Here is a 53,860-nt window from a genome sequence, read left to right on the forward strand (position 1 = left end):
CGGATGCCCCGGAACCCCGTGGCGCAGCTCCCGCGCAGCGGCGGGGCCGCACGATGACCGCGCACGATACCGGTGCCCGCTACCGTAACGGCCGTAGCGGTCACCCGTTTCGGGCGCGGTCATCCATTCCAGGCAGCGGATGCCCCGGAACCCCGTGGCGCAGCTCCCGCGCAGCGGCGCAGCTCCCGCGCAGCGGCGGGGCCGCACGATGACCGCGCCCGAAACGGGTGCCCGCTACCGTAACGGCCGTAGCGCTCACCCGTTTCGGGCGCGGTCATCCGCGGGGCGACGGATGCCCCGCCCGGCTACTCAGCGACGCGGTCGAGCCGNGGGCGACGGATGCCCCGCCCGGCTACTCAGCGACGCGGTCGAGCCGCGCCACACCGATCTTCGAGTCGGCCATGCCGTAGAAAACGAAGAGCTGCCCCTCGATCTCCTCGATCGCGGTGGGGAACACGACGTTCGGAACGATGCCGTCGGTCTCGTCCTTGGTCTCTGCCTTCAACAGCGGAACGCTCGTGCGACGGATGACCCGGGTCGGGTCGTCCGCATCGAGAATCATCGCGCCGGCGGCATAGTTCACCTTTTGTTGCTGCGAAAAAGCCCCGTCGATGACACCGGTCACGCCGTGGTGCATCAGCAGCCAACCCTCGGGCACGCGAATCGGAGCCGGTCCGCCGCCGATCTTGAGTTGCTCGAACGGGTACTCCGAGCCGGCCAGAAAACGGTGGCCCTCCCAGAGGGCGAGACGGCCGATATTCGTCACCGCACCATCCGTCATGACCGCGTCGACCGGAATGTAGCTGATCCAGATGCTCTGCCGGGTGTCGGTGATGCCGGCCGGAACCCGCACCCCCTCGCCGGGCTTGACCTCGCCGAGGTCCCACATGGGCCGGTGCAGCACCGCGAAGCTCAGCACGCCGTTCGGGGCGACCACCGGCTCCGGGAAGAACACGGTGTCCTTGTTGTGGAACAGGTTGAGGTCCATGTCGAGGGCCTCGTCGTAGGTGAACAGTGCCGGGCCGAGGCGGCGCCAGGCGCGCAGATCGTCGGACACCGCGACCGCGGTGCGCGGGCCGAGGGGCCCGTAGGCGACGTAGGTCATGACGTGCAGGCCGAGCAGCGGTATCCAGGTCACGCGGGGGTCTTCGACGCCGGCGTTGTTGGCGCCGCGCTCCCAGCCCTGGTCGGGCGCGAGCACCACGCCCTCGCGCTCGACGCCGGTCGGCACGCCATCGGTGATAATCACCCGAGCCAGGCCGACACGCGATACGTTGCCGGTGGCCACGAGCCGGGGCAGCAGATACAGCGTGCCGTCGGGGGTGTGGCCGCTGCCGGGGTTGAGCACACCCTCGGCCTCGTAGGCGTTGCCCTCTTCGGGTGTCATGACGATGCCCATGCGGGTCAGGGTATAAGGAAAATCGACTTCAATTTCAGTGGTGACACTCATGGTCTAACCTTTCACGCCGGAACCGATATTGGTCGCGACGAAGTGTTTTTGGAACAGGATGAAGAGCAGCACGGCAGGGCCGGCCAGCACGCACGCGCCGGCGAGAACGGCCCCGAAGGGGTTGGCAGCGGATGCCGCCACGGTGCTGATGTAGTTGGCGAGCGACACCGCGAGCGGCTGCATCGAGGCCTCTTTGGTGATCAGGAACGGCCACAGAAATTCGTTCCACGGGCCGATGAAGGTCAGCAGGATCACGGTCAGCAGCGCCGGCCGCACGAGTGGCAGCGCGATCTTCCAGAGCAGCACGAGCTCCCCGGCGCCGTCGATGCGGGCGGCATCGAACAGTTCCCGCGGAACCTGCAGAAAATACTGTCGAAAGATGATGACCGCGGTCGAGTTGATCGCGAAGGGCAGAATCATGCCGAGGTAGTTGTCGGCGAGTCCGTAATCCCGGGCGATCAGCACGTACAGCGGAATCATCAGCAACTGAAACGGCACGACCTGCACGAGCAGCGCGAGCGCGAACGTGACTCCGCGGCCCCGCCACTGCAGCTGCGCGAGCGCGTAGCCCACGAGCACCCCGAACACGACGGTGCCGATGATGACGCCGCCGGTGAAGATGCCCGAGTTCACGAGTCCCTGCACGAGGTCCACGCGGCTGTTGATGGCCGTGTAGTTGTCGAGCGTGAGGTTCGCCGGGTTCGGGAACGCGCCGGCCACGGTCGGGTCGGGTGACTTCTGCAGCGAGCCGATGATCATGTAATAGAACGGGAACAGAAACACGAGCGCGCCGAGAAACAGCACGATGCCGCGCAGAATGTGCTGGCCCCGGTCGAGCTGTCCGCCCTCGATCCTGGTCTTGCGTGGGCTCATGATTCGTCACCTCCGGCGACCTTGCGCTGAATGAACGCGATGATGAGCACGCCGATGACCAGCAGCACGCCGATCGCGGCCGCCACGTCCGGGGAACCCTGTTCGATGCCGCGCTGGTACATCAGCAGCACCGGCGAGGTCGAGGCACCGTTCGGGCCGCCGCCACCGGTGAGCAGGTACGGCTCCGTGAACAGGTTCGCACCCGTCACGGTCGAGAGCAGCAGCACGAGCACGGTGGCCGGTCGCACGCCAGGGATCGTGACGGAGAAGAAGCTGCGAACCTTGCCCGCGCCATCCGTCGCCGCCGCCTCATAGAGCTCCTGCGACACGTTCTGCAGCGCCGCGAGGTACAGCAGAATGAAGAAGCCGAGCTGTTTCCAGGTCACGAACAGCGCGATCGTCGGCATCGCCCACTGCGAGTTGATCAGCCAGCTCGGTTCGGGCGCGAGCGGGCCCAGAATCTGGTTCACGAGCCCCGAACCGCTGAACAGAAAGAGCCAGACGCCGACCACGGCGACGGATGCCGTGATGTACGGCACAAAGTAGCCCACCCGCAGAAACGTGCGAAACCGCACGGCCTTGTTGAGGGCCGAGGCGAGCACCAGCGAGAGCACCACGGTGAGCGGCACGTTGATGATCAGAAAGATTCCGACGTTTCCGAACGAGCGGATGACGTCGGGGTCGCCGAGCACCTCACGAAAGTTGTCGAGTCCCACGAAGGGGCGGTCGATTTGCGCGCCCGGTGCGGCAAAGAAGTACTCGTGGAACGACATCCACACCGCGAACACGAGAGGCCAGGCGAAGACCGCGAGCACGAAGATCAGGTAGGGAGCGCTCAGCAGCAACCCGATGGGGTTCTTGCCGAGAGCCCGGCGGCGGCGGTCACCCTTCTGGTGCCCGCCGCGCCCGCCGGCCGGGGGAGTGACCCCCGCGGCCGGCCGGGCCTTGGTCAGAATCGACATGGCTGCTACTGGTCGGCGACCAGGGCGTCGATCTCGGTGGCGGCGTCATCGAGGGAGGTCGTGAGGTCGCCCTCCCCGAAGATGACCGACTTCGAATACGCGTCGCGGAAGGCCTGCCAGACGGCGACCGAGTTGGCGACGTTGGGCACCTCCACCGTGCGGGCGGCCTGGTCACCGAACTGCTCGTAGGCCGGGTTGGCGGCGAAGTACTCGGGGTACACGCTCGTCAGGTTGTCGCGCAGCGGCATCTGCCCGGTCAGCTCGAGCAGCTGGCCGTCTTGCTCCTCGCTCGTCGCGAACTTCAGCACGTCCCAGGCGGTGCCCTGGTTCTCGCAGGCTGAGAACAGGCCCACGTTCTTGGCGTCGCTGAAGGTGTAGGTCTCCGAGGCGGGGATGCCCTCGCTCGTGGGTACCGGAGCGGCGCCCCAGTTCACGGCATCCTTGTAGACCGACACGGCCCACGGGCCCACGATCGACATGGCCGCTTCGCCGTCGGCGAAGGAGTCGCCCTGATAGGTCTCCTTGCCCGAGAGGCCCTCTTCGTAGAGGGTGGCCCAGAACTCCGCGACCGCGAGGCCGTCTTCATCGTTGAAGGTGGCTTCGCCGTCTTCGACGAGCTGGTCGCCGCCGGTCTCGGCCGCGTAGAGCGGCGAGAAGTCGAACCAGCTCTGGAAGAACTCGCTCGTCGGCGCCGGCAGAATCGCGTTCGGGGCCACGCCGCTCTCGACGAGGGTGCGGGCGGTGGCGAGGAACTCGTCGTAGGTCGCGAGCGACGGGTTCTCGGCATCGAGGCCGGCCGCGGTGAACATGTCCTTGTTGTAGAAGATCATGACGGGGTTGGACTTCCACGGCATCTGGAAGTATTCGCCGTCGGCGTTCTGGTACTGCTCGGCGGCGTCGCCGGTGCGCTCCTCGATGTAGTCTTGGCCGCCCTCGAAGCTCGACAGGTCGACCAGGCCGCCCTGCTTTTCGAACTGGGGCACCGCAACGGGCGCGGTGTTGAAGATGAGGCACGGGGCGTTGCCGGCGGTGATCGCCGCGCCAATGACCTCTTCGCTGCTCGAGCCGGCGGGAATCTCCTGCGCCGTGATCTGCTCGTCCGGATTCTCGGCATTCCAGGCCTCGATCATCTGGGTCCCCCAGGCGATCTCGGTCTCGTTGTTCGAGAGCCAGACGGTGATGTCGCCGCGGGAATCGACGCCCCCGCCGCCACCTCCGCTGCTGCAGGCGCCGAGCGCGAGCACGAGGGCTGCCGATGCGGCGGTGGCCGCCAGGGCACGCCTGACTGTGGGTGTGGTGTGCATCATTGTCTCCATATTTCAGTTGCTGGTGACGCGTGGGGATCGCAGCAGCTCTGCTGCGGGGTGAGTTCAGGTGCCGGTTGCGATAGCAGCGGATGCCGGCGCGCCGGCCGATCCGCGCACGGTCAGCCGGGCGGCCGGCAGGTCCACGTCCTCGGCCGAGCCGTGCTCCATGAGAAACAGCAGGGTGCGGGCCGCGGCGCGCCCCCACTGGGCCGGAGTCGTGCTGACGGTCGTGAGCGGCGGATACACGTAGCGGGCAAAGTTGATGTCGTCGAACCCGGTGATCGACAGGTCCCCGGGAATGCGCAGCCCGAGCTCATGCGCCACACCGAGTCCGGCTATCGCCATCGGATCATTGGCGAAGACGATCGCGGTCGGCGGCACGTCCTGGTCGAGCAGTCGTCGGGTGGCCGCGGCCCCGGCTCCGATCGAAAAGTCGGTTTCAATCGTCTGGCATTCGGCGAGGCCGGCCGCGCGAACGGCGTCGTCGAACGCCATCCGTCGGCGGCTGCCGTGCAGCATGCTCGCGCTGCCGGCGACGTGAGCGATGCGGCTGTGGCCGAGGCCGGCGAGGTAGCGCACCGATTCTGCGATGCCGACGGTGTCGTCGATGGACACGGCGGGAAAGGGGCTGCGACCGGCGGGATTCAGATCCGTCGGGGTGAGGCCCTCTGGTCGGCCGAGCGTGACGGCCGGCAGGCCGAGTTCGACCAGCAGCGGGATGCGCGGGTCGTTATGGCGGAGGTCGCTGAGAAAGACGCCGTCGACGCGGCCATCGGCGACGAGCGAGCGGTAGGTGCGCAGTTCCGCCTCTTCGTCGGGCACGACGCTCAGCACGAGGGCGCGGCCCTCGGGGGCGAGGATGCTCTCGACGCCGGCGATGAATGAAGGAAAGAACGGGTCGGCCCCAAGAACCTCCGGGGTGCGGCCGACGACCAGACCGAGTGCGAAGGAACGCCGGGTGGAGAGCGATCGGGCCCGCAGCGACGGGGTCCAGCCGAGTTCGCGGGCGGCCGTCAGAATGCGTTCGCGGCTCTCGGGGGAGACCCCTGGACGATCGTTGAGGGCGAACGACACGAGCCCCTTGCTCACGCCGGCGCGCTTGGCGACATCCATGATGGTGACGCGCTGTCTGGAATCGTGTTCAACGCTCACCGGGCTCCTCGTCGACGAAAAGATGACCCGCGCAGGCGCCTCCGCTCGGTGTGAGCAGAACCATAAACTGAACCGGTTTAGGTTTCCCACGCTATACCGGTTTAGACCACGCCGTCAAGATGAGAATAGTTACGACTCGGTCTTGAATTTGAGCCCGGCCGAGCCTAGGTTGGTCCCGAGAGGACCGGTGTGGCGCCAAACGCACCTGCTGGTGTGTGGATCGTCATGAGTGTTGTCCGGCGCCGAAGCGTCCGCAGAAGCGCCACGGGCGGCGTGTCGTGATCGACGTCAACGTCGTCGGTTCCGGGCCGAACGGCCTCGCTGCCGCGGTCGTTTTCGCGCGCGCCGGACTCACGGTACAGCTCACCGAACGGGCAGCGACCGCGGGTGGCGGGCTGCGCACCGCCGAGGTCACCCTGCCCGGATACCGGCACGACCTCTGTTCGGCGATCCACCCGGCGGCGCTGGCCTCCCCCTTCTTTCGTGCCTTCGAGCTCACCCGTCGGGTGCGGTTCGTCGCCCCGGAAATCTCTTATGCGCATCCGCTCGATGAGGGTGTCGCCGCGCTCGCCTACCGCAGCGTTGACCGCACCGCCGATGGGCTTGGTGTCGACGGTCACGCCTGGGAGCGGCTGTTTCAGCCGCTCCTTAACCGCATCGAGGGCGTCGTGGCCTTTACCGCCAACCAGATGCTGCGCTGGCCGGACGATACCTGGGCCGCCGTTGCCTACGCCGTGCGGGTGCTCGAGCAGGGCACGGGCCTCGGCTGGCCTCGGTTTCGGGGGCCCGTCGCCCCGGCCCTGCTCGCCGGGGTCGGCGGTCACGCGGCCGCCCGGCAACCGTCGCTGTCGGCGGCCGGCACCGGGCTGTTGCTCGCCGCGCACGCGCACGCGGGCGGCTGGGGCTATCCGCTCGGCGGTTCGCAGGCGATAGCGGATGCCCTCACCGACGACTTTCTCGCCCACGGCGGCCGGCTGCAGCTCGACACCGAGATTCGCCGACCGTCCGACCTCGAGGCCTCGCGGGCGACGCTGCTCGACACCTCGCCGACCTTCCTCGCCGCCTTCGCCGGTGAGGCCCTGCCAGAGCGCTACCGCCGGGCGCTGCTGCGCTACCGGTACGGAACCGGGGTCTTCAAGGTCGACTTTGCCCTCTCGGGGCCGGTTCCGTGGGCCAATCCCGAGGTGCTGCATGCTCCCACCGTGCACCTCGGCGGCAGCCGGGAGGAGATCGTCGCGGCAGCGGATGCCGTCTCCCGCGGCCGGGTCGCGCAGCATCCGTTTGTGCTGGCCACGCAACCCAGTGTGCTCGACCTGTCCAGGGCCCCGGTGGGGCACCAGGTGCTCTGGGCGTACACCCATGTGCCGCGCAACTCAGACGTCGACATGACCGAGCCGATCATCGGGCAGATCGAGCGCTTCGCGCCCGGGTTTCGGGAGCGCATCCTCGGCACCGCGACCATGAGTGCGCGCCAGCTCACCGAACACGACCCCAACTATGTCGGGGGCGACATTCTCGGCGGCGAACTCACCTTGCGCCAGCTCATCAAACGCCCCGTCGTCGGCCGTACCCCGTGGAAGACGCCGGTGCCGGGCCTCTACCTGTGTTCCTCGGCGACCCCGCCCGGGCCTGCCGTGCACGGAATGAACGGCTTTCACGCCGCGGTGCTCGCGCTGCGACAAGAGTTCGGGGTGCGCGAGGTGCCCTCGCTCGCGCTCTGACCCGCCCCACCGTCACGAAAGCAGGATGAAGCGCTGAGAAACGACCAATTCGTCCTGCTTTCGCCGACAGATTGACAATCCATCCTGCTTTCACCACACCGCCGTGAGACGCTAGTGCCCGCGCAGCTCCTCGATCTCGCGACGCTCACGCTTGGTCGGCCGACCCGCGCCGCGGTCGCGCATCGGAACCAGCGCAACCTCTTCGCGCGGCGGCGGAGGCGGCGTGTTGTCGACATAACACTCGGCGGCCACGGTGGCGCCGACCCGCTTCACGACCAGACGCGACACCACGAGCACCCGGTCGAAGCCGTCACTGCGTACCCGTACCTCGTCACCAATGTGCAGCGCCTGGGCCGCCTTGGCCTTCACCCCGTTGACCTTCACGTGCCCGGCCCGGCAGGCCGCTGTGGCCAGCGATCGGGTGCGAAACAGCCGCACCGCCCAGGTGTAGCTGTCCACCCGCGCACTCGTCAGATCTGCCATGTTCCCAGCTTAAGCGAGCACGACCCAGGCGATGAGCAGCATGGTGACGAGAAAACCGCTGACGAAATTCAGCCACAGAAAACGCTTCCAGCCGCCGTTCGCGGCCGCGGAGCCGGCATCCGTCACCGAGCGGTACGGGAACGCCGCCCAGATGTACGGCAGCACGAGAATCGCGGCGAGCGGCCCCGGCCAGTCGGTCGCGAGCATCAGCAGCCCCGCGAGGGCCCACAGCGTCATCGCGAGCCGAACCGTGCGCGCGGCACCGAACGCGGTCGCGATCGAGTGGATGCGCGCCTCCCGGTCGGGTTCGACGTCTTGCACGGCGCCGAAGGCATGGCTGGCCATGCCCCAGAAGAAGAAGGCCGTGAGCAGGGCGATCAGGGCCGGGTCGACGGCCGCGCCGGCGACGGCGAGCCCGTAGACGGCCGGGCTGACGAAGTGCGTGCTCGAGGTGAGCGAGTCGATGAGCGGGCGCTCCTTGAAGCGCAGCTTCGGCACCGAGTACGCGGCCACGGCGAACAGGCTGATGGCCAGCACGATCCAGGACGACGGATGCCCCGCCCCGCCGAGCACGAGCATCGCGGCCACGAGCGGTGCGGCGCTCACGATGCCGGCCCCGATGACGAGTCGGTGCAGCACCGGGTCGAGCAGCGCGCCCTCTGCGCCGCCCTTGCGCGGGTTGCGCAGGTCGCTCTCGTAGTCGAAGACGTCATTGATGCCGTACATCAGCAGGTTGTAGGGAATCAGAAAGAACAGCGTGCCCACGATCAGCAGGGCATCGACGCGCCCGGTCGTGACGACGTAGCCGGCCGCGAACGGAAAGGCCGTGTTGATCCAGCTCAGCGGACGGCTCGACAGAACCACCTGCCGGGCCTTCCAGGCAGTACCGTGCGCCTCACTCATCTGGCCACCTCGGCGGTGCGAGCCGGCGCCGGGCCGCCCAGCAGGCTCCACAGAGCCGGCAGCAGCAGCGCGGCGGCGATCGGGTAGGCGAAGTCTTCGATGGGAGCGAGACCGATCGTGAGGCCCGAAATGAGCGCGGGGTCGTAGGTGAACAGCCCGGCGGCGATCATGACGGTGTCGAAGACCGCCGTGAGCAGCAGCACGATCAGCAGTGCGACGCCGACGGATGCCGCCCCACGCCCGAGACCGCGGCTTGCGGCCGAGCGACCCCGTCGGCGGCGAACGACTGCAAGCGCCGCGACGATCCCCGCGAGCAGCAGAAAAACGGCGTTCAGCGCCAGGTAGGTCATGCGGGCTCTTTCGTCGGGTGATCCGGTCTCTGGGTCCGCACGCCGAAGGCCAGCCGGGCGCCCTGCACGAGGTTCATGGTCAGGTAACAGAGAAAGGTCAGAAAGAAGAATTCCTCGAGCGGCAGTTCCGGTGCCAGCTGCACCCCGGTCATCAGATCGGTCTCGCCGCGGTAGAAGATGCCGAGCCCGATCCCGCTCAGGTCCCAGACCAGGAGAAAGGCCACCCCCACGGCCAGCACGATCGCCGCCCGGCGGGCCGAAGCCCAGAAGAACAGGCGAAAGCGCCGGTCGAGTACGACCATGCCGGCCAGGGAGACCAGCAGGGTCACGAGGTACAGCACGCTCATCGACCCGGCAGCTCCTGCACCGGTTGCGAACCGCGGGCCGCCAGGGGTTCAGGCAGTGGCCCGGTGCTCACGTCGCCGCGCACGCGCTTGAGCAAGATCTCGGCGCTGATCAGGCACATCGGCAGGCCGATGCCGGGAATCGTGGTGCCGCCGGCGTAGTAGAGCCCGTCGACCTTCTTCGACACGTTCGAGCCGCGCAGAAACGCACTCTGCTTCAGCGTGTGGGCCGGGCCGAGGGCGCCGCCACGCCAGGAGTTGAGGTCTTCGCTGAAGTCAGCCGGCCCGACCGTGCGTCGAACGACGATGCGTTCGGCGAGGTCGGGAATGCCCGCCCACTCGGCCAGTTGCGCGATGGTCGCGTCGGCAACGCCCTCCACGATGGGGGAGCCGGCACCATCGATGCCGCCGCGGCCCATCTCGGGGTCGGCCGGCACCGGAACCAGGATGAACAGGTTGGTGTGCCCCTCGGGGGCGACCGAGGCATCCGTTGCGCTCGGTTTGCAGACGTAGAACGACGCCGGCGAGGGAATCGACGGGGTCGTGCCGAAGATGCGGCCGAAGTTGTCGCCCCAGTCCTCGGTGAAGAACAGGGTGTGGTGCTGCAGCGGGGTGAGTTCGCCGCGAATGCCGAGCATCACGAGCACGGCGCCCGGGCCGGACACGCGGGTGTTCCACCACGGTTCGGGGTAGGTCTGCAGTCGTTCGGGCAGCAGCTCGGTCTCCGTGTGGTGCAGATCGGCGGCCGAGACGACCCGGACGGCGTCGAGGCTGACCGCTGAGCCGTCGGCGGTGACGTAGCTGACGCCGGTGACGCGGGCCCTGCCGAGCGGGGCGCCGCGGCGCGCACCGAGCACGCCTCCGCGTGACACCCGGGATTGCGTGCGAATCGCGGTGACGCGGGCGTTCGTGATGATCTCGACGCCCTCTGCTCGGGCGATCGCTGCGATGCTCTCGATCAGCCGGGTGAAGCCACCCTGCGGGTAGAGCACGCCGTCGACGAGGTCGAGATGGCTCATGAGGTGGTACATCGACGGGGTCTGGTCGGGTGAGGAGCCGAGAAACACGGCCGGGTAGCCGAGAATCTGGCGCAGCCTCGGGTCGGTGAAGTAGCCGGCGACGAATTTATCGAGCGGCTGCAGCAGCAGGCGGCCGAGGCGTCCGAGCCGCGAGAGTACGTCTTTCACGAAGAACGGACCGAACGATTCGAAGCTCGAGTAGAGAAAGCGGTGCACGGCCATCTCGTAGGTCTCGCGGGCCGACTCGAGGTAGCGGGCGAGGGCGGCTCCGGCGCCGGGCTCCACGCTCTCGAAGAGACGGATGTTGGCCTCGCGCTCATCCGCGATGTCCAGCGGCGTCGGATTGCCCTCAAAAAACACCCGATAGCCGGGGTCAAGCCGCACAAGGTCGAGCTGCTCAGCGGCGCTCGTGCCGAAGAGGCGATAGAAGTGCTCAAAAACCTCGGGCATCAGGTACCACGACGGGCCGGTGTCGAAGCGAAAACCATCGACATCCCAGGTGCCGGCACGTCCGCCGACCTCCGGACGGGCCTCGAGCAGGGTCACGGCGTGCCCCTCGCGGGCCAGCAGGGCGGCGCTCGCGAGACCGGCGATGCCGCCGCCAATCACGATGGTGCGCGGCGGGGTGGGGCTGGGCGTGCTCCCGTTCGTCTGGGCGCTCATCGACGCCGCCCGGCCTTCGGCTGGCTCGCCGTGCCGCCACTGGAGACCGCCGCCGAGACGGCGATCAGCAGTTTCTGCGGATTGCTGACGCGCACCCGCGTCTGCAGCAGCTCGGCGGCCGGTGCGGCGCGCAGTTGCTCCGTGAGGCGGGCGAACAGGCCCTGGGCGGCCGCCACGGCCCGGCGGCTGCCGACCGGAAGCATCGGCAGCACCCGGGCCGCCTCCCGCAGGTCGACATCGATGTCGTCGATGATCTGGTTCTTCTGGGCCGTGGTCATCGTGAGGGGCTCGATTCCGGGAAAGTAGTTGCGGCCGAGGTCGACGCGGTCCGTGGCCAGGTCGCGCAGAAAGTTGATCTTTTGAAAGGCCGCGCCCAAATGGCGGGCGCCGACCTCGAGCTCGTGCCGGCGCTCGGCCGATGGCGGCGTGCGGGCGACAAAACAGGCCAGACACATCAGGCCGATGACCTCGGCGGAGCCGTAGATGTAGGTGGCGACCCCCTCGACCGTGAACGGGCTCGGGTCGAGGTCGCGCCGCATGGATTCAAAGAACGGTGCGGTGAGTCGGGCGTCGATGCCCGCGGCGCGAGCCGTCTGGGCGAAGGCGTGCACGACGAGGTTGGTACTGTAACCGCGTTCCAGTGTGCGGGTGGTCTCCCGTTCGAGATCATCGAGCAGCTCCCGCTGCCCGTCGACGCCGACCCCGGCACCCGCGGCGGCCCCGTCGACGATCTCGTCGGCAATGCGCACGAGGGCGTAGATGGTGCGCACCTGTTCACGCACGACGGGCTCCAGCAGTCGGGCCGCGAGCCCGAACGAGGTCGAGTAGGCACCGATCACGGTCGCCGAACTGGCACGGGCGGCCGCCGTGTACTTCTCTATTCCGGTCGCTTCGGCCGGGTTGCGGCGGGTCATCGGGCCCGATTCACGGCCGCGTGGGCCAGCTCGACGAGCCGCGCCCGCAGGGCCAGGGGAATATGAGCCGGGTCGAGCGCAGCGACGGCCCGGTCAACGTGGTCCTGGGCCAGGTTCTCGGCCGCGGTGCGGGCTCCGCAGGCGGTGAGGTGCACGCGGGCCACCTCGGCCTCGGCCTCGCTCAGGTCATGCTTGCCCATGAGCGGGGCAATGATCGACCAGGCCGGCGTGGTGCCGGCGTGGGCGATGAGCGCGGTCTGCTTGCCCTCCCGCAGGTCGGCCACGGCGCTCTTGCCGGTCTTGGCCGGGTCACCGTAGATGCCGAGAATATCGTCGGTCAACTGGAACGCCACTCCAACCAGCCGGCCGAAGCGACCGAGGGCGTCGATCGCGGCATCCGTCGCCCCGGCGAGCACCGCGCCGGCCTGCAGCGGCGCTTCAAAGGAGTAGACGGCCGTCTTGTGTTCGAGGGTCGCGATGACCTCGGTGACACTGAGCGGCTCGCGGGCGGCGGTGTTGGTGACGTCGGCGAGTTCACCCGCCGCCGAGACGAAGACGGCGCGGTCGAGCAGGTCGAGCAGCCGGCCGCGCATGGTGGCATCGACCTCCAGCAGGGCGATGGCCCGGTGGGCCTCGCTGAGCGCGAGGTCACCGGCGAGAATCGCGGCCGCGGCGGCCCAGATGCCGGCCTGTTCGGCGGCGGCACCGTGGGCGACGGCCCGGTCATTGAAGCGACCGGCGATGTTGGCCACACCGCGGCGGGCGAGGTCGCGGTCGATGACGTCGTCGTGGATCAGAAAAGCGGTGTGCAGCAGCTCGAAGCTCACGGCGACGGGCGTCGCAATCGACTGGTCGCGGCCGCCGAATCCCTCGTAGGCCGCGAGAACGAGCGCGGGCCGCACGCGCTTGCCGCCGGCGCTGGCCACCTCGAGCGCGTCCCAGAGGGCGGTGTAGTGGTCGCCGTAGGCGAGGGCGCGCAGACGTGAGCCGGCAAAGAAGCGGGCCAGGGCGGTGTCGACCGTGGCGGGGGCAACATCAAGCACGGTCGGCCTCCAGCACGGAGTTCTCGACCAGCCCGGCCAGCTGCAGGGCGAGCCAGGGGCTGAAGGCCCAGGGCGCATCCGTCACGGCACGTCGAAGCGCCGCCGGGGAGGTCCAGGCGAACTCGGCGGCCTCGTCGGGGTTCAAGACGGGGGAGACCTCGGCGGTCGCGGTGTAGACCGGGCAGATTTCGTTTTCGACGATGCCGCTGGCATCCGTCGCCCGATACCGAAAATCGGGCAGGGCGACGGTGACCGCGGTCAGGGTCAGCCCGAGTTCGAAGCTGCCGCGTCGGGCGATCGCGTCGGTCATCGTTTCGCCCGGAAGCGGATGCCCGCAGAACGCGTTCGTCCACACCCCCGGCCAGGCCCGCTTGCCGAGCGACCGACGGGTGACCAGCACCTCACCGGCGTCGTTGAAGACGTAGCAGGAGAAGGCGAGGTGCAGCGCGGTGTCGGTGTCGTGCACGGCGCTCTTGAGGGCGGTGCCGATGGCCTGACCGGTTTCATCGACCAGCACGACCCGCTCGGCAACCGTCGCGGCTGGCGTCTCGGCAACCGCATCGACCAGTTGAACACGCTCTGCGAGCGCGTCTTTAATGTGCACCAACGGACTCCTCTAGTGGCAGCATGTGCCAGCTAAGTTACAGCAAAATTATAACTAACTAAGTTAGCGAGTATTGAGGCTAACACGACAGTCACCCACTGTTAACATGGATAAATGACCGCCACACACCGCCCCTCGGTGCCCGGGTACTGGTACCCGGCTCCGAGTACCGCCGCAGGAGCGCCCGAAGCGCTGCCCGGCGACGGTGAACCGGCGGTTTCGGGTTCGCCCGGTTCCGGCACGAACCCCGACGCGGCCCCCGGCGCGCTTTCACTGACCCAGGCGAATGAGAACGCGGTCGCCGTGCTGCACGCCGTGCGTCGTTTTCGCCGGTCGGACTCCGCGATGCGCTCCCGCACGGCCTCCGAGCTCGCCGTCAACGCGACCGATCTGGCGGCGTTGCGGCACCTGGTGGCCGCGGCCCGTCTCGGCGAACACGTCACCCCGACCGAGTTGAGCGTGCAGCTGGGTATCTCGTCGGCCGCCACGACCAAACTGCTCAACCGGCTGGCCCTGCTCGGACACGTGCGACGCGAGCCGCACCCCACCGACCGTCGTGGCCAGCTCATTGTCGCGACCGACCTGGCTCATACCGCCATTCATCAGGCCCTCGGTCACTCCCACAAGCGCATGATGGATGTCGTCGTCGCCCTGAGTGCCGAAGAACAGCTCACCGTCATCCGCTTTCTTGACGCCCTCGGCGAAGCCGTGATGGAAGAGCACGCGCCCGATCCGGCCGCGGTGCGAGGCCCCGCGACCTGAGAGCCACGTAGGCTGACGCAGTGACTTCTCCCGCTGCAGACTACGTTCATTCCCTTCTGGCCTCCTACCCGGATTTTCCGAAGGCCGGGATCGTCTTTCAGGACCTCAACCCGGTGTTCGCGAACGCGCGGGCGTTCCGCAGCCTCGTCGATGAACTCGCCGGCCGTCATGCCGGGCAGTTCGACGCGGTGGCCGGCATCGAGGCACGCGGTTTTCTGCTCGCGGCCGCCGTCGGTTACGCAGCGGATGCCGCGGTGCTCGCCGTGCGCAAGGGCGGCAAGCTTCCCGGAACGGTCCTGACCGAGGAGTACGACCTGGAATACGGCTCGGCGCGCCTCGAACTCGAGGTCGGCCAGCTGCCGCCCGGTTCGCGGGTACTCGTGCTCGACGACGTTCTGGCCACCGGGGGAACCATCGCGGCAACGTCACGGCTGATCGAACGCGCCGGCTATGAACTGACCGGCGTCGGCGTCGTGCTCGAGCTCACCGCCCTGCAGGGGCGTTCCCGTCTCGGCGCTGTGCCGGTGCACGCGATCGTCGCCGTCTGACCGGTGGCCGTCTAACCCCGTCCGTGACGTTTCTTGACCGGTAATGTGCAATCGGGGCCGCCGGGGAGGCATGCTTAAGCCATGAGCGCGATCGGAAGCACCCGGCCCAGCGGCGACGCCTGGGTCGTCGCGCCCGACGGCCGCAAGTATTGGGGCCGTTTCGGGGCCGCCGGGCTGCTCGTGCATCACCCGCAGCGTGGTGTGCTGCTGCAGCACCGGGCGCTCTGGAGCCACTTCGGCGACACCTGGGGCCTGCCGGGCGGCGCCCGCCACGAAGACGAAACGGCCCTCGAGGCGGCGCTGCGCGAAGCCAACGAAGAGGCCGGGGTTCCGGCTCACCTGCTGCAGGTGCTGTTCACCTCGGTGTTCGACCTCGGCTTCTGGTCGTACACGACGGTCGTCGTGCAGGCCACCGAGAGCTTCGAACCGGTCATCGGTGACGCCGAGAGCATCGCGCTGCGCTGGGTCGATCCCGCATCCGTCGATTCTCTCGCCCTGCACCCCGGCTTCGCGGTCGCCTGGCCGGCCCTGCGCGCCCGACTCTAAGTCGCGTCCGCGCCGCTCAAGTCGGCGTGCACGTCGCCCGGCCCCTTGTCGGTGCGCCAGCCCCGCCACGACGGATGCCGAAGCCGGCCCGCCGCCGTCCACTCGCCAAATTCCACCTCGCCGACGAGCTCCGGCCGCACCCAACGGGCGCCCAGGGCATCGAGCGGCGGCACCGCCAGAAACGGGCTCTGCGCGGCGCGCAAGGGGGACAGCAGCCGGTGCGCCGCGACCAGATCCCGATCGCTGAAGCCGGTACCGACCCGTCCGACGTAGATCAACCCGCCCTCGCCGGGGATCCCGAGCAGCAGTGCCCCGACGGTGTCGGCGCGATTGCCGGTGCCGGGCCGCCACCCGCCGATCACGACCTCCTGGGCACGGGTGTGCTTCACCTTGATCCACGTGCGCGATCGGCGGCCAGGCCGATACGGCGCATCCCGCCGCTTCGCCACGATGCCCTCGAGGCCGAGTCGGCGGCTCGTCTGCAGGGCCTCGGCGTAGTCGCCGCTGAGCGCCGCGGGCACCTGCACGTGGGCGGCCACCGCGGTCGTCACCGTCGCCGGCAAGAGCAGCCCCTCGAGCAGAGCGCGCCTGGCGTCGTAGGGTTCCGCCACGAGCGAGCGGCCGTGCCGTTCGAGCACGTCAAAGAGCAGGTAGTGCACTCCGACCCGGGATGCCGCAGCTCGGGCCTCGGCCGCGCCGAGGTTCATGCGGGTCTGCAGCAGCCCGAAATTGGGCCTGCCGGTGCGGTCGAGTGCCACGATCTCGCCGTCGAGCACGGCCGAACCGCTCGGCATCGCGGCCCGGAGCCCGGCGACGATCTCGGGATAGGCGGCCGTCACATCGTTGCCGTTGCGGGTGAGCAGCCGTGCGTCACCCGCACCATCGAGCAGGGCGATGGCCCGAATGCCGTCCCATTTCATCTCGAAGGCCCACGCGTCATCGCCCAGGTCACGGTCGGATCCTGCGGTGGCGAGCATCGGGGAGATGTACTCCGGCATCGGCATCGGCATCGGCATCGGCATCGGTGCGGAAACCGGCTCCCGCGCTGCGGCCGGCTTCATCAGATGAATGAGCCAGTTCTGATCCGCCTTCGCCTCGCTCGCCGACGCCCCAGTGCCCCCGCCGGTATGAATCAGCGCGATCCGTCGCGCCCCGCCGAGCCCCCCGCCCGGTTGCCCGTGCAGCGTCGCGATCACCTCATCGGCCCGCCATTTCTCGAGCTCATACTCGCCGTGGTCCCAGATCGAGATCTGCCCCGCACCGTATTCTCCGGCCGGAATCCTGCCCTCGAACGACCCGTACTCGAGCGGATGGTGCTCGGTCTGCACCGCGAGGTGGTTGCGGGTCGGGTCGGAGGGCACGCCCTTCGGCAGCGCCCACGACACGAGCACGCCGTCGCGTTCCAGCCGCAGGTCCCAGTGCAGTCGCCGCGCATGGTGCTCGTGAATGACGAACGAGGTGCCGGTCGCCGAGCCGATCGGTGCGTCGCCTCCGGTGACGGATGCCGCGCCATCCGTCACCGGCCGGGCATCCGGAACCGGTTCGGGCGTGCGATTGGCCCGACGTTTGCCGCGATACGCGGCGAGCGGGTCGGCGAACCGGTCAGCGGGCGGCACGATGACCGCAAGGGGGTCACCGAGCCGGGCCAGCCGCTGCACCACCTCGGCGAGCTCAAGCTGGGCGAGCGTGGGGGAGTCCAGCTCGGCCCAGGTCCGGGGCGCGGCGACCGTCGGCCGGGCCCGCCCGCGCAGTGAGTAGGGCGCGATCGTGGTCTTGGCGGCACTGTTCTGGCTCCAGTCCACGAACACCTTGCCGTGGCGCAGCGCCTTGCTCATGCCGCTCACCACCCGGTCGGGATGATCCGCTTCGAGCGCTCGGGCCAGCTCATGGGCGACGAGCACGACCTGCTCCGACGAATACCGGCCGTCGAGAGCGGCGTAGAGGTGGATTCCCTTGCTGCCGCTCGTGACCGGCATCGGCACGAGTCCCATGTCCTGCAGAATCTGCCGGGCCAGCCGGGCGACGTCGGCGCAGTCGGCGAGGCCGACGCCGGGTCCGGGGTCGAGGTCGAGCACAAGCCGGTCGGCGGGGCGGGCCTCGCCGCCCGGCCCACACTGCCACTGCGGTACGTGGATCTCCAGGGCGCTCAGCTGCGCGAGCCAGGTCAGGGTGGCGAGGTCGTTCACGAGCGGGTAGACGATCACCCGGTCACTGTGCTGAATGGGCAGCCGCGGCACCCAGTCCGGCGCGCCCTCCTCGAGATTCTTCTGAAAGAACACGGCACCGGGGTTCTCGGCCGTGCCGACGCCGTGTACCCAGCGCTGACGGGTGGCCGGCCGGTTCGCAGCATGGCGGATGAGTGCGGGCGCGACGTTCGCGTAGTAGGCGAGCACCTCGGCCTTGGTCGTGCCGGTCTCGGGGTACATCACCTTGTCGAGGTGCGTGAGCGTGAGGCGGTGGCCGTTCACGGTCACCACCTGGCGGGCGTCGTTCATGCGCCCAGCATGCCCCCGGGCCGGGCGCCCGACTAGGGCGCACGCAGGTCTCGACGAGCCGCCGCCATTGTCGAGTGAGCAATGGTGGCGCTTCCCGAGCTCGGCAAGCGCTCGGGAAGCGCGAAAACTGCTCACTCGTGAGCCAATCACTGGCCTCGAAGGCGGGGCGGGTGTGTACTGTCTGCATGAGATCGATCTGGAAGGGCGCGATCACCTTCGGACTCGTCAACGTTCCCGTCAAGGTCTACAGCGCCACCGAAGACCACGACATCGCGCTGCACCAGGTGCACGATACGGATGGCGGGCGCATCCGCTATCAGCGTCGCTGTGAGGTCTGCGGACGCGTCGTCGACTACGAACACATCACCCGCGCCTACGACGACGGCGAACGCACCGTGATCCTCACCGATACCGACCTCAAGTCGCTACCCGAGGAACGCAGCCGGGAGATCGACGTGGTCGAGTTCGTGCCCAATGACCAGCTCGACCCGATCATGTTCGAGCGCAGCTACTTTCTGGAACCCGACGGCAAATCCGCCAAGGCCTACGTCCTGCTGCGCCGCACCCTGGAGTCGACGGAGCGCACCGCTATCGTGCGCTTCGCGCTGCGCCAAAAGACCCGGCTGGGTGCGCTTCGGGTGCGCGGCGACGTGCTGATGCTGCAGGGAATGCTGTGGAGTGACGAGGTGCGGGAGGCAAAATTTGCGGCGCTGGGCGAATCGGTGCGCGTCTCCGATCGTGAGCTTGAGCTGTCGGCCGCGCTCGTTGACTCCTTTGCCGGGGATTTCACGCCCGAGAACTTCACCGACGACTATCAGGCCCAGTTGCACGAGCTGATCGTGGCCAAGCTCGAGCGCGGCGACTCCGTCACGACCGAGCAAACCTTCGGTCGGGCAGCGGGCGAGGGCGATGCCGCGAACGGCGAGGCGAGCGGCGGGGCGGGCGGCGGGGCGGGCGGCGGCGGTGAGGTGCTCGATCTGATGGAGGCGCTGCGGCGCAGCGTCGAGAACAGCCGCTCCGACAGGAGTGGTGTCGGAGGTAGGGCGCGCCCGTAGCGCGGTCGCCCCCAGTTCACTCGCCCCCCAGTCCACTCGCCCCCAGTCCACTCGCCCCCAGTTCACTCGCCCCCCAGTAGACTCGCCCTGTGACCAGCACACAGACCGGAGTTGCCGGCTCGAGTCCCGTCAGTTCGCGGGTCTGGACCGTGCCCAATGTGCTGAGCCTGCTGCGGTTGCTGCTCGTGCCCGTCTTTCTGTACCTGCTCGCCGAGGGCCATGATGCCGGCGCGCTGCTCGTGCTGGCATTCTCGAGCGGCACCGATTTTCTCGATGGCTGGATTGCCCGCCGCTTCAACCAGATCACCCGCCTGGGCCAGCTGCTCGACCCGGCGGCCGACCGGCTCTACATCTTTGCCGCCCTGATCGGGCTCGCCCTGCGCGATCTCGTGCCGTGGTGGCTCGTGGTCGTGGTCGTCGGGCGCGATGTCTTCATGCTGATCGTCGGTATTGTGCTGGCCAACCACGGTTTTGGTCCGTTACCAGTGCACCTGCTGGGAAAAATTGCCACATTCTGCTTGTTTTATGCTCTGCCAGTCATCATGCTGGGGCAAGCCTTTCCCGAGTTGGCATGGTGGTCCGGCCCGGTGGGCTGGGCCTTCGGGCTGTGGGGCGCGTTCCTCTATTGGTGGGCCGGCATCATTTACCTCATCGAAACGGTGCGTGTAACTCGCATTCCCCGGGTTCGGGCACCCGCTCAATCCGATACGCTTGAACGATAGGAGGTGCACGGTGGTCGATTTCGACAGCACAAACAAGTCCGAGGACCCGAAAGAGGCTCACGTGACGCCCGCAGACTCTGTTTCACAGAGCCCGATGACCGACTCGACGATGACGTTCGGTCACGAATTCGCGGCGCAACTCGCGCAGCTCGACGGTGACGTCTCGGTTGAAGAGCAGGCGGCCATCGCCGCGCTGCCGTCCGGTTCGGCGCTTCTCGTGGTGCGGCGGGGCCCGAATACGGGAGCACGTTTTCTGCTCGACGCCGATGTCACGAGCGTCGGGCGTCACCCGAACGCGGACATTTTTCTCGACGATGTGACCGTGTCGCGTCGTCACGCCGAGTTTCTGCGCACGGGCACGCGCTTCGGGGTCAAAGACCTCGGCTCGCTCAACGGCACCTACTTCGATGGAAACCGCATCGACACGGCTCAGCTCAGCGACGGCGCCGAAGTTCAGGTCGGCAAGTTTCGCCTCACGTTTTACGCGTCGCGCCTTGACCTCGCGCACGCCGCCGCAGCGAGCGACTAATGGCGGCATCCTCCGCCCGGGCGTTGGCCTCGGGCGCGGCGCCGCTACTCAGCATCGGTCAGGTTCTTGCACGCCTCACACCGGATTTTCCCGACCTCACCCCGTCGAAGCTGCGCTTTCTCGAGGAGCAGGGCCTGGTCTCTCCGGCGCGCACCGAATCGGGCTATCGCAAGTTCTGCACCGGTGACCTCGAGCGCCTGCGCCTGATCCTCTCGATGCAGCGCGATCACTACCTGCCGCTCAAGGTGATTCGCTCCTATCTCGACGACCTGGACGCCGGCCTGTCGCCGACGGTGCCGGGCGGGGCCACCCCCGGCCTCACCATGCTCTCGGCCGCGCGGCGACTGAGCCGTGAGGAACTGATTCGCGACGCCGGGGCATCCGCTGCCCTCATGCACGACGCCGTGTCGGCCTCGATCATCTTGCCCGCCGACTACTACGGCGACAACGTGCTGCAGGTGCTGCGCGCTCTCGTCGAGCTGCAGCGCAGCGGCATCGAACCACGCCACCTGCGCGGGTTCCGCGGGGCCGCAGAGCGTGAGCTGGGCCTGATCGAGAGCGCGCTGGTGCCGCAGTCACGCCGCAAAGACGCGTCCAGCCGTGCCAAGGCCTCCGAAATGGCCGTCGAGATCGCCGGCCAGCTCGAGGTTGTGCGCAGCAGCCTGATTCGTTCTGCCCTCGGCCGGCTGACCAAGTAGGTCGTACACTGGAGGATGGCGAGTACCCCGGTACTCGGCCTGATGCCCCTCGACACGATATTGGTCGGGCGGATGTCCCGGGCCGAGGCTGCCCGCATCGGTAGCGTTGCCAGAGCAGTACAGCACTCACGCATTTGAGCACAGCTCCGGAGGGAGGCATCATGACTGAACTTAACCCGCAAGACGATGCCGCCCGCTACGGCATGGACGTGCTCTTCACCGACGGCATGCCTGAACTGGATGCCCAGGCCGGCTACCGCGGTGCCATCGCCGCCCGCGCGGCCGGCATCAGTTATCGACAGCTCGACTACTGGGCACGAACCGCGCTCGTCGAGCCCACCGTGCGCGGGGCCACCGGATCGGGCACCCAGCGCCTCTACGGCTTCCGTGACATCCTCGTGCTCAAGCTCGTGAAGCGCCTGCTCGACACCGGCATCTCACTGCAGCAGATTCGCACCGCCGTGAACCAGCTGCGCGAATCCGGCGTGAGCGACCTCGCGCAGACCACGCTCATGAGCGACGGCGCGAGCGTCTACCTGTGCACGAGCAACGACGAGGTCATCGACCTCGTGAGCCGCGGCCAGGGCGTTTTCGGCATCGCCGTTGGCAAGGTTCTGCGCGAGGTCGAGACGAGCCTGGTCGAACTCGACCTGCAGCTCGCCGACCCCGACGACGAACTCGCCCAGCGCCGCAGCACCCGCAAAATCTCCTGACCGGGCGAGACGTCCCGGTCGCTCGCTGCGCCGCATCCCTTCACCGCGCCGTCCGGCTGCCCCGACCCGCCGTATCCGTCTGTCACCGCGTCGGTGGCGAATTCAGGAAAAACTGGTCACGGATGGCCCAGGCGGGCCGAATCTGCGGGTTTCAGCCGGCGCAGCCTGAATTAGCAACCGGGGTCGGAGCCGGGGGCGGGGTAGTGAGCGCCGTCGCCGGTGAGGCTAGAGGGCGGCGGCTTCGGCGTACTCGCCGATGCGCGCGGTGCGCAGAATACGTTCGAGCAGCTGGTCGAAGTATCCGGCCATCTCCTGGGCGCTCTCGCCCGGCCACACGTGCAGGGGCTTCGCGGCACCCTGCGCCTGCTGCAGCGAGGTGCGCTCGGGCAGTTGCGGGCTGAGCACGAGCGGCCCAAACATGTCCCGCAGCTCCTTGATTCGAAACTGGTGTTCGAGCGACGCGACGCGCGCCCGGTTCACGATGATGCCGAGCGGCTGCAGGCGCGGGCTGAGCCCACGGCGAATCTCTTCGATTGCGCGCAGCGCACGGTCGGCAGCGGCGACCGAGAACAGTCCAGGCTCGGTGACCACGGCGACGCGGTCGCTCGCGGCCCACGCGGTGCGCGTGAGGGCGTTGAGCGATGGTGCACAGTCGATGAGCACGAGGTCGTAGTCCTTCTCAACGGTGGAGAGGGCTTCCTCGAGCTTCCAGATATCGCGGATGCTGGGGTGCGGCCCGTCGAAGTTGATGGCCGAGGGGCTGCCGATCATGACATCGATGGTGCCCTGGCCGCCGCGGGTCCACCCGCTCGGGGCGATGGCGGCGCGCACGGTTTTTTCTTTCGGGCTGGTCAGCACGTCGGCCACGTTCAGGTGGCCGGCAAGCTGGATATCCATACCCGTCGAGACGTCGGACTGGGGATCGAGGTCGACCACGAGGGTTCGAACACCCCGGGCGAAGGCAGCAGAAGCCAGACCAAGGGTCACCGTGGTCTTTCCTACTCCTCCCTTGAGGGAGCTAACGCTTAGTACGTGCACAAGAAGCTACGTTACCTTTACTAGTCTGGGAGAACCTAACCGTTGCCTGTACGCCGCGTCACCGTCGAAAGGTCTGCATGTTCACGAAAATCCTTGTTGCCAACCGTGGAGAGATCGCGATCCGTGCCATGCGCGCGGCTTTTGAACTCGGTGCGAAGACCGTTGCGGTGTTCCCTTTTGAGGACCGCAACTCCCTGCACCGCCTGAAGGCGGACGAGGCGTACCAGATCGGTGAGCCCGGACATCCGGTGCGCGCCTACCTGAACGTGGGCGAGATCATCCGAGTGGCTCGGGAGTGCGGCGCCGATGCCATCTACCCCGGGTACGGATTTTTGTCGGAGAACCCAGAGCTCGCCGAGGCGTGCGCCGAGGCCGGCATCACCTTCATCGGCCCGGGCGCCGACGTGCTCGAGATGGCCGGCAACAAGGTCACCGCGAAGGAACACGCCATTGCGGCCGGCGTTCCGGTGCTGAAATCCACGCGGCCCTCACAAGACGTCGAATTGCTCATCAGCCAGGCCGAGGAGATCGGATTCCCCATCTTCGCCAAGGCCGTCGCCGGTGGCGGCGGGCGCGGCATGCGCCGCGTGGCCACCATGAAGGACCTCCGCGGCAGCCTCGAAGAGGCCATGCGCGAGGCGAACAGCGCCTTCGGTGACCCGACCATGTTCCTCGAGGCCGCCGTGCTGCGTCCCCGCCACATCGAGGTGCAGATTCTTGCCGACGCGACCGGTGAGACCGTGCACCTGTTCGAGCGGGACTGCTCGGTGCAGCGCCGCCACCAGAAGGTCATCGAGATCGCGCCCGCCCCGAACCTCAGCGACGAGATTCGCGAGAAGCTCTACGCCGACGCGATCAAGTTCGCCCGCTCCATCGGCTACGTCAACGCCGGAACCGTTGAGTTTCTGCTCGACACGGTCGGGGAGCGCGCCGGCCAGCACGTGTTCATCGAGATGAACCCGCGCATCCAGGTCGAGCACACCGTGACCGAAGAGGTAACGGATATCGACCTCGTGCAGTCCCAGATCCGCATCGCAGCGGGGGAGACCCTCGCCGAACTCAACCTGCACCAGGAACAGATCCGCCTGCGCGGATTCGCCCTGCAGTGCCGCATCACGACCGAAGACCCGTCCGCGGGCTTCCGCCCCGACACCGGCAAGATCACCACCTACCGTTCCCCGGGCGGCGCGGGCATCCGCCTCGACGGCGGCACGATCAACCCGGGCACGCAGATCAGCCCGCACTTCGACTCCATGCTCGCCAAGCTGACCTGCCGCGGCCGCGACTACAGCGCCGCGGTCACCCGTTCCAAGCGCGCCCTCGCCGAGTTCCGCATCCGCGGCGTGTCCACCAACATCGCGTTCCTGCAGGCCGTGCTCGAAGACCCCGATTTCGCCGTCGGCGACGTCAGCACCTCCTTCATCGACGAACGCCCCGACCTGCTGCGCACCCGCACCTCCAAGGACCGCGGCACGAAGATCCTCAACTGGCTCGCCGACGTCACGGTGAACCAGCCCAACGGCGTGCCCGTGACGCTCGTGAGCCCCACCGAGAAGCTTCCCGCCCTCGACCTCACGACGCCGGCTCCGGGCGGCTCACGTCAGCGCCTGCAGCTTCTGGGCCCGGTCAAGTTCGCGGCCTCCCTGCGGGCCCAGACGGCCCTCGCCGTGACGGACACCACGTTCCGTGACGCCCACCAGTCGCTGCTGGCCACTCGGGTGCGCACCAAGGACCTCGTCGCGGTCGCACCCTACGTCGCGCGCCTCACCCCCGAGCTGCTCTCGGTCGAGGCCTGGGGCGGCGCGACCTACGACGTCGCGCTGCGTTTTCTCGGTGAAGACCCGTGGGAACGCCTCGCCGCCCTGCGCGAGTCGCTGCCGAACATCAACATCCAGATGCTGCTGCGCGGCCGCAACACCGTCGGCTACACCCCGTACCCGACCGAGGTGACGGATGCCTTCGTGCGCGAAGCCGCATCGACCGGCGTGGACATCTTCCGTATCTTCGACGCCCTGAACGACGTGTCCCAGATGCGTCCGGCGATCGACGCCGTACTCGCGACCGGCACGAGCCTGGCCGAGGTCGCCGTCTGCTACACCGGCGACCTGCTCGACCCGGCCGAGGACCTCTATACCCTCGACTACTACCTGCGCCTGGCCGAGCAGATCGTCGAGTCCGGCGCCCACGTGCTCGCGATCAAGGACATGGCCGGGCTGCTGCGACCCGCCGCAGCCGAGAAGCTCGTCAGCGCGTTCCGCGAGCGCTTCGACCTGCCGGTGCACGTGCACACCCACGACACCGCCGGCGGCCAGCTCGCGACCCTGCTCGCCGCCTCCCGAGCCGGCGCCGACGCGGTCGACGTGGCCAGCGCCCCGATGGCCGGCACCACGAGCCAGCCCTCGGCGAGTTCTCTCGTCGCCGCGCTCGCCCACACCGAGCGCGACACCGGCATCAGCCTGCAGAATGTCTGCGACCTCGAACCATACTGGGAGGCCGTGCGCCACGTCTACCACCCCTTCGAGTCGGGCCTGTCGGCCCCGACCGGTCGGGTCTACAAGCACGAAATTCCCGGCGGCCAACTCTCCAACCTGCGCACCCAGGCGGTCGCCCTCGGCCTCGCTGACCACTTCGAGCTCATCGAGGACATGTACACCGCCGCCAACAAGATCCTCGGCCGGGTACCGAAGGTGACGCCCTCGTCGAAGGTTGTCGGTGACCTCGCGCTCTACCTCGCCGCGGTGAAGGCCGACCCGGCCGACTTCGAGAAAAACCCCGACAAGTACGACGTGCCCGACTCGGTTATCGGTTTCATGGCCGGGGAACTCGGCGACCTGCCGGGCGGCTGGCCAGAACCGTTCCGCAGCAAGGTGCTCGCGGGCCGCAACGTGCGGATCGGCGTGACCGAACTCACCGGGCCCGAGCGCACCGCGCTCGACGCCGACAGCTCGACCCGCCGCGCGATGCTCAACCAGCTGCTGTTCCCGGCACCGACGCGCCAGTTCGAGCAGATTCGTGAGCTCTTCGGCGACCTGTCGGTCGTCGACACCGTCGACTACCTCTACGGCCTGCAGCAGGGCCAAGAGCATGCGGTCGACATCGCCCCCGGCGTGCGCCTCTACGTCGGCCTCGAGGCCATCGGTGAAGCGGATGCGAAGGGCATGCGCACCGTCATGACCGTGCTGAACGGTCAGTTGCGTCCCGTCTTCGTGCGGGACCGCAGCATCGCCGTCGAGGCCCGCACGGCCGAGAAGGCCGACGCGAACCAGCCGGGGCAGATTGCCGCGCCGTTCTCCGGCGTCGTCACCCTGCAGGTCGAGGAGGGCGCAGCCATCGAAGCCGGCCAGAGCATCGCGAGCATCGAGGCCATGAAGATGGAGGCCGCGATCACCTCACCGATCAGCGGTGTCATCGAACGCGTCGCCATCCCGGTGACCCAGCAGGTCGACGCCGGTGATCTGCTTGTGGTGGTACGTCCGCGCTAGGATTAGGCCCGTCTATCGAAGGGCAGGGACCAATGGCCGAAAAGGGTAACGACGACGGCGGTACCGCCGCGCAGTCAGCTGCGGGCGGTACCGGGGCGTCGGGCGCACGCACGTCGGCCGGTGGTGTGTTCACCGAGGAGTACAACAGTGAGCTTCCGCCGCACAGCATCGACAACCTGGCCGCTGCCCTGCCCGAGAACCTGAGCGTTCCGCTGCCGGTCTCTGCCGCCCGAACGGCTTCTGCCGCCGGAGCGTCTGCTGCTGCCGGTGCGGCACGCAACGCCGGTAACCCGGGGCCGCGCCGCGCCGCAGCCGGTGCGCCAGCCCTGGTGCGGGCCTCCGCCCAGCACCCGGCAGCCCAGAACCCCGCTACCCACACTGTCGAGGTCGGTACCCCGTCGAATTCACGGGGAGCGCGCGCATCCGTCGTCACGACGTCTGTCGCCGTGTCGCTCGGTGCCCCGCGAGACGAGGCCGACCGCCAGGTTCGCACCGAGAGTGGCGGGCCGGAATCGGCGTCAATGCTCACCTCCGACCGCCTGCTCGAGGTCAACCGACGCACCCGCCGTGCGCCGCGCGGAGCCTGGAACCGGTTCGTGTATGACGCGACCCTGCACGTGGTCAACCTCGGTGACTCCGCCAAGGTGCGCGCCCATCAACAGATGGATGAGCGCATTCGACGCCACTTCGACGGCGGAGCCCGTTTCGTACCGATCCTCACCCGCAAGGGCGGCGTCGGCAAGACCACCGTGACGGCCCTGCTCGGCATGGCCCTCGCCGACGCGCGCGACGACCGCATCATCGCCGTCGACGCGAACCCCGACCGCGGCACCCTGTCGGAGCGGGTGAGCAAACAGACCCGCCTGACCGTGCGCGACGTGGTCACCCGCGCAGCCTCGATCGGTAACTTCACCGACTTCACCGCGCTCGTCTCCCGCGACGAGACGCGGCTGGATATCCTCGCCTCCGACACCGACCCGCTGCTCTCCGAGGCATTCGACGAGAACGACTACAACGTCGTCGCCGACCTCGCGGCCCGGTTCTACTCGATCGTGCTCACCGACTGCGGCACCGGCATCGTGCACTCCGTGATGCGGGCCACCCTGCAGCGCGCCGATTCCATCGTCATCGTCTCGGGCGGCAGCGTCGACGAGGCCCGCCTTGCATCCGAGACGCTCACCTGGCTCGAAGCCAACGGTTACGGTGAGCTCGTGCGCAACAGCATTGTCGCGATCAACACCGCCACCCAGGGCACCAACCTGGTTCGGCTTGAAGAGATCGAGTCGCACTTTCGGTCCCGGGTTCGCGAGATCGTGCGTATTCCCTACGATGCGCAGCTCGCCGCCGGCAGCGTGGTGTCCTACAAAGACCTGCAGCCGATCACCCAACTGGCGGCCCGCACCCTCGCCGCCCTGGTGGTGGAAGGCCTTCCTGCCGACCAGAACTCTTAAATCGCCAGTCGCTCCGCAGCCCCATTTCCACGTACGTCATTTCAGTTAAGGTTTCCTTCGTGCCCGAACGCCAGATCCGTCTTCTCGGGGACCCGGTCCTCAAAACCGTGTCCGACCCGATCCTCACGATCGACGACCGTGTGCGTTCGCTCGTGCAGGACCTCGTCGACAGCGTCAGGCTGCCGGGCCGGGCCGGTGTCGCTGCCTCGCAGATCGGCGTGAACGTGCGGGCCTTCAGCTACAACGTCGACGGTGAGATCGGCTACATCCTCAACCCGGTCGTCGTCGAGGTCAGCGGTGAACCCGTCCCGCTCGATGAGGGCTGCCTCTCGGTGCCCGGCCTGTGGTACCCCACCATGCGGTATCCGTTCGCCCGCGTCACCGGAATCGACCTTGACGGCGAACCCGTCGAACTCTCCGGCACCGGCATCATGGCCCAGGCGCTGCAGCACGAGACCGACCACCTCGATGGCCTGCTGTACCTTGACCGCCTCGACAAGACGAATCGTCGAGCGGCGATGAAAGAGGTCCGCGAGTCCACCTGGTTCTAAGTCGACACGTCCTCACTCGACAGGGCCGGGATCGACACGTCCTCGATCGACAGGGCCGGGATCGACGGGGCCGGGATCGACGGGGCCTGGATCAACACAGCGCGACAGAATGGGCCGCTCTGCCAGTGGCAGAGCGGCCCATCGTCTGTCGTGGTGGGGCTAGTCCCGAATCGAGAAGCCTCCGGTGACGGGCGCGCCCGCGTACATGTCGTCGATGGTCTCGGCGAAGTCGCGCAGAATGATGTTGCGCTTGATGCTCATTTTCGGTGTCAGGTGGCCGCTCGCCTCGGTCAGTTCGATGTCGAGCAGGGTGAACTTGCGAATCGACTCCGCTCGGGAGACACCCTCGTTGGCGTGGTCCACGGCCCGCTGAATTTCGGCGAGCACGGCGGGGTTGACGGATGCCTCGGTGAGGCTCATGCCGGCATCCTCGTGGTTGTTGTTGAGCCAGACCGGAAGCATGTCGGGGTCGAGCGTCACGAGTGCTGAGATGAAGGGCTTCTGGTCGCCGACGACGACGACCTGCCCGACGAGCGGATTGGCGCGGATGGGGTCTTCGAGGGCGGCCGGTGCGACGTTCTTGCCGCCGGCCGTGACGATGATCTCCTTCTTGCGTCCGGTGATCGTGAGAAAGCCGTCGTTGTCAAAGGAGCCGATGTCGCCCGTGCGCAGCCAGCCCTCGTTGAAGGTCTCCCGGGTGGCTTCGGGGTTCTTCCAGTACTCCTTGAAGACGTTGACGCCCTTGACCTCGATCTCGCCGTCGTCCATGACGCGCACCGAGACTCCGGGCAGCGGCGGGCCGACCGTGCCGATCTTGGCGCGGGTGGCCAGGCTCACGGTCGCCGGGGCGGTCGTCTCGGTGAGCCCGTAGCCCTCGAGAATCACGATGCCGAGGCTGTGGAAGAAGTGGCCGAGGTGTTCGCCGAGGGGAGCGGACCCCGAGACGGCGTAGACCACGTTTCCGCCCATTGCGGCGCGCAGTTTGCTGTAGACGAGGCGGTCGAAGAGCGCAAACTTGACCTTCATCATGAGCGGAACCGCGGTGCCGGCCTGCACGGCCTTGGAATGCTCGACCGCGATGTGTGCGGCGGCATCGAAGATCTTGCCCTTGCCGCCGGCCTCAGCCTTCTGCTGCGCCGAGTTGTACACCTTCTCGAACACCCGCGGCACGGCGAGCAGAAAGGTCGGCTTGAAGCTGCCGAGCGCCGGCAGAAGCTGTTTGGTGTCGGCCTGGTGACCGACCCGCACGTTGGCGTGCACGCACAGCACCGAGATGAAGCGCGCGAAGACGTGAGCCGTCGTGATGAAAAGCAGGGTCGAGGCACCGTCCGGGTGGGTCAGCACCTCTTTCAGGGCCACCGCGGAGTTGCGGCTGGTCTCCAGAAAATTGGCGTGGGTGAGCACACAGCCCTTGGGCCGGCCGGTCGAGCCCGAGGTGTAGATGAGGGTGGCCATGTCGTCGCCGACGGCGAGGTTGCGGCGGCGGTCGATTTCGGCATCCGTCACGGCGACGCCGCCGGCAGCGAGCTTGTCCAGGTCACCGAGGTCGATCTGCCACACCGAAGCGATGTTCGGCAATTCGGGGTGCACCTCGTCGAACCGGGCGAAGTGATCGGGCGTCTCGACGATGAGGGCCGTCGCACCGGAGTCGCTCAGGTTCCACTGCACCTGGCTGGGGGAGCTGGTCTCGTAGACGGGAACCAGCACGGCGCCGGCGAACCAGACGGCGAAGTCGATCAGTGTCCACTCGTAGCGGGTCTTGCACATGAGGCCGATCTTGTCGCCCGGAGCGATCCCGGCGGCGACGAGGCCCTTCGCGAGGGCGACGACCTGAGCGTGAAACTCACGCGTCGTGACCGGAACCCATTCACCGTTTCTCGGCAGTGAGAACAGCACGGAGTCGGGGGTGGCGGCGAGGCGATCGACAAGAAGATCGGTGACATTGGCGCCGGGATCGGCGGGAACGATGGCGGGAACGTCAAATTGTTTCACGGTAACTCCTTCGGTACCGGCAGCGGATGCCCACACTCTACCGAGAAAAGCTCGGGTGAGGGGGGTTTTTCGCCTTACGGCAAACTGTTTTACTACACTCTAGAGGGTGCAGTTGTCGGTATCTCGGAGCCGCGCCTGTGCTTGTATCAGTTCGCCGCAGCTGGCTCAACTTCGCCGACCCGCTCCACCACGAAAGGTTCGCCGTGCACGCCATTGGAATTGATATCGGGGGCACCAAGATCGCCGGCGCCCTCGTCGACGCGAGCGGTACGATTCTGCGCTCCGACCGGGTACCCACCGAGGCCACCGACCCGCGTGAGATTGAAGACGCCGTCGTGGCCATGATTGAGGGACTGGCCGCGGGCGAGCAGGTCATCGCCGCAGGGGTCGCCGCCGCCGGATTCATTGACGCCGAACAATCCACCGTGCACTACGCGCCCAACATCAACTGGCGCAACGAGCCGTTCCGCACGAAGCTCGAGGCCCGCCTCGACCTGCCGATTTTGATCGAGAATGACGCCAACGCGGCCGGCTGGGCCGAATTCAGGTTTGGTGCCGGTCGCCCCTTCCACGACATGGTCATGCTGACCATCGGCACCGGCGTGGGCGGCGCCATCGTCGCGGGCGGTCGTCTCTTCCGCGGCGGCTTCGGTGCGGCCGCCGAGCTCGGCCACTTGCGCCTCGTGCCGAACGGTCTGCCCTGCGGCTGCGGCGCGCACGGCTGCATCGAGCAGTACGGATCCGGTCGGGCCCTGCTGCGCATCGCCAACGAGTACGCGGATGCCGGTGGTGTCGGCCTCGGCCTGGCCGCCGCCCGATCCCGCAAGGGCAAACTGACCGGCAAAGAGGTCGGCCGCCTCATCCTCGCCGGAGACGGCGGCGCCCTCGCTGCGCTGCGCCAGCTCGGCGGCGCCCTGGGCCAGGCCTGCGCGAGCCTCGGCGCCGTGCTCGACCCTCAGGTTTTCGTGTTCGGCGGCGGAGTCGCCGCGGCCGGGGACCTGCTGCTCGAGCCGATCCGCACCGCGTACCTCGAACATCTGCCGGCCCGCGGCTACCACCCGGAACCGGAGTTCGTGATCGCCCAGCTCGTCAACGATGCCGGCGTCGTCGGCGCGGCCGATCTCGCACGCGACAGCGTCACGCAGTAGGCTCGATCAGTCGAATAAAAGGAGTGCGCGTTGTTCTACTGGTTCATGAAGAACATTGTCGTTGGCCCGTTGTTGCTGGGAATCTTTCGACCCTGGGTCGTCGGCCTCGAGAACATCCCCAAGAGCGGCGGCGTCATTCTCGCGAGCAACCACCTGTCCTTCATCGACTCGGTGTTTCTTCCGCTCGTGGTGTCTCGTCGTGTCGTCTTTCTCGCCAAAAGCGAGTACTTCACCGGCAAGGGACTCAAGGGGTGGGCGACCAAGCAGTTCTTCAAGGCGACGGGCCAGTTGCCGATCGACCGTTCAGGCGGCAAGGCTTCGGAAGACTCCCTCAACACCGGCCTGCGGGTGCTCGGGCTGGGAGGGGTTCTCGGCATCTATCCGGAAGGAACCCGCAGCCCCGACGCGAAGATGTATCGCGGCCGCACCGGCGTTGCCCGGATGGTGCTCGAATCGGGTGTCCCGGTGATCCCGGTCGCCATGATCGACACCGAGAAGGCCATGCCGACCGGTACCCGCATCCCGAAGGTACGGCGCATCGGCATCGTCATCGGAACCCCCCTGGACTTCACCCGTTTCGAAGGCATGGAGGGCGACCGCTTCGTGCTGCGCAGCGTGACCGATGAGCTCATGTACGAGCTCCAGCGCCTCAGCACCCAGGAATATGTCGACGTCTACGCCACCTCCGTCAAGGAAAAGCGCGCGACCCTTTCGCGATAGGCTCAGGCCAGGCCGTCCAGCGCGTTCTGGCCTGTTCACCGCCCACAGTTCTCGGCCGATGACAGCTCGATACTGTCGAGCTCGGACGATGTGCGCCCAAGAGAAACCAGGAATTACCCCGTGGTAGACCCCACCGAACCGGTTGTCGTGGCAGAGAAATCAGTGATCGCCGGCCTTGACCACTGGCGCACACTGCCGATCAAGCAGCAGCCGACCTGGCCCGACGCGGCCGTCGTCGCCGCAGCCTCGGCCGAGCTGGCCACCCAGCCGCCCCTCGTCTTCGCGGGCGAGGTCGATATTCTGCGCGACCGTCTCGCCCAGGCCGCGAGCGGCCACGCTTTCCTGCTGCAGGGCGGCGACTGCGCCGAGACCTTCAGCGGTGCGACCGCCGAGCAGATTCGTAACCGCGTCAAGACCGTGCTGCAAATGGCCGTCGTTCTCACCTACGGCGCTTCGATGCCCGTCATCAAGATGGGCCGCATGGCCGGCCAGTTCGCCAAGCCGCGCTCGAGTAACTTCGAGACCCGGGGCGACGTCACCCTGCCCGCCTACCGCGGTGACATCGTGAACGGCTACGACTTCACCCCGGAATCCCGCGAGGCCGACCCGGCCCGTCTCGTGAAGGGGTACCACACCGCCGCATCGACCCTCAACCTCATCCGGGCCTTCACGCAGGGCGGCTTCGCCGACCTGCGACAGGTGCACAGCTGGAATCAGGGCTTCGCGAAGAACCCGGCCAACCAGCGGTACGAGAAGGTCGCCAAAGAGATCGACCGGGCGATCAAGTTCATGATCGCCTGCGGAGCCGACTTCGAGGCCATGCGTCGCACCGAGTTCTACACGAGCCACGAGGGCCTGCTCATGGACTACGAGCGCCCCATGACCCGCATCGACTCCCGCACCGGCACGCCGTACAACACGAGCGCGCACTTCGTCTGGATCGGAGAGCGTACTCGCGACCTCGACGGAGCGCACGTGGACTTCCTGTCGCGTGTGCGCAACCCGATCGGCGTCAAGCTCGGCCCGAGCACCTCGGCCGACGACATGCTGCGCCTGATCGACAAGCTCGACCCCAACCGCGAGCCCGGGCGGCTCACGTTCATCACCCGGATGGGCGCCGGCAAGATTCGCGACGCCCTGCCGCCGCTGCTCGAAGCCATCAAGGCCAGCGACGCGACCCCGCTGTGGGTGACCGACCCCATGCACGGTAACGGCGTCACGACACCGACCGGCTACAAGACGCGTCGCTTCGACGACGTCGTCGACGAGGTCAAGGGCTTCTTCGAGGCGCACCGCGCGGTCGGCACCCACCCGGGTGGCATCCACGTGGAACTCACCGGCGACGACGTCACGGAGTGCCTCGGCGGCTCGGAGCACATTGACGAGGCCGCTCTTGCGACCCGTTACGAGTCGCTCTGCGACCCGCGCCTGAACCACATGCAGTCTCTCGAGTTGGCCTTCCTGGTGGCCGAGGAGCTCGCCGTTCGCTAGTAGGTTCCCGCCCCACCCGCCCCATCTCCGCGAGAGCGGGTGATTCGTCGTTCAGACCCGCTCTAACCGACGATCCACCCGCTTTCGCGTGCGGGTGGGCGTCGTGGGGTGGGCGTCGTGGGGTGGGCGTTGTGGGGTGGCCGGATGGGACCGGCTGCGGGCGTGCTGGCCGCCGGGTCCTCGGTGCGTGCTGCGGCAGCGGATGCCGCGCGCGTGCGGCAGCGGCCGCGCTCGGTGATGAGCGCGCCCGATACGGGTGGCCGCTACGGCCGTTACGGTAGCGCGTCCCCGTATCGGGCGCGCTTACGGTGCCAACGTGCCTTTCGCCCCAGATCGCCGCGCCACGTTCCGCGAGAGCGGTTGAATCGTCGCTCTGACACGCTTTCGCGACCTTGACGAAGCCTCGGGGCTTGTCAGCCGCGCTGGCCCGCACCGCTTCGAGACCCATATCGGTGTGCGGCGCGGCGCGGCACGCCTATGCGGTGAAACTGATCTTGATCGTTGAACCCGCTGGAACGAGCTGACCTTCCCCCGGTTCCAGCTTCATGACCGTGAAGAAATTCGACGCACCCGGTGCGTCGGCGAACGGAATGTAGTCCAGTTTCAATCCGGAGGCCTCGAGCAGGGGTTTGGCTTCAGTCCAGGATAGGCCGACGACGTTTCTGGGAACCTCGACCGGCTCCGGGCCGCGGGAGATCGTCAGCGTGATCGTCGCTCCGGCGCGAACCGTTCCCTCGGGTGCCGAGCCGCGAATCACATCGCCCTCCGGCACGCTGTCGTCGTAGGATTCCTCGCCGCGGGTCACGAGCAGGCCCTTGTCGGCCAGAATCGCCGTGGCATCCTCGACCGACTCGCCGGCGACCGCGGGAATGGCCCCGAGAGACACGACGAGGTTCACGGTGAGTCCCTCGAAGTAGTCGCCGCCAGCGGATACGTCGGCGCCGTCGCTCTCTTTGCTGGCGGCGATCACGACCCCGGCCTCGACATCGGCGCTGAAGATCGGGTCGACCGTGCCGACGACGGCGGCCAGCCCGGTGATCGTGTCTTCTGCGTCGCCTTGACTGAGCCCCGCGAGGGCCGGCAGGGTGATCGGCTGCAGCCCCAGCGAGACGATGACCTGCACGACACTGTCCTGCCCGAGCCGCGTGCCGGCGCCCGGTTCGGTTCCCGTGACGAGCCCTTCGGGAATCGTCGCGCTGTACACCGAACCGGGCTCGGCAACCAGGCCGAGTTCGAGCAGCCGCGCCGCGGCATCCTCTGGGGTGGAACTCACGAGCGAGGGCACGGCGACCTCGGAGCCGGGCCCCGAGCCGAAGTACCAGCCGGTGCCGCCGATGACGGTCGCGAGAAACAGAACGAGGGCGAACAGCCAGTAGCCGCGGGCCTTGCGGCCGCGCGTCTTCTTCGCCAGAACGGCCCCGTTGGCAACCGTGCCGCCACCGGGCAAGACGAGGTCGTTGGACGCACCTGGTCCGGTGGGAAGCAGCGTCGCTGCTCCCAGAATCTGGGTTTCGGCTTCGGCCGTGAGCGGTGAAACCGGCGCCCCCAGCAGCACGCCGCTGGTCTGGCCGCCGCGCGGCATGACCATCGTCTTGGTGCCCGCGACGGCGGGGCGCAGCATGCTGCCCACATCGAGCAGTTGGTCGAGCATGACGCGCGCGTCACGGGGACGCTGTTCCGGGTCGCGCGCGGTCGCCCACAGCACGAGCTCGTCGAGTTCCTGGGGGATCGAGGGCACCTTGCTGCTGGGCATCGGAACCGTGTCGTTCGCGTGCTGGTAGGCGATCTGCATGGGTGCATCGCCGACGTAGGGCTGCTCGCCAGTGAGCATCTCGAACGTCATGATGCCGAGGGCGTAAATGTCGCTGCGCGCATCCGCCACTCCGCGCGTGACGAGCTCGGGGGAGAGGTATGCGATCGTGCCCAGCAGGGCCTGACCGGTCGCCGTGTTGTTATTGCTCGCGCGGGCCAGGCCGAAGTCGCTGATCTTGATGCGGCCGTCGTCGGCGAGCAGCACATTCTCGGGCTTCACATCGCGGTGCACGATTCCGGCCTTGTGGGCCGCGGCGAGACCGCTCAGCACCGCTTCGAGAATGTCGAGGGTCTGCTCGGGGGTCAGCCGCCCGTAATCTTTGAGCAGATCGCGCAGGGTGATGCCCGGCAGGTACTCCATGACGAGGTAGGCCATGTCGGCGTCCTGGCCCTGGTCGAAGACGTTGACCACGTTGGGGTGCGCGAGCCTCGCGGCCGACCGGGCCTCCTGAATGAAACGGCTGCGAAAATCGGCGTCATCGGCGAGGTGGCCGTGCATGATCTTGAGCGCAACCCGGCGTTCCAGGCGCAAATCCGTGGCGAGGTAGACCGTGGCCATGCCGCCGCGGGCGATTCGCGAGCGCACCTCATAGCGGCCATCAATCAGACGGCCGAGCATCGGGTCGGTCGGGATATCACTCACTCGATTTATTCTAGGGATTCGCGAGGCATCGGCGCGGCAAACACTCCGCCAAGACGAATCTCACCCGGCTGCCGCCGGACCATTCGACGCAGTCCGACGGGAATTTCGGCAGGTCCGGCCCGAACAGGGCGTTGTTGGGGCGTTTTTTCGCGTCGAATGGTTCGCGGGGCAATCGGGTCAGCCCAGCTGCGGCAGCCAGAGCCGAGCAGAGGCCTCCCACTTGGCGTAGAAGTCTGGGTGGGCCGAGATTTGAACGGCCTGGGCGGCATCCGTCACGCTCATGGACTCCCAGCCGGGAATGTCGAGCAGCCCTCGGGTCACGCCGGGGTTCGGGTTGCCGGCCCCGCCGAAGAACGCGAGGCTGGCCCTGGTCGAGTCCATCACCTGTTCGTTGGTGCCCCAACCGATGCTGGGACGCTGCTGAAACAGGCCGAGGGAGTCGCGGTCACCGTGGTCCACATTGCGCAGGCCGGATTCCTGGGCGGCCGCGGCGAGGGCGATGACGAGCCCCTGGTCGGAGACTCCGGCGGCACGCCCGACCGAGACGATGGTCTGCGCGTTTTGGCGCATCTCATCTGTCATGACGGTGGTCACGAAGACGGCTGCCTCGGCCGTGGGCAGCGCGGCAGCGGCTGCGGCTTCTGCGGCGGCTGCGGCGGCGGCGGCGATGACCGCGGCCGGCTGCGGCACTGTCAGAACCTGGCCCGGGTAGATCATGCTCGACCAGCCGAGGCCGTTGGCGTCGAGCATCTCCTGCACCGACAGGCCCGCTGCGGCCGCGACGGCCCCGATGGTGTCGCCGGTGGCAATGGTGTGTGAGCCCGCGGCCGGGGCCACGAACGCCGCGGGGGCTGCGGCCACGGGCGTGACGGCGGCGACGGATGCCGGCGCTCCCGGAATCACGATGGCCTGCCCCGGAAAAATGGTGCTGCTGCGGGTCAAACCGTTGGCGTCGAGGAGCGCCTGCACCGACACCGCGGCGCCGGCCGCGATGCCGCTGAGCGTGTCGCCGGCGACGACGGTGTGCTGCCCGGCCGGGGCAGGGGGCGCCGGCGTCGACACCGGAGCCGGCGCCTGCTCGGCGAGTTTGAGCACCTGGCCGGGAAAGATGAGGGCCGACCAGCCGAGGCCGTTGAGCGCGAGCACCGACGCGCTCGCAAGACCGAATCGACCGGCGATTGCGCTGATGGTGTCACCCTCGACAACGGTGTACTCAGTCGGTGCGGCCTCGGTGCGCACCGCTGCGGTGGTGACCGTTGGGGTCGGCGCGGCGAGCAGTGGTCCGGAGCCGAGCTGCTTCTTCGCGAGCCCGGCGGCCTGGGCCGGGGACGCGAGGTTCAGGGAGAGCGCGAGGCTGCTGACGAGCACGATCGGCACGCTCAGCGCGAGGCTCCGCGACATGCCCCGTGAACTGGGGGTGTCGTCTGCAGGCCGGGATTCCCGGCGTTTTTGCGTCAAAGCCGCGACTTTCTGCACCATTTTGCTCACTTCGGCCGACATTGAGCTCCCATTCGTTGCTTTCGACTGACCACGCTGGCACATATCGGCAGAGGAGTCAATCAGCGTCACCGGCGTGACGATTGCGCACGGCGCGGCAGGTTCGTTTGAACCGAACGCCAAATCGTGGGAGGCTTAGTAGGTGACCGAAGAGTTTTCAGAGCCGCAGTGGCTCACCCTCCCCGCCCTTGTCAATGTGCTCAACGTCAGCGCCAGCCGCGTCAAGCAGCTGATCGAAGACAAATTCCTGCTCGCGATTCGCCGTGACGGCGTGCTGCAGGTACCCGCCGCGTTCATTCGTGACGGCGCGCCGCTTCCCGAATTGCGCGGCACCATCTTCGTGCTCGGCGACGACGGCTTCACCGACGTGCAGGCCATGGACTGGCTGCTCAACGTCGACGACAGCCTCGGCGCGGCACCCATCGACGCCCTGCGCGCCGGCCGCAAGGCCGAGGTGCGACGCGTCGCCCAGGCGCTGGCCTAAGCAGGCAACACGGCGCCGGCCTCACTGCACCGCTCGCGGCGCTTGTCTGACGGCGACGGCGCCCGCGCCACCGCGAGCGCCCGCCCGCTAGAACGTTCGGCGCGTCACCTTCGCGCTGAGCGTGCGCAGCTGCGACCGAGCGGTCGCAGCGAGCGGTGCGTCCTCGAGCACGGCTTCTGCCTCGGCGACCCGTTCGGCGATGAGTGCCTCGACCCGGTCGACCGCGCCGCTGGTCAGGATCAGCTGCTGCAACACCGCAATGCGGGGGGCGTCGAGCGTCAGGTCGCCGAGTTCCGCGTCGAGCAGCGTGCGTTCGCTTGCGCCGAGCGTCTCGCGAGCCAGGGCGACCAGCACGGTGCGTTTGCCCTCGCGCAGGTCATCGCCGCTCGGTTTGCCGGTAACGGATGCGTCACCGAAGACTCCAAGCAGATCGTCACGCAGCTGATAGGCGATGCCCAGCGGCAGCCCGAAGGCGCGCAGGGCGTCGAGCTGGTCCGGCGTGCCCCCGGCCAGAGCCGCCCCGATCACGAGGGGTGCCTGCACGCTGTACTTCGCCGACTTGAAGGTGATCACGCGCAGCGCGCGATCGAGCAGCTCCGACTCGGGCTGCACAATCCAGGCCTGCTCCTCGAGAATGTCGAGGTACTGGCCAGCGGTCACCTCGGTGCGCATGTGATTGAACTCCAGCCGGGCTCGCCGACCGGCGGCACGGGCATCCGTCGTCAGCGCCTCGAGGCCCTCGTCGAGCAGCTCATCGCTCCAGCCGAGCAGCAGATCGCCGAGCAGAATCGCCGACGCACGGCCGAAATCACCCGCCGTGCCGGCCCAACCCTCGCGCAGATGCAGCCCCTCGAAGAGCTTGTGGGCGGATGCTCCGCCCCGCCGGGTATCGGAATTGTCGATGATGTCGTCGTGCACGAGCGCGGCGGCGTGGAAAATCTCGAGGGCAGCGGCGGCCGACACGACGGGTGCGAGATCGCCGAATTCGTCGCCGCGCACGCTCTGCCAGCCCCAGTAGCAAAAAAGGGCTCTGAAGCGCTTTCCACCGCTGAGAAATTGCCGTGAGAAGTCCACTAACGGCGTCAGATCACGGCTGATCAAGGACACAATTGGTTCACGGGTAATCAGGAATTCGTCGACACGAGAATCAACCAGATCGACCAGACGAGTGCTTTCAGTCACCTGCCTAGCCTAGCCACCGTGGCGGGGTTAGAATTGAGAGCCAACCCGCTCGATCCCGTTATTGGAGGGAATGAGATGCCGCTTTCGGAACAGGAGCAGCGACTCCTTGAAGAGATGGAGCGCAGCCTTTATCACAACGATGCCGACTTTGTCGCCAGCGTCGGTGTGACGAGACTTCGACCCAACTATCGCTCAATCGTCATCGGTGTCTTGCTTGCCGTTGCCGGAATCGGCGCGCTGATTGCCGGGGTTGCATTGCAGCAACTGTGGTTGGGCATCGTGGGCTTCGCCCTCATGTTCGCTGGCGTACTGATTGCCATCACTCCCGGAAAGTCCGTGCGCGGATTCTCCGGTCCGCCCCCCGCCGGCCGCAGTTCAGCGCCGGCCTCGTCGGAGCAGGGCTTTATGGATCGCATGAACGACCGCTGGGACCGTCGCCAGGACGGCCAGCAGTAGCTCCGGCACCAAACCAGCTCCACAGCACGCCAGCTCCACAGCGCCCCACCAGCTCCACAGCGCCCCACCAGCTCCATCCAGTTCCACCCCCAGACCTCATAATCTGACCTCCAAAAGGGCCGATCTTCTGATCGGCCCTTTTTTTGTACCCATTTTCGCTCCCGGAATGGGCGGTGGGCTGCACAGCGCTCCCTTTCCCTCCACCGCCCCAATCCCACTGCTTTCAGGGCTTCCCGGTGAACTTTCTCCGAATCCGGCCATCAATCCTGAGATCGTGGTTGATAGTGGAGTAAAGTGGAGCAACACCTGAGGCGGGTGGAGCGGATCCATCGAAAAGGGAAGGGGTAGAGATGTTCCTCGGGACCTACGCCCCCAAGCTCGATGAAAAAGGCCGCATCATCCTCCCCGCGAAATTTCGTGAAGAACTTTCCACGGGTGTCGTCATGACCCGCGGCCAGGAGAACTGCATCTACGTCTTCAGCACCCGCGAGTTCGAGGAGCTGCACGACAAGATTCGCCAGGCCCCGGTGACGAGCAAGCAGGCGCGGGACTACCTGCGGGTATTCCTGTCCGGCGCGAGTTCGGAAACACCCGACAAACAAAATCGGGTGACCATTCCCGCCAACCTCCGTACCTATGCGGGCCTCGACCGGGAGCTCACCGTCATCGGTGCCGGCAGCCGCGTCGAAATCTGGGATAGCGAGGCCTGGAGCACCTACCTGGCCGAGCAGGAGATCTCATTCGCCAACACGACGGAGGAGGTGATTCCGGGACTCTTCTAGCCCCTGGACCCTGACTCCCAGCCGTTCTTCCCCTGACACACTTCCCCGGTGCCAGGTTGGGAATGGATGGGAATCAGGACCGAGGGTCTGGCCCGGCATTATGACAACCAACAACAGCCCCAGCAACAGCCCGCTCAGCGGTATCCACACCCCCGTCATGCTCGAACGATGCATCGAGCTGCTGGCCCCGGCCCTCAGTGCGCCCGGCGCGGTACTGGTCGACGCGACGCTCGGCATGGCCGGCCACGCCGAGGCCTTTCTGCAGCGATTCCCCGAGCTGACGCTCGTCGGACTCGACCGCGACACCGACGCCCTCGCCATCGCGGGGGAGCGGCTCGCTCCCTTTCACGACCGCATCCACCTCGTGCACACCGTGTACGACGGCATCGGCGAGGCCCTGGCCGGACTCGGCATTCCCGAGGTGGCCGGCGTGCTCTTCGACCTCGGTGTGTCGTCGCTGCAGATCGACCGCGTCGACCGCGGTTTCTCGTACTCCAAAGACGCCCCACTCGACATGCGCATGGACAACACCCAGGACTTCACCGCCGAGCGCATCCTCGCCGAGTACAGCGAGGCCGACCTGAGGCGCATCTTCCGCGACTACGGCGAAGAGAAGCTCGCCGCCCGGTACGCCAAGGCCATTGTCGAGTCCCGTGACGCGACGCCGTTCGTGCGTTCCGGCCGACTCGTCGAGGTCATCACGGCCGCGACGCCGGTGGCCGTGCAGCGCATGGGACATCCCGCCAAGCGCGTCTTCCAGGCTCTGCGCATCGAGGTCAACCAAGAGCTCGCCGTGCTCGAACGCGCCATACCGGCCGCTCTCGAGAGCGTCGCCGTCGGCGGCCGCATCGTCGTCATGGCCTACCAGTCCTTGGAAGACCGGCTCGTCAAGCGCGCACTCGCCGCCGCATCCGGTTCGACAGCACCGGCCGGGCTGCCGGTCGAACTGCCCGAACACAAACCCGTCTTCACCCTCCTCATTCGCGGCGCCGAACTGGCATCCGAGGATGAAAAAGCCGAGAACCCCCGTGCTACCCCGGTGCGACTGCGCGCCGCCGAACGACTGAGGAGGGCCGAATGAGCGACAATCTTGCACGCGTTCGACCGAGTTTCACCCCGAACCCGGCCACGACGCCGACCGAGCGCCGACTCGAAATCGTGGCACCGGCGCCCGTCCACCGCAAACGACCGCGCATCACCTACGCGATCACCGCGACCGCCGGGGTCGCGGCAATCGTCGTGGCCCAGCTGCTCTTGAGCGTCGGCATCTCCCAGGGTGCCTACGAGATCTCAACCCTCCGCAGCGATCAGGTCGAACTCGGCCGCACCGCAGAGAGCGTGAGCCAGGACCTCGTTCGGCTGTCCTCCCCGCAGAGCCTGGCCTCCAACGCGGAGTCCCTCGGCATGGTCAGCAACTCCAACCCGGTCTACCTGCGTCTCACCGACGGCGCCGTCCTCGGCGCTCCCAGCTCGGCCCTCGGGTCGCAGGGCGGCTCGGCGAGCCTGGTCCCCAACTCGCTGCTGGCCGATTCCGCCGTTCTCACCCAAATTGACGACGCGTCGCTCGGCACTGCCGAGGTTGGCGCGGCTACTGTTGCAGTCACACCCACCCCCGCGGTTCCGATCAAAAGCGGATTGCCCTCGCCCGCCACCCGATAAACCCGCGGCTTGCGCCGCAGTAAGGATTTACCCGTGCCGAGGAATAAAGGGCCGCGTCTGCCCGGAACGAATCGGCGCGGCAACTCCAGCCGGCGTCGCGTCGCAGTCACCGTCGTCGTACTGTTCGCGGTCGTCGCCGTCTTCGTGGTCAAGCTCGTCGACATCCAGGTGGTGCGAGCGGATGCCCTCACCGCCGATTCCGTCGGCAACCGGTCCGTGGGCCAAACCGTCTATGGTTCCCGCGGCGAGATCCTCGATGCCAACGGTGTCGTGCTGGCCGGTTCGGTCATGCGCTACGACGTGACTGCGTCGCCCAAGAACGCCAACGTCTTCGAGCGAACGGTCGACGGCGTGGAGGTCGAGGTGACGGTCGCGGAGGCCGCCGCCGAGCTTGGAGCCATCACCGGGCAGACCGGCCCCGACATCGAAGCCATGCTCGACGCGGCGCTGGCCGACAATCCCGAGTCGGACTTCGCCTATCTGACCCGCGCCGTCGATGTCGACGCGCTGCGCGCCATCAACGAACTCAATATCCCCTGGATCTACCCGCGCACCAATCCGAGCCGGGTCTATCCGAACGGTGCCGTGGCCGGCAACCTCGTCGGCTTCGTGTCCTCAGAGGGCAACGCCCAGGCGGGCCTGGAACTCGGCGAAGACTCCTGCCTCGCAAGCGTCGACGGCACCGAAACCTACGAAAAGGGCGCCGACGGGGTGCGAATCCCCGGCAGCAGCGTCACGACCACCGAGGCCGTCGACGGCGGCGACATCGTGACCACGATCGATTCCGACCTGCAGTGGTTCGTGCAGCAGGCCCTCGCCGAGCAGGCCCAGGCCACCGGCGCGGCCTGGGGGACAGTCGTCGTTCAGGAGGCCAAGACCGGCAAGCTCGTCGCCGTGGCCGACTACCCGAGCGTCGACCCCAACAACGTGGGCGGCACCGAAGACCCGCAAAACCGAGGTTCCCGTGCCTTCACGGCCTCCTTCGAACCCGGATCGACCTTCAAATCGCTGACCGCGGCATCCGTGCTCGATTCGGGCAAGGCGACCGTGAACAGCGGGATCGTCGCCCCCTACCAGTACCTGCCGGCCAACGGCGCCGATATCACCGACAGCCACGGGCATGGCGACGACAAACTGACCATGACCGGGGTGCTGATCGACTCCTCGAACACGGGCATGTCCAAGTTCGGCGAACTGCTCTCGAGCGAAGAGCGCTACAACTACATGAAGAAGTTCGGGGTGGGTACGGCCACCGAAGCCGGTTTCCCCGCTCAGGACTCCGGTATTCTGCGCGACTCGCAGAACTGGGACAGCCAGACCCAGTACGCCACCATGTTCGGCCAGGGGCTCACCACCACCGCCCTGCAGATTTCCAGCATCTACCAGACCATCGCTAATGGCGGCGTGCGCATGCCCGTGCAGCTGATCGAGGGCTGCCGGCAGGCCGATGGCACCCTCACCGACCAGCCGAGCGCCACCGGAAGCCAGGTCATCTCGCAGTCCGCTGCGCGCGACACCGCAGACATCCTCGAGATGGTGTACCAGAACAGCTGGGTCAAGAAGATCTGGGAAATCCCCGGCTACCGGGTCGCTGCCAAGACCGGCACCGCGCAGATGCCCGACGGCAACGGCGGATACTCCGACGGGTACCTGGTGTCAGTGTCGGGTTTCGCTCCGGCCGACGACCCCGAGTACGTCGTGTCGGTCAGTCTTGCCGACCCTGTTAATATGAATACGTCTGCCGCTCCGGCCCCGATTTTTCAGAAGGTCATGAGTCAGGCGCTCAAGAAGTACCGGGCGGTTCCTTCCGGCGCACCCGCGCCCGACCTCCCCGCCACCTGGTAAAAAGTGTGTTCGTTAGAAGTGTGTGCTCGATGTGTTCGTTAGAAAGTGCTGGTTATAACAAAGTGTTGATAAAACCATGAGCCCCGTGACTCCCCAGGTGCCCTCGGCTCCCTCGGCCCTTCGCCCCCAGCACCCCGTTTCGCGGGGCCTGCAGGGATTGGTAGACCAGTTTGCCCTCAGCCTGCGCAGCGGTGGCTCCCTCGACACGGTGTTCGTCAGCGGCGTGAGTCTCAGCACCGGCGCCGTACAGCCCGGTGACCTCTATGTGGGCGTTCCCGGCCGCAACAGTCACGGCGCCGCCTACGCCGTGAAGGCCCGCGAGGCCGGCGCCGTCGCCATCCTGACCGATGAAGCCGGCGCCCTCATCGCGGCCGGCAGCGGACTGCCCGTACTCGTGACACCGGATGCCCGCGCCGCTCTCGGCGCGGTCGCCGCGTGGATCTACGGCACGGCCGACAACCCCGCGACGCTGTTCGCGGTGACCGGCACGAACGGCAAGACGAGCGTCGTCTACCTGCTCTTCGCCGTGCTCACGCAGCTCGGAGTGACGAGCGGACTCACCTCGACCGCCGAGCGTCGCATCGGCGATCTCGCCGTGACAAGCTCTCTCACCACCCCGGAGGCGAGTGAACTGCACGCCCTCCTGGCCCGCATGAACGAGGCCAAGGTCACGGCGGTCGGCATCGAGGTCTCCGCCCAGGCGCTCAGCCGGTTCCGGGTTGACGGCTTGGTCTTCGACATTGCCGGGTTCACGAACCTCAGCCACGACCACCTCGACGACTACGCGAGCCTCGACGAGTACTTCGCCGCGAAGCTCGAACTGTTCCAGCCCCACCGCTCCCGGCGCGGTGTGGTCACCGTCGATTCGGACTGGGGCCGCCGCATCGTGCTCGAGGCAGGCATCCCGCTGACGACGATCAGCAACCAGCCCGAGATTCCAGCCGACTGGCACATGAACGTCGTGGGCGCGAGTGCCGTGCACACCGAATTCGTGCTCGAGGGCCCGGGCGGTGCCCGGTTGCAGACCCGGGTGCCGCTGCTCGGGTGGTTCATGGCCGCCAACGCGGCCCTCGCCATCGTGATGCTCGTCGAATCCGGCGTGGCGCTCAGTGAGATCGACGCGTGCCTCAGCCGAGACGGCGGCATCGACGCCTACATCCCGGGGCGCGCCGAGCGTATCTCCGGCGACACCGGACCGCTCGTGATCATCGACTACGGGCACAGCCCCGACGCCTTCCTGAACACCTTGGCAGCCCTGCGCCCCTTCACGACCGGCCGTCTGATCATGGTCTTCGGCGCCGACGGCGACCGCGACACCACCAAGCGTGACGATATGGGCGCGATCGCTGCCCGCGGCGCCGACGTGGTCGTCATCACCGACTTTCACCCCCGCTTCGAAGACCCGGCCGCCATTCGCGCGACCCTGCTCGCGGCGGCCCGCGCGGCGAACCCTGCGGGGGAGCTGCACGAGGTTCCCAACCCCCGGGCGGCATTCCGCACGGCGCTGTCCCTCGCGACCGAGGGCGACACGATCCTGTACGCGGGGCCGGGTCACGAGGAGTATCACGAGGTTGCCGGTGTCAAGATTCCCTACTCAGCGCGGGACGACTCCCGCGAAGCCCTGCGCGAAGCCGGGTGGTTGTAAGTGATCGCGCTCACGCTCGACCAGATCGCCGCCGCCACCTCCGGTGTGCTGCACGGCTTCCCCGTGGCAGCCGCCGCATCGGCGGGTGACCTCGTGGTCTCGGGCTCGGTACAGACCGATTCCCGACTCGTCACGCCCGGCTCGATCTTTGTCGCCAAGCCGGGCGCCGAGACCGACGGGCACCTGTTCGCCCCCAGCGCGGTCGATCAGGGCGCGGCCGTGCTGATCGTCGAGCACGCGCTCGACCTCCCGGTACCCCAGATCGTCGTTGCTGACGCCGTGCTCGCCCTCGGCGCTCTCGCCGCCCACGTCGTGGCCGAGGTTCGGGCACGCGGGCGTCTGAAGGTCATCGGGGTGACCGGTTCAAACGGCAAGACCACCACGAAAAACCTGCTCCGCGCAATTTTTGAGGGCGTTGGTCCGACAGTCGCGCCGCGCGGCTCGTTCAATAACGAGGTCGGCGCCCCGATGACCATGCTCGAGGTTACCGACGACACCGAATTTCTCGTCGTCGAGATGGGTGCCAACGGCCTCGGCAAGATCGCCACCCTCGTGAAGCTCGCCCGCCCCGATGTCGGAATCGTGCTCACCGTCGGGCTCGCCCACGCCGGTGAATTCGGCGGCATCGAGACGACCGTGACGGCCAAGTCCGAGATGGTCACCGAGCTCACGCCCGCGGATGTCGCGGTACTGAACGCGGACGATCCGCGCGTCGCCGGAATGGCCGTGCTGACCCGCGGCCGCGTGCTCTGGTTCGGGCTGGCCGGTACGGCATCCGTGCGGGCCAGCGGCATCCGTGCCTCGCGCGCCGGTACGAGCTTCACCCTGCACCTGTCCGACGGCGCCGAATTCCCGGTGCACTTCAAGGTGCTCGGCGAACACCACGTCATGAACGCCCTCGCTGCGGCGGCCGCCGCGGAATCGCTCGGCGTCTCCGGGCCGGCCATCGTTGCCGCCCTCGAGTCGGTCGAGCGCGCCGAACGCTGGCGCATGGAGGTGCTCGGGGGCCGCGACGGCGTCACGATCATCAACGACGCCTACAACGCGAGCCCCGACTCGATGACCGCGGCTCTGAAAACGCTCGCCCAGATTCGCGAACCCGGCCAGCGCACCATCGCCGTGCTCGGCGAAATGGCCGAACTCGGCGCCCTGTCCGGTGAAGAACACGACCGCATCGGGCTGCTCACCGTGCGCCTGAACATCTCCCAGCAGGTGGTGGTCGGCCCCGCCGCCCGCCGCATGCACATCAGCACGATCAACGAAGGCTCCTGGGACAGCGAGTCGGCCTACGTCGACACGCCGGACGAAGCCTTCGCCCTGCTCTGCACCATCGTCAAACCGGGAGACACCGTACTCGTGAAATCCTCCAATTCCGCGGGCCTGCGGTTTCTCGGCGACCGGTTGGGAGAGTTCTTCTCGTGAGAGCACTGCTCATGGCCGGCGCATTCTCGCTGTGCTTCACCCTGTTCCTGACGCCGCTGTTCATCCGGCTGTTCAAGAAGCTCGGCTGGGGCCAGTTCATTCGCGACGACGGCCCCCAGAGCCACCACGCCAAGCGCGGCACCGCGACGATGGGTGGCATCATCCTCATCCTCGGCACCGTCTTGAGCTTCTTCGCCGCCAAGCTGCTCGCGGGGGAGCCGTTCACGGCAACACCGTTGCTCGTGCTGTTCATGATGGTCGGGCTCGGCCTCGTCGGCTTTCTCGACGATTTTCTGAAGACCCGCAATCAGCGCAGTCTTGGGCTCGGCGGCTGGCAGAAGATCGCCGGCCAGGTCATCGTTGCGGGTGTCTTCGCCTACCTGTCGCTGCAGTTTCCGAATCAGAACGGCCTGACGCCGGCATCCACTCATATTTCTTTCATCAGAGACACCCCGCTCGACTTCATGGCGCTCGGCGGGGTCGTGGGCATTGCCCTGTTCATCGTGTGGATCTGCCTGATCGTCGCGGCGACCTCGAACAGCGTCAACGTGACCGACGGGCTCGACGGCCTCGCGACCGGTTCATCGATCCTCGCGATCGGTTCCTTCATCGTGATCGGATTCTGGCAGTTCAACCAGTCCTGCTTCGGCGGCACCGACGCGGCGGATGCCTATCGCTGCTACGAGATTCGTGACCCGCTCGACCTCGCGGTCGTCTCGGCCGCGATCGTCGGCGGGCTGATCGGGTTTCTCTGGTGGAACACCTCTCCGGCCAAGATCTTCCTCGGTGACACCGGGTCGCTCGCCATCGGCGGAGCCCTGGCCGCGCTGGCGATCCTGAGCCAGACCGAGCTCCTGCTGATTCTGATCGGTGGACTCTTCGTCATCGAGGCCGGGTCCGTCATCGTGCAGCGCGCCTACTTCAAGATCACCAAGGGACAGCGCATCTTCCTGATGAGCCCGATCCACCACCACTTCGAACTCAAGGGCTGGGCCGAGGTCACCGTGGTGGTGCGCTTCTGGATCATCGGCGGGCTGCTGGTTTCCGCCGGTGTCGGGGCGTTCTACCTCGAGTGGCTCTCCGCGGTGCCCAATTGACCGGCGTCGATCTTGAGACGCTGACCAGCTGGCGTTCCGACTGGTCGGGACTGCGCGTGGGTGTGCTCGGCCTCGGCATGACCGGCTTTGCGGCCGCCGACACCCTGGTTGAGCTGGGTGCCAGCGTGCTCGTCGTCACGTCGCCCGTGACCCCCGCCGGCCCCGACGCCGAGCGCGCTCAATTGCTCGGCGTCATCGGTGCCGGTCTCGTGCAGGCCGACCTGAACGGCCTCGAGCCCGGTACTGCTCCGGCCGAGCTGGTCGAACACCGGCCCGAGCTGCTCATCGTGTCCCCGGGGTTTCACCCCGACCACCCGCTGCTGCTCTGGGCCGCCGCCGCCGGCGTGCCGGTTTGGGGCGATATCGAGCTGGCCTGGCGCCTGCGCGACAAGATCCTGCCCGTCGCCGAGTGGATGCTCGTGACCGGCACCAACGGCAAGACCACGACGGTACAGCTCGCCGCGACAATGCTTGCCGCGGCGGGCCACAGGGTGGCACCGTGCGGCAACATTGGCGTGCCCGTGCTCGATGCGATCCGCGACCCGCAGGGCTGGGACGTGCTCGTCGTCGAACTGTCGAGCTATCAGCTGCACCACCTGCCGCGCAGCGGGCCCGGCGCCCTGGCGCCCTGGGCGAGCGTCTGCCTCAACGTGGCCGACGATCACCTCGACTGGCACGGGTCGGCCGAGGCCTATCGCGCCGCGAAGGCCACCGTGTACGCGAACACCCGGGTTGCCTGCATCTACAACACGGCGGATGCCGCCACCCGGCTGATGGTCGAGCAGGCCGAGGTCGCCGAGGGTGCCCGCGCCATCGGCTTCGGTCTCGGCGTTCCCGGCCCCAGCGAATTCGGCGTCGTCGAGGGAATCCTCTGCGACCGTGCCTTTCTCGATGACCGCGCCGACCGCGCCCTCGAGCTGACGACCGTGCCCGACCTCGAACGTGCGGGTCTCGGCGCCCCGCACGTTGTGGCCGATGTGCTCGCCGCAAGCGCCCTCGCCCGCTCGTTCGATGTGCCCCCGGCGCAGGTGCGCGCGGCGCTCGAGGGCTTCAGCCTCGACGCCCACCGCATCGCCGAGGTCGCCGAGCGCGGCGGCATCCGCTGGATCGATGATTCGAAGGCGACCAACCCGCACGCCGCCAACGCCTCACTCGCCGCGTGCGACTCGGTTGTCTGGGTCGTCGGCGGGCTGCTGAAGGGCGTCGACGTCAATGTGCTCGTCGAAAGGCACGTGACGCGCCTGCGCGGAGCCATCATCATCGGTGTGGATCGCTCGGCTCTGCGCGATGCATTCCGGCGACACGCCCCCGACCTCACCGTGTTCGAGATCGATTCGGATGACACTGAACAGGTCATGCCGCTGGCGGTACACCGGGCGGCCGAACTGGCCCAGCCCGGTGACGTGGTGCTTCTCGCCCCGGCCGCCGCGTCAATGGACCAGTTCGACAGTTATGCCCAGCGCGGCACCGCGTTTGCGCGGGCCGTGAATGATTATTTGAATGAAAGCTAGGAGGTGGGGCGGATGACACGGCCGCCTCACTCGAACCCCGTCGAGACCGCACCAGACGCCGCAGATCAAGCCGGCCACACCGCCCGCATCAGCCTTGGTCGCGTGTTCAGGGCCGAGTCCGCCAACTATTTCCTTCTGCTCGGCACGACCCTGTTCCTCGTGGCCTTTGGCCTCGTCATGGTGCTGTCCTCGTCGAGTGTCGACTCCTACCTCGCCGACATGGGTTTCTTCGGCGGCATCCTGCGCCAGGGCATGTTCGCCCTCATCGGGGTGCCGCTCATGCTTCTGGTCAGCCGGATGCCGCTCAAGTTCTGGGAACGCATCAGCTGGCTCGCCCTGCTGGCGTCCTGCTTTCTGCAGGGCCTCGTGGTCTTCACCCCGCTCGGGTTCGAGATCGCCGGCAACACCAACTGGCTCACGCTTCCGGGTGGAATCCAGTTCCAGCCCTCGGAAGCCATCAAACTCGCCCTCGTCGTCTGGCTCGGCGTGATCCTCGCCAAGAAGCAGAACCACCTCGACGACTGGCGCCACATCTTCATTCCGGTGTTCGGGGTCGGTGGTGGAGCGGTGGGGCTCGTCATGATTGGCGGCGACCTCGGCACCGTCATCATCATGGCCGGCATTCTCTTCGGAGCCCTGTTCTACGCCGGAGTCAAGCTGAGGCTGCTCGTGATTCCGCTGCTGATCGGAGCTGCTGGCGCGGTCCTCCTCGCCCTGACCAGCGACAACCGGCTGAAACGCATCATGAGCTTCGCCGAAGACGACTGCGCGATCACCGACGGGTCCATCTCCGACGAGTGCTGGCAGCCGCTGCACGGAACCTGGGCCATGGCCAACGGCGGAATCTTCGGCGTCGGACTCGGCAATTCCCGCGCCAAATGGTCCTGGCTTCCGGCCGCCGACAACGACTACATCTTCGCGATCGTCGGCGAAGAGCTCGGCCTGATCGGCGCCGTCGTCGTCTTGCTCATGTTCATTCTTCTGGCCTTTGCGTTTCTGCGCGTGATGCGATCGAGCCGCAGTGTTCAGGCCCGCATCACCACGGCATCCGTCATGGTCTGGATCATCGGCCAGGCCTTCGTCAACATCGGCGTCGTGCTCGGCGTGCTGCCCGTGCTCGGGGTGCCGCTGCCGCTCATCTCGGCCGGCGGTACCGCTCTGCTCACGACGCTCGTCGCCATTGGAGTTGTGCTCTCCTTTGCCCGCGGCGACCGCTCTGGCGACAGCCCAGCCGAGCGCGCCGCGCAGCTCGCCGCCTCCACCGCCAACGAAAAGACACCTCACTGATGACGACCTATCTGCTCGCGGGCGGCGGCACCGCCGGCCACGTGAACCCCCTGCTCGCCGTCGCCGACATGATTCGCGCGAGGGAAACGGATGCCACGGTGCTGGTTCTCGGAACCAGCGAGGGCCTCGAGGCGCGCCTGGTGCCGGCCAGGGGCTACGAACTCGTGACGGTGCCGCGGGTTCCGTTTCCGCGTCGACCGAACCGGCAGGCGCTGAGCTTTCTGCCGAGGTTTCTGGCCGCCGTTGCGGGCGTGACCGAGGTCATCCGCTCACGCCGGGTCGATATTGTCGTCGGTTTCGGTGGCTACGTCGCCACGCCGGCCTACCTCGCGGCCCGCCGCGCGGGCATCCCGATCATCATTCACGAGGCCAACGCCAAACCGGGCCTGGCCAACAAGCTGGGCGCGCGCTTCACGCCCTGGGTCGGCGTCGCTTTCGAGGGCACACCGATTCGCCACGCTCAACTCGTCGGCATGCCGTTGCGGCCCGAAATCGAACGCCTCGACCGCGCCGCGGCCCGGCCCGAAGCGCTCGGCTTCTTCGGCCTCGACCCCGCCAGACCGACACTGCTCGTGACCGGCGGCTCGCTCGGAGCCCGCCGTCTCAACGCGACGATGCTCGAGTCTGCTCCGGCGCTGATCGCGGCGGGCTGGCAGGTTCTGCACATCGTGGGGGAGCGCGCCGAGACAGCGGATCCGGACCTGGATCATTACCGGCAGGTCGCCTACTGCGACCGCATGGATCTGGCCCTCGCCGCGGCCGACTTCGCGGTCTCCCGCGCCGGGGCCGCCACCGTCAGCGAGCTCTGCGCCCTCGGCGTACCGGCCGTCTACGTGCCCTACCCGGTCGGCAACGGCGAACAGCGCTTCAACGCGGCCGACGTGGTCCGGGTCGGCGGCGGGCTACTCGTCGATGACGCCGACTTTCTGCCCGAGTGGGTGAGCCGCAGCCTGGTGCCCCTGCTGCATGATCGCGAGCGGGTCAGCCTCATGGCCGCGGCCGCGGCCTCCGTCGGACTGCTCGACGGCTCCGCGCGCGTCTATGACCTCACCCGGCACGCCGTACGCCTCGGGCGCGGCGCGTAACCTTGACTTTCGACCCTTCAGCCAGCAAGTCCGATCCGAAATGAGTGTTCTTACGTGATCAAGCCCGATCTCACCCTCACCGTCGCAGCCGACCTCGGAAAGGTGCACTTCGTGGGCATCGGTGGCTCGGGAATGAGCGGCATCGCACGGCTCTTCATCAACAAGGGCTACACCGTGACCGGCTCCGACGTGCGTGAATCCGACAACGTGCTCGCCTTGCGGGCCCTCGGCGCCCGGGTTGACATCGGGCACGACGCGGCCAACGTCGGCGACGCCGACACGCTCGTGGTGACCGGTGCCCTCTGGCAGGACAACCCCGAGTACGTGCTCGCGGGCGAGCGCGGCCTGCCGGTACTGCACCGGTCCCAGGCCCTCGCCTGGCTCATCCAGAACCACCGGCTCGTCTCGGTCGCGGGGGCTCACGGCAAGACCACCTCCACCGGCATGATCGTGACCGGCCTGCTCGGGCTGCACCAGGACCCGAGCTTCGTCAACGGGGGAGTGATCGAGTCCCTCGGAGTGAGTTCCGCGAGCGGCGCCGACGACCTCTTTGTCGTCGAAGCGGATGAGTCAGACGGCTCGTTTCTGCTCTACAACACCAACGTGGCGCTCATCACGAACGTCGACCCCGACCACCTCGACCACTACGGCTCGCTCGAAGCCTTCGAGGCTGCCTTCGTCGACTTCGCGGGGCACGCCTCCGAACTCGTCGTCGTGTCCTCCGACGACGTCGGCGCCGTGCGCGTCACCGCCCACCTTGCGGCGCACCCCACCGGCTCGACACCGCGCGTCGTGACCTTCGGCGAGCACCCCGATTCCGACGTACGGGTGCACTCCATCGTCACCGACGGCCCGGTACGCTTCACCGTGGCCTGGAACGGCGCCGACTACTCGGCCGGCCTGCGCATCCCCGGCAAGCACAACGCCATCAACGCGGCCGGAGCGTTCGCCGTGCTGGTCGGCCTCGGTTTCGAGCCGCAGGCCTCGCTCGACGCGATCGCCGAGTTCGGCGGCACCGAGCGCCGCTTCGAGCTGCACGGCACGGTCGGCGGAGTGAGCGTCTACGACGACTACGCGCACCACCCGACCGAGGTCGCCGCCGCCCTCTCGGCTGCCCGCACCGTGGTCGGGTCCGGCCGCATCATCGCCGTGCACCAGCCCCACCTGTACAGCCGCACCAAGCTGTTCGCCCAGGAATTCGCCGACACCCTCGAAACCTACGCCGACCAGACCATCGTTCTGGATGTCTACGGCGCCCGGGAAGACCCCGAACCCGGCGTGACCGGCGCGCTTGTCTCCGAACGCTTCCAGAACGCCGACCGGGTCGCCTTCGTGCCCGACTGGCAGAATGCCGCCGATTACCTCGCCTCGATCGCCCGCGACGGTGACTTCGTCGTGACCCTCGGCTGCGGTGACGTCTACCGCATCGTGCCGCAACTGCTCGAATCTCTCACCCGGGTGCGCGGATGACCCGCGCGCCACGATGAGGCGCCCCCAGGGGTTCGAAGGCCCGCCAGCGGGCAAGAAGCCCGCGACGACCCGGCCGGCACAGCCGACCGGCACGCCGGGCAGGGGGCCGGGCAGTCGACCGGGTTCGCCGTCGACCGAGCCGATCACCCTGCCGGCCGCGGATGCCGCCGGCCCGTCGATCGCGCCCGTCACCCGCCTCCCGTTCGGTCTGTCGCGGCCTCGCGGCACGCCAGCCAGCGCCGCCCAGGGCGCCC

47 protein-coding genes and 1 pseudogene are annotated in these 53,860 nt (G+C 67.7%); 29 read left to right on the forward strand and 19 right to left on the reverse strand.

The window, feature by feature from the left end:
* Positions 1 to 352: 352 nt before the first annotated feature.
* From E3T55_RS07850 to E3T55_RS07870, 5 genes are all read right to left on the reverse strand, one after another.
* A complete protein-coding gene (locus E3T55_RS07850; RefSeq protein WP_134519024.1) occupies positions 353 to 1,450 on the reverse strand; it encodes a glycoside hydrolase family 130 protein in 1,098 nt (365 codons plus the stop codon).
* A 3-nt stretch (positions 1,451 to 1,453) separates the two neighbouring features.
* Entirely contained in the window at positions 1,454 to 2,323 is an 870-nt protein-coding gene (locus E3T55_RS07855; RefSeq protein WP_134519025.1) for a carbohydrate ABC transporter permease, read from the reverse strand.
* Complete coding sequence (locus E3T55_RS07860; RefSeq protein WP_134519026.1) at positions 2,320 to 3,285, reverse strand: carbohydrate ABC transporter permease; 966 nt, start codon at positions 3,283 to 3,285, stop codon at positions 2,320 to 2,322. Before E3T55_RS07860 ends, E3T55_RS07855 begins: the two co-directional genes overlap by 4 nt.
* A gap of 5 nt (positions 3,286 to 3,290) precedes the next feature.
* Positions 3,291 to 4,592 carry an ABC transporter substrate-binding protein gene (locus E3T55_RS07865; RefSeq protein WP_241992941.1) on the reverse strand — a complete coding sequence of 434 codons (1,302 nt, stop codon included), beginning with the start codon at positions 4,590 to 4,592 and terminating at the stop codon, positions 3,291 to 3,293.
* Positions 4,593 to 4,655: 63 nt separating this feature from the next.
* Positions 4,656 to 5,744 carry a LacI family DNA-binding transcriptional regulator gene (locus E3T55_RS07870; protein ID WP_241992942.1) on the reverse strand — a complete coding sequence of 363 codons (1,089 nt, stop codon included), beginning with the start codon at positions 5,742 to 5,744 and terminating at the stop codon, positions 4,656 to 4,658.
* 278 nt (positions 5,745 to 6,022) lie between these two features.
* Here E3T55_RS07870 and E3T55_RS07875 point away from each other — a divergent pair, with 278 nt between their 5' ends.
* On the forward strand, positions 6,023 to 7,465 hold the full coding sequence (locus tag E3T55_RS07875; protein WP_134519027.1) for a phytoene desaturase family protein: 1,443 nt from the start codon (positions 6,023 to 6,025) through the stop codon (positions 7,463 to 7,465).
* A gap of 111 nt (positions 7,466 to 7,576) precedes the next feature.
* Here E3T55_RS07875 and E3T55_RS07880 read toward each other — a convergent pair whose 3' ends face one another.
* From E3T55_RS07880 to idi, 8 genes are read right to left on the reverse strand one after another with little or no spacing between them, the layout of a single operon-like run.
* Positions 7,577 to 7,948, reverse strand: coding sequence for an RNA-binding S4 domain-containing protein (locus E3T55_RS07880; RefSeq protein ID WP_134519028.1), 372 nt, complete (start codon positions 7,946 to 7,948; stop codon positions 7,577 to 7,579).
* Between the two features lie 9 nt (positions 7,949 to 7,957).
* A complete protein-coding gene (locus E3T55_RS07885; protein WP_134519029.1) occupies positions 7,958 to 8,851 on the reverse strand; it encodes a prenyltransferase in 894 nt (297 codons plus the stop codon).
* Complete coding sequence (locus E3T55_RS07890) at positions 8,848 to 9,201, reverse strand: lycopene cyclase domain-containing protein (RefSeq protein ID WP_134519030.1); 354 nt, start codon at positions 9,199 to 9,201, stop codon at positions 8,848 to 8,850. Before E3T55_RS07890 ends, E3T55_RS07885 begins: the two co-directional genes overlap by 4 nt.
* Positions 9,198 to 9,548: a lycopene cyclase domain-containing protein gene (locus tag E3T55_RS07895; protein WP_134519031.1), complete on the reverse strand. Its 351-nt coding sequence runs from the start codon at positions 9,546 to 9,548 to the stop codon at positions 9,198 to 9,200. Before E3T55_RS07895 ends, E3T55_RS07890 begins: the two co-directional genes overlap by 4 nt.
* A complete protein-coding gene (crtI, locus tag E3T55_RS20215; RefSeq protein ID WP_166791712.1) occupies positions 9,545 to 11,227 on the reverse strand; it encodes a phytoene desaturase family protein in 1,683 nt (560 codons plus the stop codon). The genes E3T55_RS07895 and crtI overlap by 4 nt, the downstream gene beginning before the upstream one ends.
* Entirely contained in the window at positions 11,224 to 12,141 is a 918-nt protein-coding gene (locus E3T55_RS20220; RefSeq protein ID WP_166791713.1) for a phytoene/squalene synthase family protein, read from the reverse strand. Before E3T55_RS20220 ends, crtI begins: the two co-directional genes overlap by 4 nt.
* Positions 12,138 to 13,184: a polyprenyl synthetase family protein gene (locus E3T55_RS07905; RefSeq protein ID WP_241992943.1), complete on the reverse strand. Its 1,047-nt coding sequence runs from the start codon at positions 13,182 to 13,184 to the stop codon at positions 12,138 to 12,140. Before E3T55_RS07905 ends, E3T55_RS20220 begins: the two co-directional genes overlap by 4 nt.
* Complete coding sequence (idi, locus tag E3T55_RS07910; protein ID WP_134519063.1) at positions 13,177 to 13,752, reverse strand: isopentenyl-diphosphate Delta-isomerase; 576 nt, start codon at positions 13,750 to 13,752, stop codon at positions 13,177 to 13,179. The genes E3T55_RS07905 and idi overlap by 8 nt, the downstream gene beginning before the upstream one ends.
* A gap of 150 nt (positions 13,753 to 13,902) precedes the next feature.
* Here idi and E3T55_RS07915 point away from each other — a divergent pair, with 150 nt between their 5' ends.
* The 3 genes from E3T55_RS07915 (at position 13,903) to E3T55_RS07925 (ending at position 15,644) form a co-directional block, all read left to right on the forward strand.
* Positions 13,903 to 14,550, forward strand: a complete 648-nt coding sequence (locus E3T55_RS07915; RefSeq protein ID WP_134519033.1) for a MarR family winged helix-turn-helix transcriptional regulator — start codon at positions 13,903 to 13,905, stop codon at positions 14,548 to 14,550.
* A gap of 20 nt (positions 14,551 to 14,570) precedes the next feature.
* Positions 14,571 to 15,098 (forward strand): adenine phosphoribosyltransferase, encoded by a 528-nt coding sequence (locus tag E3T55_RS07920; RefSeq protein ID WP_134519034.1) that lies wholly within the window; start codon positions 14,571 to 14,573, stop codon positions 15,096 to 15,098.
* An 81-nt stretch (positions 15,099 to 15,179) separates the two neighbouring features.
* Complete coding sequence (locus E3T55_RS07925; RefSeq protein ID WP_134519035.1) at positions 15,180 to 15,644, forward strand: NUDIX domain-containing protein; 465 nt, start codon at positions 15,180 to 15,182, stop codon at positions 15,642 to 15,644.
* Here E3T55_RS07925 and E3T55_RS07930 read toward each other — a convergent pair.
* Positions 15,641 to 18,139: an ATP-dependent DNA ligase gene (locus E3T55_RS07930; RefSeq protein ID WP_134519036.1), complete on the reverse strand. Its 2,499-nt coding sequence runs from the start codon at positions 18,137 to 18,139 to the stop codon at positions 15,641 to 15,643. The genes E3T55_RS07925 and E3T55_RS07930 overlap by 4 nt on opposite strands.
* A 185-nt stretch (positions 18,140 to 18,324) precedes the next feature.
* On the opposite strand from E3T55_RS07930, the gene ku reads away from it, so the two are divergent.
* From ku to E3T55_RS07955, 5 genes are all read left to right on the forward strand, one after another.
* Complete coding sequence (ku, locus tag E3T55_RS07935) at positions 18,325 to 19,194, forward strand: non-homologous end joining protein Ku (RefSeq protein WP_134519037.1); 870 nt, start codon at positions 18,325 to 18,327, stop codon at positions 19,192 to 19,194.
* 89 nt (positions 19,195 to 19,283) lie between these two features.
* Positions 19,284 to 19,916, forward strand: a complete 633-nt coding sequence (locus tag E3T55_RS07940; RefSeq protein ID WP_134519038.1) for a CDP-alcohol phosphatidyltransferase family protein — start codon at positions 19,284 to 19,286, stop codon at positions 19,914 to 19,916.
* 94 nt (positions 19,917 to 20,010) lie between these two features.
* Positions 20,011 to 20,445 carry an FHA domain-containing protein gene (locus E3T55_RS07945; RefSeq protein WP_134519039.1) on the forward strand — a complete coding sequence of 145 codons (435 nt, stop codon included), beginning with the start codon at positions 20,011 to 20,013 and terminating at the stop codon, positions 20,443 to 20,445.
* Positions 20,445 to 21,143 (forward strand): transcriptional regulator FtsR, encoded by a 699-nt coding sequence (gene ftsR / locus E3T55_RS07950; RefSeq protein ID WP_134519040.1) that lies wholly within the window; start codon positions 20,445 to 20,447, stop codon positions 21,141 to 21,143. The genes E3T55_RS07945 and ftsR overlap by 1 nt, the downstream gene beginning before the upstream one ends.
* A 161-nt stretch (positions 21,144 to 21,304) precedes the next feature.
* Positions 21,305 to 21,856, forward strand: a complete 552-nt coding sequence (locus tag E3T55_RS07955) for a MerR family transcriptional regulator (RefSeq protein ID WP_134519041.1) — start codon at positions 21,305 to 21,307, stop codon at positions 21,854 to 21,856.
* Between the two features lie 225 nt (positions 21,857 to 22,081).
* Here the strand turns inward: E3T55_RS07955 and E3T55_RS07960 are convergent, their stop codons facing one another.
* Positions 22,082 to 22,894 (reverse strand): ParA family protein, encoded by an 813-nt coding sequence (locus E3T55_RS07960; RefSeq protein WP_134519042.1) that lies wholly within the window; start codon positions 22,892 to 22,894, stop codon positions 22,082 to 22,084.
* Between the two features lie 77 nt (positions 22,895 to 22,971).
* Between E3T55_RS07960 and E3T55_RS07965 the strand changes: the two genes are divergently transcribed.
* From E3T55_RS07965 to def, 3 genes are read left to right on the forward strand one after another with little or no spacing between them, the layout of a single operon-like run.
* Complete coding sequence (locus E3T55_RS07965; protein WP_134519043.1) at positions 22,972 to 26,376, forward strand: pyruvate carboxylase; 3,405 nt, start codon at positions 22,972 to 22,974, stop codon at positions 26,374 to 26,376.
* A 32-nt stretch (positions 26,377 to 26,408) separates the two neighbouring features.
* A complete protein-coding gene (locus E3T55_RS07970; RefSeq protein WP_241992944.1) occupies positions 26,409 to 27,827 on the forward strand; it encodes a MinD/ParA family ATP-binding protein in 1,419 nt (472 codons plus the stop codon).
* 59 nt (positions 27,828 to 27,886) lie between these two features.
* Entirely contained in the window at positions 27,887 to 28,378 is a 492-nt protein-coding gene (def, locus tag E3T55_RS07975; protein WP_134519044.1) for a peptide deformylase, read from the forward strand.
* 159 nt (positions 28,379 to 28,537) lie between these two features.
* Here def and E3T55_RS07985 read toward each other — a convergent pair whose 3' ends face one another.
* Complete coding sequence (locus tag E3T55_RS07985) at positions 28,538 to 30,370, reverse strand: AMP-dependent synthetase/ligase (protein WP_134519045.1); 1,833 nt, start codon at positions 30,368 to 30,370, stop codon at positions 28,538 to 28,540.
* 203 nt (positions 30,371 to 30,573) lie between these two features.
* On the opposite strand from E3T55_RS07985, the gene E3T55_RS07990 reads away from it, so the two are divergent.
* From E3T55_RS07990 to E3T55_RS08000, 3 genes are all read left to right on the forward strand, one after another.
* Entirely contained in the window at positions 30,574 to 31,518 is a 945-nt protein-coding gene (locus tag E3T55_RS07990; RefSeq protein WP_134519065.1) for an ROK family glucokinase, read from the forward strand.
* A gap of 30 nt (positions 31,519 to 31,548) precedes the next feature.
* Positions 31,549 to 32,238, forward strand: a complete 690-nt coding sequence (locus E3T55_RS07995) for a lysophospholipid acyltransferase family protein (RefSeq protein ID WP_134519046.1) — start codon at positions 31,549 to 31,551, stop codon at positions 32,236 to 32,238.
* A 120-nt stretch (positions 32,239 to 32,358) separates the two neighbouring features.
* A complete protein-coding gene (locus E3T55_RS08000; RefSeq protein WP_420897985.1) occupies positions 32,359 to 33,729 on the forward strand; it encodes a class II 3-deoxy-7-phosphoheptulonate synthase in 1,371 nt (456 codons plus the stop codon).
* A 475-nt stretch (positions 33,730 to 34,204) separates the two neighbouring features.
* Here the strand turns inward: E3T55_RS08000 and pknB are convergent, their stop codons facing one another.
* Positions 34,205 to 36,184, reverse strand: coding sequence for a Stk1 family PASTA domain-containing Ser/Thr kinase (pknB, locus tag E3T55_RS08005; RefSeq protein WP_134519047.1), 1,980 nt, complete (start codon positions 36,182 to 36,184; stop codon positions 34,205 to 34,207).
* A 177-nt stretch (positions 36,185 to 36,361) separates the two neighbouring features.
* Complete coding sequence (locus E3T55_RS08010; protein ID WP_166791714.1) at positions 36,362 to 37,585, reverse strand: muramidase family protein; 1,224 nt, start codon at positions 37,583 to 37,585, stop codon at positions 36,362 to 36,364.
* A gap of 238 nt (positions 37,586 to 37,823) precedes the next feature.
* Between E3T55_RS08010 and E3T55_RS08015 the strand changes: the two genes are divergently transcribed.
* Entirely contained in the window at positions 37,824 to 38,165 is a 342-nt protein-coding gene (locus E3T55_RS08015) for an Rv2175c family DNA-binding protein (protein ID WP_134519049.1), read from the forward strand.
* Between the two features lie 87 nt (positions 38,166 to 38,252).
* On the opposite strand, the gene E3T55_RS08020 is transcribed toward E3T55_RS08015, so the two are convergent.
* Positions 38,253 to 39,347: a polyprenyl synthetase family protein gene (locus E3T55_RS08020; RefSeq protein WP_134519050.1), complete on the reverse strand. Its 1,095-nt coding sequence runs from the start codon at positions 39,345 to 39,347 to the stop codon at positions 38,253 to 38,255.
* A gap of 75 nt (positions 39,348 to 39,422) precedes the next feature.
* Between E3T55_RS08020 and E3T55_RS08025 the strand changes: the two genes are divergently transcribed.
* From E3T55_RS08025 to E3T55_RS08085, 13 genes and pseudogenes are all read left to right on the forward strand, one after another.
* The gene (locus E3T55_RS08025) at positions 39,423 to 39,803 is read left to right on the forward strand and encodes a DUF3040 domain-containing protein (RefSeq protein WP_134519067.1); all 381 of its coding nucleotides are present in this window, start codon (positions 39,423 to 39,425) and stop codon (positions 39,801 to 39,803) included.
* Between the two features lie 350 nt (positions 39,804 to 40,153).
* Positions 40,154 to 40,585, forward strand: coding sequence for a division/cell wall cluster transcriptional repressor MraZ (gene mraZ, locus E3T55_RS08030; RefSeq protein WP_134519051.1), 432 nt, complete (start codon positions 40,154 to 40,156; stop codon positions 40,583 to 40,585).
* 100 nt (positions 40,586 to 40,685) lie between these two features.
* Complete coding sequence (rsmH, locus tag E3T55_RS08035; protein WP_134519052.1) at positions 40,686 to 41,666, forward strand: 16S rRNA (cytosine(1402)-N(4))-methyltransferase RsmH; 981 nt, start codon at positions 40,686 to 40,688, stop codon at positions 41,664 to 41,666.
* Positions 41,663 to 42,244 (forward strand): cell division protein FtsL, encoded by a 582-nt coding sequence (gene ftsL, locus E3T55_RS08040; protein ID WP_134519053.1) that lies wholly within the window; start codon positions 41,663 to 41,665, stop codon positions 42,242 to 42,244. Before rsmH ends, ftsL begins: the two co-directional genes overlap by 4 nt.
* Before the next feature lie 33 nt (positions 42,245 to 42,277).
* The gene (locus tag E3T55_RS08045) at positions 42,278 to 44,089 is read left to right on the forward strand and encodes a peptidoglycan D,D-transpeptidase FtsI family protein (protein ID WP_241992945.1); all 1,812 of its coding nucleotides are present in this window, start codon (positions 42,278 to 42,280) and stop codon (positions 44,087 to 44,089) included.
* 76 nt (positions 44,090 to 44,165) lie between these two features.
* Positions 44,166 to 45,734 (forward strand): Mur ligase family protein, encoded by a 1,569-nt coding sequence (locus E3T55_RS08050; RefSeq protein WP_134519054.1) that lies wholly within the window; start codon positions 44,166 to 44,168, stop codon positions 45,732 to 45,734.
* Positions 45,735 to 47,156: a UDP-N-acetylmuramoyl-tripeptide--D-alanyl-D-alanine ligase gene (locus tag E3T55_RS08055; RefSeq protein ID WP_134519055.1), complete on the forward strand. Its 1,422-nt coding sequence runs from the start codon at positions 45,735 to 45,737 to the stop codon at positions 47,154 to 47,156.
* Complete coding sequence (gene mraY / locus E3T55_RS08060) at positions 47,153 to 48,253, forward strand: phospho-N-acetylmuramoyl-pentapeptide-transferase (protein ID WP_134519056.1); 1,101 nt, start codon at positions 47,153 to 47,155, stop codon at positions 48,251 to 48,253. The genes E3T55_RS08055 and mraY overlap by 4 nt, the downstream gene beginning before the upstream one ends.
* Positions 48,250 to 49,764: a UDP-N-acetylmuramoyl-L-alanine--D-glutamate ligase gene (murD, locus tag E3T55_RS08065; RefSeq protein WP_174775448.1), complete on the forward strand. Its 1,515-nt coding sequence runs from the start codon at positions 48,250 to 48,252 to the stop codon at positions 49,762 to 49,764. Before mraY ends, murD begins: the two co-directional genes overlap by 4 nt.
* Positions 49,765 to 49,776: 12 nt before the next feature.
* Positions 49,777 to 51,051 (forward strand): putative lipid II flippase FtsW, encoded by a 1,275-nt coding sequence (gene ftsW, locus E3T55_RS08070; protein ID WP_134519058.1) that lies wholly within the window; start codon positions 49,777 to 49,779, stop codon positions 51,049 to 51,051.
* Complete coding sequence (gene murG / locus E3T55_RS08075) at positions 51,051 to 52,136, forward strand: undecaprenyldiphospho-muramoylpentapeptide beta-N-acetylglucosaminyltransferase (protein WP_134519059.1); 1,086 nt, start codon at positions 51,051 to 51,053, stop codon at positions 52,134 to 52,136. The genes ftsW and murG overlap by 1 nt, the downstream gene beginning before the upstream one ends.
* 54 nt (positions 52,137 to 52,190) lie before the next feature.
* Complete coding sequence (gene murC / locus E3T55_RS08080; protein WP_134519060.1) at positions 52,191 to 53,606, forward strand: UDP-N-acetylmuramate--L-alanine ligase; 1,416 nt, start codon at positions 52,191 to 52,193, stop codon at positions 53,604 to 53,606.
* Positions 53,607 to 53,619: 13 nt separating this feature from the next.
* Positions 53,620 to 53,860: pseudogene (locus E3T55_RS08085) on the forward strand (hypothetical protein); the annotation flags it as partial.

It is taken from the genome of Cryobacterium frigoriphilum, assembly GCF_004403305.1.
In the GTDB taxonomy this organism is placed as follows: domain Bacteria; phylum Actinomycetota; class Actinomycetes; order Actinomycetales; family Microbacteriaceae; genus Cryobacterium; species Cryobacterium frigoriphilum.

Bases quoted from the DNA above. Each gene is read 5' to 3' on its own strand.
- E3T55_RS07850 (WP_134519024.1), bottom strand. From the start codon at position 1,450: ATGAGTGTCACCACTGAAATTGAAGTCGATTTTCCTTATACCCTGACC.
- E3T55_RS07855 (WP_134519025.1), bottom strand. From the start codon at position 2,323: ATGAGCCCACGCAAGACCAGGATCGAGGGCGGACAGCTCGACCGGGGC.
- E3T55_RS07860 (WP_134519026.1), bottom strand. From the start codon at position 3,285: ATGTCGATTCTGACCAAGGCCCGGCCGGCCGCGGGGGTCACTCCCCCG.
- E3T55_RS07865 (WP_241992941.1), bottom strand. From the start codon at position 4,592: ATGATGCACACCACACCCACAGTCAGGCGTGCCCTGGCGGCCACCGCC.
- E3T55_RS07880 (WP_134519028.1), bottom strand. From the start codon at position 7,948: ATGGCAGATCTGACGAGTGCGCGGGTGGACAGCTACACCTGGGCGGTG.
- E3T55_RS07885 (WP_134519029.1), bottom strand. From the start codon at position 8,851: ATGAGTGAGGCGCACGGTACTGCCTGGAAGGCCCGGCAGGTGGTTCTG.
- E3T55_RS07890 (WP_134519030.1), bottom strand. From the start codon at position 9,201: ATGACCTACCTGGCGCTGAACGCCGTTTTTCTGCTGCTCGCGGGGATC.
- E3T55_RS07895 (WP_134519031.1), bottom strand. From the start codon at position 9,548: ATGAGCGTGCTGTACCTCGTGACCCTGCTGGTCTCCCTGGCCGGCATG.
- crtI (WP_166791712.1), bottom strand. From the start codon at position 11,227: ATGAGCGCCCAGACGAACGGGAGCACGCCCAGCCCCACCCCGCCGCGC.
- E3T55_RS20220 (WP_166791713.1), bottom strand. From the start codon at position 12,141: ATGACCCGCCGCAACCCGGCCGAAGCGACCGGAATAGAGAAGTACACG.
- E3T55_RS07915 (WP_134519033.1), top strand. From the start codon at position 13,903: ATGACCGCCACACACCGCCCCTCGGTGCCCGGGTACTGGTACCCGGCT.
- E3T55_RS07925 (WP_134519035.1), top strand. From the start codon at position 15,180: ATGAGCGCGATCGGAAGCACCCGGCCCAGCGGCGACGCCTGGGTCGTC.
- E3T55_RS07930 (WP_134519036.1), bottom strand. From the start codon at position 18,139: ATGAACGACGCCCGCCAGGTGGTGACCGTGAACGGCCACCGCCTCACG.
- ku (WP_134519037.1), top strand. From the start codon at position 18,325: ATGAGATCGATCTGGAAGGGCGCGATCACCTTCGGACTCGTCAACGTT.
- E3T55_RS07945 (WP_134519039.1), top strand. From the start codon at position 20,011: ATGACCGACTCGACGATGACGTTCGGTCACGAATTCGCGGCGCAACTC.
- ftsR (WP_134519040.1), top strand. From the start codon at position 20,445: ATGGCGGCATCCTCCGCCCGGGCGTTGGCCTCGGGCGCGGCGCCGCTA.
- E3T55_RS07955 (WP_134519041.1), top strand. From the start codon at position 21,305: ATGACTGAACTTAACCCGCAAGACGATGCCGCCCGCTACGGCATGGAC.
- E3T55_RS07965 (WP_134519043.1), top strand. From the start codon at position 22,972: ATGTTCACGAAAATCCTTGTTGCCAACCGTGGAGAGATCGCGATCCGT.
- E3T55_RS07970 (WP_241992944.1), top strand. From the start codon at position 26,409: ATGGCCGAAAAGGGTAACGACGACGGCGGTACCGCCGCGCAGTCAGCT.
- E3T55_RS08010 (WP_166791714.1), bottom strand. From the start codon at position 37,585: ATGTCGCGGAGCCTCGCGCTGAGCGTGCCGATCGTGCTCGTCAGCAGC.
- E3T55_RS08025 (WP_134519067.1), top strand. From the start codon at position 39,423: ATGCCGCTTTCGGAACAGGAGCAGCGACTCCTTGAAGAGATGGAGCGC.
- mraZ (WP_134519051.1), top strand. From the start codon at position 40,154: ATGTTCCTCGGGACCTACGCCCCCAAGCTCGATGAAAAAGGCCGCATC.
- rsmH (WP_134519052.1), top strand. From the start codon at position 40,686: ATGACAACCAACAACAGCCCCAGCAACAGCCCGCTCAGCGGTATCCAC.
- ftsL (WP_134519053.1), top strand. From the start codon at position 41,663: ATGAGCGACAATCTTGCACGCGTTCGACCGAGTTTCACCCCGAACCCG.
- E3T55_RS08050 (WP_134519054.1), top strand. From the start codon at position 44,166: ATGAGCCCCGTGACTCCCCAGGTGCCCTCGGCTCCCTCGGCCCTTCGC.
- ftsW (WP_134519058.1), top strand. From the start codon at position 49,777: ATGACACGGCCGCCTCACTCGAACCCCGTCGAGACCGCACCAGACGCC.
- murG (WP_134519059.1), top strand. From the start codon at position 51,051: ATGACGACCTATCTGCTCGCGGGCGGCGGCACCGCCGGCCACGTGAAC.